This is a genomic window from Serratia marcescens, assembly GCF_001902635.1.
In the GTDB taxonomy this organism is placed as follows: Bacteria; Pseudomonadota; Gammaproteobacteria; order Enterobacterales; family Enterobacteriaceae; genus Serratia; species Serratia marcescens_F.
Map to the genome: position 1 here is coordinate 1 of NZ_MJAO01000002.1, position 57671 is coordinate 57671.

50 protein-coding genes and 1 riboswitch (1 of these 51 running past the window's edge) are annotated in these 57671 nt (G+C 60.4%); of the genes, 25 read left to right on the forward strand and 25 right to left on the reverse strand.

The window, feature by feature from the left end; all coding sequences use genetic code 11:
* Positions 1-56: 56 nt before the first annotated feature.
* Entirely contained in the window at positions 57-1490 is a 1434-nt protein-coding gene (locus BHU62_RS01960) for an NAD-dependent succinate-semialdehyde dehydrogenase (RefSeq protein ID WP_073528900.1), read from the reverse strand.
* A gap of 196 nt (positions 1491-1686) precedes the next feature.
* Between BHU62_RS01960 and BHU62_RS01965 the strand changes: the two genes are divergently transcribed.
* Both BHU62_RS01965 and BHU62_RS01970 read left to right on the forward strand, forming a co-directional pair.
* Positions 1687-2514: an AraC family transcriptional regulator gene (locus BHU62_RS01965; RefSeq protein WP_073528901.1), complete on the forward strand. Its 828-nt coding sequence runs from the start codon at positions 1687-1689 to the stop codon at positions 2512-2514.
* 98 nt (positions 2515-2612) lie between these two features.
* Positions 2613-3578 carry a DMT family transporter gene (locus tag BHU62_RS01970; protein ID WP_073528902.1) on the forward strand — a complete coding sequence of 322 codons (966 nt, stop codon included), beginning with the start codon at positions 2613-2615 and terminating at the stop codon, positions 3576-3578.
* A gap of 27 nt (positions 3579-3605) precedes the next feature.
* Here the strand turns inward: BHU62_RS01970 and fusA are convergent, their stop codons facing one another.
* Together fusA and BHU62_RS01980 are read right to left on the reverse strand one after the other, a co-directional pair.
* On the reverse strand, positions 3606-5711 hold the full coding sequence (fusA, locus tag BHU62_RS01975; RefSeq protein WP_073528903.1) for an elongation factor G: 2106 nt from the start codon (positions 5709-5711) through the stop codon (positions 3606-3608).
* Positions 5712-5950: 239 nt separating this feature from the next.
* Positions 5951-6199, reverse strand: coding sequence for a glycine zipper domain-containing protein (locus tag BHU62_RS01980; protein WP_073528904.1), 249 nt, complete (start codon positions 6197-6199; stop codon positions 5951-5953).
* A 221-nt stretch (positions 6200-6420) separates the two neighbouring features.
* On the opposite strand from BHU62_RS01980, the gene BHU62_RS01985 reads away from it, so the two are divergent.
* The gene (locus tag BHU62_RS01985) at positions 6421-7917 is read left to right on the forward strand and encodes an alpha/beta hydrolase (RefSeq protein WP_073528905.1); all 1497 of its coding nucleotides are present in this window, start codon (positions 6421-6423) and stop codon (positions 7915-7917) included.
* A gap of 32 nt (positions 7918-7949) precedes the next feature.
* Here BHU62_RS01985 and BHU62_RS01990 read toward each other — a convergent pair whose 3' ends face one another.
* From BHU62_RS01990 to BHU62_RS02005, 4 genes are all read right to left on the reverse strand, one after another.
* On the reverse strand, positions 7950-8987 hold the full coding sequence (locus BHU62_RS01990; protein ID WP_073528906.1) for an ABC transporter ATP-binding protein: 1038 nt from the start codon (positions 8985-8987) through the stop codon (positions 7950-7952).
* Positions 8984-10567: an ABC transporter permease gene (locus BHU62_RS01995; protein ID WP_073528907.1), complete on the reverse strand. Its 1584-nt coding sequence runs from the start codon at positions 10565-10567 to the stop codon at positions 8984-8986. The genes BHU62_RS01990 and BHU62_RS01995 overlap by 4 nt, the downstream gene beginning before the upstream one ends.
* Positions 10568-10600: 33 nt before the next feature.
* Positions 10601-11617 carry an iron ABC transporter substrate-binding protein gene (locus BHU62_RS02000; protein WP_073528908.1) on the reverse strand — a complete coding sequence of 339 codons (1017 nt, stop codon included), beginning with the start codon at positions 11615-11617 and terminating at the stop codon, positions 10601-10603.
* A gap of 313 nt (positions 11618-11930) precedes the next feature.
* Entirely contained in the window at positions 11931-12509 is a 579-nt protein-coding gene (locus BHU62_RS02005) for a hypothetical protein (RefSeq protein ID WP_073528909.1), read from the reverse strand.
* A 747-nt stretch (positions 12510-13256) separates the two neighbouring features.
* Here BHU62_RS02005 and BHU62_RS02010 point away from each other — a divergent pair.
* The 6 genes from BHU62_RS02010 (at position 13257) to BHU62_RS02030 (ending at position 18649) form a co-directional block, all read left to right on the forward strand.
* A complete protein-coding gene (locus BHU62_RS02010; RefSeq protein ID WP_073528910.1) occupies positions 13257-13526 on the forward strand; it encodes a hypothetical protein in 270 nt (89 codons plus the stop codon).
* Between the two features lie 175 nt (positions 13527-13701).
* Positions 13702-15321, forward strand: a complete 1620-nt coding sequence (locus tag BHU62_RS02015; RefSeq protein WP_073528911.1) for an ABC transporter substrate-binding protein — start codon at positions 13702-13704, stop codon at positions 15319-15321.
* 142 nt (positions 15322-15463) lie between these two features.
* A riboswitch (M-box (ykoK) riboswitch) is annotated at positions 15464-15637 on the forward strand.
* A gap of 72 nt (positions 15638-15709) precedes the next feature.
* Positions 15710-16732: a magnesium transporter gene (locus BHU62_RS02020; protein ID WP_073528912.1), complete on the forward strand. Its 1023-nt coding sequence runs from the start codon at positions 15710-15712 to the stop codon at positions 16730-16732.
* Positions 16733-16873: 141 nt separating this feature from the next.
* Complete coding sequence (gene mgtS, locus BHU62_RS24785; RefSeq protein WP_369803928.1) at positions 16874-16957, forward strand: protein MgtS; 84 nt, start codon at positions 16874-16876, stop codon at positions 16955-16957.
* A gap of 109 nt (positions 16958-17066) precedes the next feature.
* Positions 17067-17246 (forward strand): hypothetical protein, encoded by a 180-nt coding sequence (locus tag BHU62_RS25560; RefSeq protein WP_073529096.1) that lies wholly within the window; start codon positions 17067-17069, stop codon positions 17244-17246.
* A 26-nt stretch (positions 17247-17272) separates the two neighbouring features.
* On the forward strand, positions 17273-18649 hold the full coding sequence (locus BHU62_RS02030) for a cation diffusion facilitator family transporter (protein WP_073528913.1): 1377 nt from the start codon (positions 17273-17275) through the stop codon (positions 18647-18649).
* Here BHU62_RS02030 and BHU62_RS02035 read toward each other — a convergent pair.
* The 3 genes from BHU62_RS02035 to BHU62_RS02045 form a co-directional block, all read right to left on the reverse strand.
* Entirely contained in the window at positions 18592-19437 is an 846-nt protein-coding gene (locus BHU62_RS02035; RefSeq protein ID WP_073528914.1) for an inositol monophosphatase family protein, read from the reverse strand. The two genes, BHU62_RS02030 and BHU62_RS02035, sit on opposite strands and share 58 nt — an antisense overlap.
* Positions 19438-19503: 66 nt before the next feature.
* The gene (locus BHU62_RS02040) at positions 19504-19944 is read right to left on the reverse strand and encodes a GNAT family N-acetyltransferase (protein ID WP_073528915.1); all 441 of its coding nucleotides are present in this window, start codon (positions 19942-19944) and stop codon (positions 19504-19506) included.
* Between the two features lie 47 nt (positions 19945-19991).
* Positions 19992-21722, reverse strand: a complete 1731-nt coding sequence (locus tag BHU62_RS02045) for an ABC-F family ATP-binding cassette domain-containing protein (RefSeq protein ID WP_073528916.1) — start codon at positions 21720-21722, stop codon at positions 19992-19994.
* 450 nt (positions 21723-22172) lie between these two features.
* On the opposite strand from BHU62_RS02045, the gene BHU62_RS02050 reads away from it, so the two are divergent.
* The gene (locus BHU62_RS02050; protein WP_073529097.1) at positions 22173-24602 is read left to right on the forward strand and encodes a DUF3772 domain-containing protein; all 2430 of its coding nucleotides are present in this window, start codon (positions 22173-22175) and stop codon (positions 24600-24602) included.
* Positions 24603-24650: 48 nt separating this feature from the next.
* Here BHU62_RS02050 and BHU62_RS02055 read toward each other — a convergent pair whose 3' ends face one another.
* Positions 24651-24818, reverse strand: a complete 168-nt coding sequence (locus tag BHU62_RS02055; protein WP_164550866.1) for a hypothetical protein — start codon at positions 24816-24818, stop codon at positions 24651-24653.
* Between the two features lie 132 nt (positions 24819-24950).
* Between BHU62_RS02055 and BHU62_RS02060 the strand changes: the two genes are divergently transcribed.
* Both BHU62_RS02060 and BHU62_RS02065 read left to right on the forward strand, forming a co-directional pair.
* Positions 24951-25766, forward strand: a complete 816-nt coding sequence (locus BHU62_RS02060) for an alpha/beta fold hydrolase (protein WP_073528917.1) — start codon at positions 24951-24953, stop codon at positions 25764-25766.
* Between the two features lie 13 nt (positions 25767-25779).
* Positions 25780-26283 (forward strand): GNAT family N-acetyltransferase, encoded by a 504-nt coding sequence (locus BHU62_RS02065; RefSeq protein ID WP_236720580.1) that lies wholly within the window; start codon positions 25780-25782, stop codon positions 26281-26283.
* A 49-nt stretch (positions 26284-26332) separates the two neighbouring features.
* On the opposite strand, the gene BHU62_RS02070 is transcribed toward BHU62_RS02065, so the two are convergent.
* A complete protein-coding gene (locus BHU62_RS02070; RefSeq protein WP_415915699.1) occupies positions 26333-28471 on the reverse strand; it encodes a TonB-dependent siderophore receptor in 2139 nt (712 codons plus the stop codon).
* Positions 28472-28859: 388 nt separating this feature from the next.
* Here BHU62_RS02070 and BHU62_RS02075 point away from each other — a divergent pair, with 388 nt between their 5' ends.
* The 5 genes from BHU62_RS02075 to BHU62_RS02095 all read left to right on the forward strand — a co-directional run bounded on the left by BHU62_RS02075 (position 28860) and on the right by BHU62_RS02095 (position 33392).
* The gene (locus BHU62_RS02075) at positions 28860-30305 is read left to right on the forward strand and encodes a GGDEF domain-containing protein (protein WP_073528918.1); all 1446 of its coding nucleotides are present in this window, start codon (positions 28860-28862) and stop codon (positions 30303-30305) included.
* 90 nt (positions 30306-30395) lie between these two features.
* Positions 30396-30746, forward strand: a complete 351-nt coding sequence (locus BHU62_RS02080) for a DUF1428 domain-containing protein (protein ID WP_073528919.1) — start codon at positions 30396-30398, stop codon at positions 30744-30746.
* Positions 30747-30757: 11 nt separating this feature from the next.
* Positions 30758-31231, forward strand: a complete 474-nt coding sequence (locus BHU62_RS02085) for a VOC family protein (RefSeq protein WP_073528920.1) — start codon at positions 30758-30760, stop codon at positions 31229-31231.
* A 25-nt stretch (positions 31232-31256) separates the two neighbouring features.
* On the forward strand, positions 31257-31946 hold the full coding sequence (locus BHU62_RS02090) for a VIT family protein (protein WP_073528921.1): 690 nt from the start codon (positions 31257-31259) through the stop codon (positions 31944-31946).
* Between the two features lie 108 nt (positions 31947-32054).
* Positions 32055-33392, forward strand: a complete 1338-nt coding sequence (locus BHU62_RS02095) for a D-serine ammonia-lyase (protein WP_073528922.1) — start codon at positions 32055-32057, stop codon at positions 33390-33392.
* A 47-nt stretch (positions 33393-33439) separates the two neighbouring features.
* On the opposite strand, the gene BHU62_RS02100 is transcribed toward BHU62_RS02095, so the two are convergent.
* The gene (locus BHU62_RS02100; protein ID WP_088776026.1) at positions 33440-34876 is read right to left on the reverse strand and encodes a 6-phospho-beta-glucosidase; all 1437 of its coding nucleotides are present in this window, start codon (positions 34874-34876) and stop codon (positions 33440-33442) included.
* Positions 34877-35006: 130 nt separating this feature from the next.
* Complete coding sequence (locus BHU62_RS02105; RefSeq protein ID WP_073528924.1) at positions 35007-35741, reverse strand: MurR/RpiR family transcriptional regulator; 735 nt, start codon at positions 35739-35741, stop codon at positions 35007-35009.
* Between the two features lie 388 nt (positions 35742-36129).
* Here BHU62_RS02105 and BHU62_RS02110 point away from each other — a divergent pair, with 388 nt between their 5' ends.
* A complete protein-coding gene (locus BHU62_RS02110; RefSeq protein ID WP_073528925.1) occupies positions 36130-36735 on the forward strand; it encodes a nitroreductase family protein in 606 nt (201 codons plus the stop codon).
* A 208-nt stretch (positions 36736-36943) separates the two neighbouring features.
* Here BHU62_RS02110 and BHU62_RS02115 read toward each other — a convergent pair whose 3' ends face one another.
* The gene (locus BHU62_RS02115) at positions 36944-37840 is read right to left on the reverse strand and encodes a DMT family transporter (RefSeq protein ID WP_073528926.1); all 897 of its coding nucleotides are present in this window, start codon (positions 37838-37840) and stop codon (positions 36944-36946) included.
* 144 nt (positions 37841-37984) lie between these two features.
* On the opposite strand from BHU62_RS02115, the gene BHU62_RS02120 reads away from it, so the two are divergent.
* Entirely contained in the window at positions 37985-38539 is a 555-nt protein-coding gene (locus tag BHU62_RS02120) for a helix-turn-helix domain-containing protein (protein WP_073528927.1), read from the forward strand.
* A 123-nt stretch (positions 38540-38662) separates the two neighbouring features.
* Positions 38663-40588: a DUF3857 domain-containing protein gene (locus tag BHU62_RS02125; protein WP_073528928.1), complete on the forward strand. Its 1926-nt coding sequence runs from the start codon at positions 38663-38665 to the stop codon at positions 40586-40588.
* A gap of 38 nt (positions 40589-40626) precedes the next feature.
* Here the strand turns inward: BHU62_RS02125 and BHU62_RS02130 are convergent, their stop codons facing one another.
* The 3 genes from BHU62_RS02130 to BHU62_RS02140 all read right to left on the reverse strand — a co-directional run bounded on the left by BHU62_RS02130 (position 40627) and on the right by BHU62_RS02140 (position 43768).
* Positions 40627-40983, reverse strand: a complete 357-nt coding sequence (locus tag BHU62_RS02130) for a DUF1937 family protein (protein ID WP_033640244.1) — start codon at positions 40981-40983, stop codon at positions 40627-40629.
* Between the two features lie 99 nt (positions 40984-41082).
* On the reverse strand, positions 41083-42315 hold the full coding sequence (gene eutH, locus BHU62_RS02135) for an ethanolamine utilization protein EutH (RefSeq protein ID WP_073528929.1): 1233 nt from the start codon (positions 42313-42315) through the stop codon (positions 41083-41085).
* Complete coding sequence (locus BHU62_RS02140; RefSeq protein WP_073528930.1) at positions 42308-43768, reverse strand: FGGY-family carbohydrate kinase; 1461 nt, start codon at positions 43766-43768, stop codon at positions 42308-42310. Before BHU62_RS02140 ends, eutH begins: the two co-directional genes overlap by 8 nt.
* A 258-nt stretch (positions 43769-44026) precedes the next feature.
* On the opposite strand from BHU62_RS02140, the gene BHU62_RS02145 reads away from it, so the two are divergent.
* From BHU62_RS02145 to BHU62_RS02155, 3 genes are all read left to right on the forward strand, one after another.
* Positions 44027-45430, forward strand: coding sequence for an NAD(P)/FAD-dependent oxidoreductase (locus BHU62_RS02145; RefSeq protein WP_073528931.1), 1404 nt, complete (start codon positions 44027-44029; stop codon positions 45428-45430).
* Positions 45420-46643 (forward strand): NAD(P)/FAD-dependent oxidoreductase, encoded by a 1224-nt coding sequence (locus tag BHU62_RS02150; RefSeq protein WP_073528932.1) that lies wholly within the window; start codon positions 45420-45422, stop codon positions 46641-46643. The genes BHU62_RS02145 and BHU62_RS02150 overlap by 11 nt, the downstream gene beginning before the upstream one ends.
* Before the next feature lie 113 nt (positions 46644-46756).
* Positions 46757-47527, forward strand: a complete 771-nt coding sequence (locus tag BHU62_RS02155) for a DeoR/GlpR family DNA-binding transcription regulator (RefSeq protein WP_073528933.1) — start codon at positions 46757-46759, stop codon at positions 47525-47527.
* A 39-nt stretch (positions 47528-47566) separates the two neighbouring features.
* Here the strand turns inward: BHU62_RS02155 and ggt are convergent, their stop codons facing one another.
* Together ggt and BHU62_RS02165 are read right to left on the reverse strand one after the other, a co-directional pair.
* Positions 47567-49240, reverse strand: coding sequence for a gamma-glutamyltransferase (gene ggt / locus BHU62_RS02160; RefSeq protein WP_073528934.1), 1674 nt, complete (start codon positions 49238-49240; stop codon positions 47567-47569).
* A 162-nt stretch (positions 49241-49402) separates the two neighbouring features.
* Complete coding sequence (locus tag BHU62_RS02165; RefSeq protein ID WP_073528935.1) at positions 49403-50266, reverse strand: LysR substrate-binding domain-containing protein; 864 nt, start codon at positions 50264-50266, stop codon at positions 49403-49405.
* Positions 50267-50407: 141 nt separating this feature from the next.
* Between BHU62_RS02165 and BHU62_RS02170 the strand changes: the two genes are divergently transcribed.
* Positions 50408-51529, forward strand: coding sequence for an agmatine/peptidylarginine deiminase (locus BHU62_RS02170; protein ID WP_073528936.1), 1122 nt, complete (start codon positions 50408-50410; stop codon positions 51527-51529).
* Between the two features lie 5 nt (positions 51530-51534).
* Here the strand turns inward: BHU62_RS02170 and kdpC are convergent, their stop codons facing one another.
* From kdpC to kdpA, 3 genes are read right to left on the reverse strand one after another with little or no spacing between them, the layout of a single operon-like run.
* Positions 51535-52167 (reverse strand): potassium-transporting ATPase subunit KdpC, encoded by a 633-nt coding sequence (gene kdpC / locus BHU62_RS02175; RefSeq protein WP_073528937.1) that lies wholly within the window; start codon positions 52165-52167, stop codon positions 51535-51537.
* A 12-nt stretch (positions 52168-52179) separates the two neighbouring features.
* Positions 52180-54243, reverse strand: coding sequence for a potassium-transporting ATPase subunit KdpB (gene kdpB / locus BHU62_RS02180; RefSeq protein WP_201788363.1), 2064 nt, complete (start codon positions 54241-54243; stop codon positions 52180-52182).
* Between the two features lie 36 nt (positions 54244-54279).
* On the reverse strand, positions 54280-56007 hold the full coding sequence (gene kdpA, locus BHU62_RS02185; RefSeq protein WP_073528939.1) for a potassium-transporting ATPase subunit KdpA: 1728 nt from the start codon (positions 56005-56007) through the stop codon (positions 54280-54282).
* Between the two features lie 872 nt (positions 56008-56879).
* Between kdpA and BHU62_RS02190 the strand changes: the two genes are divergently transcribed.
* Positions 56880-57233 carry a DUF1493 family protein gene (locus BHU62_RS02190; RefSeq protein WP_073528940.1) on the forward strand — a complete coding sequence of 118 codons (354 nt, stop codon included), beginning with the start codon at positions 56880-56882 and terminating at the stop codon, positions 57231-57233.
* Positions 57234-57235: 2 nt separating this feature from the next.
* Here BHU62_RS02190 and BHU62_RS02195 read toward each other — a convergent pair whose 3' ends face one another.
* The gene (locus BHU62_RS02195; RefSeq protein ID WP_073528941.1) at positions 57236-57448 is read right to left on the reverse strand and encodes a heavy-metal-associated domain-containing protein; all 213 of its coding nucleotides are present in this window, start codon (positions 57446-57448) and stop codon (positions 57236-57238) included.
* Positions 57449-57541: 93 nt separating this feature from the next.
* On the reverse strand, positions 57542-57671 hold the 3' end of the coding sequence (gene cueR, locus BHU62_RS02200) for a Cu(I)-responsive transcriptional regulator (RefSeq protein WP_073528942.1). Its footprint extends 317 nt past the window's final position; only the last 130 of its 447 coding nucleotides appear in the window; the start codon falls outside the window, past its right edge; it ends in the stop codon at positions 57542-57544.

Consider the following 57671-nt stretch of genomic DNA (forward strand, 5'->3'; position numbering starts at 1 on the left):
GCGAGTAAAAAAAAGCCCCGCAGTGCGGGGCTTTTGGCTATTCATCCGACACGCGATTAACGGCCGGCGACGGTGACAAAGCGGGTTTCCAGGTAGGACTCGATCGCTTCGCTGCCGCCTTCGGTGCCGTGGCCGGAGTCTTTCACGCCACCAAACGGCGTTTCCGGCAGGCCGAAACCGATGTGGTTGATGCTCAGCATGCCGCTCTCCACGTCGCGCCCCAGCGCATTGACGGTGGCGATATTGCGGCTGTAAGCGTAGGCGGCCAGCCCGTACGGCAGGCGGTTGGCTTCGGCGATCGCCTCGTCATAGGTGGCGAACGGGCGCAGCAGGGCGACCGGGCCAAACGGCTCTTCCGACATGGCACGCGCGTTCAGCGGCACATCGCGCAGCACCGTTGGCTCGAAGAAGTTGCCTTTGCCCGCCACGCGCTTGCCGCCGGTGCAGGCTTTCGCCCCGTGAGCGACGGCATCCTGCACCAGCGCTTCGATATTGTCGACGCTGCGGCCCAGTACCATCGGCCCCATCGTCACGCCGTCTTCCAACCCGTTGCCGAGCTTGAGCTCACGCACCGCCGCGGTGAATTTCTCCACGAAGGCTTCATAAACGCCTTGCTGGATCAGGAAGCGGGTCGGGGCGATACAGACCTGGCCGGCGTTGCGGAATTTGGACTGCGCCAGCTCTTTGGCCGCCGCGTCGAGATCGGCGTCGTCGAAGATCAGCACCGGCGCGTGGCCGCCCAGCTCCATGGTGGCCTTTTTCATATGCTGGCCGGCCAGCGCCGCCAGATGCTTGCCCACGCGGGTAGAGCCGGTGAAGGAGATCTTGCGGATGGTCGGATGCGGGATCAGGTATTCCGAGATTTCCGCCGGGGTGCCGTACACCAGCGCGATCACCCCGGCCGGGATACCGGCGTCGGCGAAGGCTTTGATCAGCTCAGCCGGAGAAGCCGGCGTTTCTTCCGGGCCTTTGACGATGATCGAGCAACCCGCCGCCAGTGCGGCAGACAGCTTGCGCACGATCTGGTTGATCGGGAAGTTCCACGGCGTGAACGCCGCCACCGGGCCGACCGGCAGTTTCAGGGTTTGCTGCTGCACGTCGCGGGCGCGAGACGGAATGATCTGCCCGTAGGTGCGGGTGGCTTCGCCGGCGAACCAGTCGATGACGTCGGCGGCGTTGAGAATTTCGATTTTGGCTTGCGCCACCGGTTTGCCCTGTTCCTGCGTCATGATGGCGGCGATGGCATTGGCGCGTTCGCGCAGCAGCGCCGCCGCTTTGCGCATCAGGTTGGCGCGCTGGTGCGCGGCGGTGTCGCGCCAGAGGTTAAATCCGCGCTCGGTGGCGGCCAGCGCCAGATCGAGATCCTCCGTGGCGGCATGTGCCACTTGACCGATTACCTCGTCGGTGGCGGGGTTGGTGACCGGCAGGGTTTTCCCGGCCAGTGCGTTGCGCCATTGTCCATCGATATACAGTTGAGTATCCGGATACATTGTTGCCTCTTGTTTGCGGAGTGTCAGGGGCCGATGAGCTTCGCGATGCGGCGCGCCTGAAAGGGACAGGGACCTTAACCCTACGCCGAATGGCGGCGATCGTCCAGGCGAGGGGCACGAAAGCGCCAGGGTGGCTACTCAACCGGCGATGTTTTGGCTATGCTGAGCAGATTGTCAGCACGGACGAGGAGGTCGGGTGCAAGGGGTACCACAACAGTTTCCGTTCGAGAAGGATTGCGCGCAGTTCCGGCATTTGTCGCATTTGCCGGGCGTCGAACTCTATCAGGCACACATCGAGCGCTATGCCTTCGAGCCGCACACCCACGACGCCTTCGCTATCGGCACCGTGGACACCGGGGCGGAGCGTTTCCGTTATCGCGGCGCGCAGCACCTGGCGGCGCCGGGCGCGCTGGTGCTGATGAACCCGGACGAGCTGCACACCGGCGAAGCCGAAACCCCCGGCGGTTGGTGTTATCGCATGCTCTATCTGGCGCCCGAGGCGCTGGAGCAGCTGTCCGGCGATCGGAGCCAGTGGTTTACCGATGCGGTGCGACACGATCCGCGGGCGGCGCAGCGCCTGTCCGCCATTCTCGCCACGCTGTGGCAAACCGACGATCCGCTCACGCTCGACGGCCTGCTGTTGGAAGCGGTCGAGCTGCTGCAGCCGCACATCCGCGCAGGGCAGCGGGAAAAAGCCGAGGCGGCGCACCGTTTCGAGGTGGTGAAAAGCTATCTGCACGATAACTTCGCCGAGGCCGTGACCCTCAATCAGCTGGCCGAACTGGTGTCGCTCAGCCCGTACCATTTCCTGCGCAAGTTCAAGGCCGAATACCACGTCTCGCCGCAGCAGATGCTGATGGCGATCCGGCTGTCGCAGGCTAAACGCATGCTGGAGCGCGGCATGCCCGCCGCACAGGTGGCGGCGGCGGCGGGGCTGACCGATCAGGCGCACCTGACGCGTGCCTTCGCCAATCGTTACGGTGTCACACCGGTGCGTTTCCAGAAACAGGTGAAATTGGGCTAAAACAGCAACCTGCTACAATAATTCCTCCCCGCGTTTTCGCTACTCTGCCGCTGTCTTGTCGGGCGGGTTGGCCGCACCGGCCGTTTGTCGGAGTCGTTATGTTCATTGGCGTTGTGTTTGCCCTGGCCGCCGGGCTGATGTGGGGATTGATCTTCGTCGGCCCGCTGCTGGTGCCGGATTATCCCGCCGCGCTGCAGTCCACCGGGCGTTATCTGGCCTTCGGGCTGATCACCTTGCCGCTGGCCTGGTTCGATCGCCGCCGCCTGCGCAAGCTGCGGCGCCAGGATTGGCAGGAGGCGCTCAAGCTGACGGCCATCGGCAACCTGCTGTACTACCTGTGCCTGGCCAGTGCCATTCAACGCACCGGCGCGCCGGTTTCGACCATGATCATCGGCACCTTGCCGGTGGTGATCGCCATCTGCGCCAATCTGTTTTATGGCCGGCACGACGGGCGGTTGGCCTGGGGGAAACTGGCGCCTGCATTGCTGCTGATCGTCTGCGGGCTGGCGTGCGTCAACGTCGCCGAACTGCGCAGCAACGCACTGCCGGTCGACGGTTGGCGCTATCTCAGCGGCCTGGGGCTGGCCGTGTTGGCGGTGGCGTGCTGGACCTGGTTCCCGCTGCGCAACTCGCGCTGGCTGCGGGAGAACCCGACGCAGCGGCCGGCCACCTGGGCCACGGCGCAAGGGCTGGTGACGTTGCCGCTGGCGCTGCTGGGCTATCTGGTGGTCTGCGGCCAGCTGGCGCTAAGCGAGCCGGCGTTCGCCTTACCGTTCGGCCCGCGCCCGGAGGTCTTTATCCCGCTGATGCTGATTATTGGCGTGTTCTGTTCCTGGCTGGGGGCGCTGTGCTGGAACGAAGCCAGCCAGCGGCTGCCGACGGTGTTGGTGGGGCCGCTCATCGTGTTCGAAATTCTGGCGGGTCTGGCTTACACCTTCCTGCTGCGCCAGGCCTGGCCGCCGTTGCTGACGCTGGCCGGCATCGTCTGCCTGATGGCCGGCGTGGTGTACGCCATGCGCATCAAACCGCAGCCGGTGGTGGCGCTGGAGGAAAAACAGGGGTGACGCCCGCCGCGAAGGCGGGCGCGAGAGTTAACGCTTGCTGTGGTGAATGATCTCTTCGGCCACGTTGCGCGGCGCTTCGGCGTAGTGGCTGAACTCCATGGTGTAGGTGGCGCGCCCCTGCGACATCGAGCGCAGGGTGGTCGAGTAGCCGAACATCTCTGACAGCGGCACCTTGGCGCGGATCTCCTTGCCGCCGCCGCCCGGGATCTCTTCCATGCCCTGCACCAGGCCGCGGCGTGAGGAGAGGTCGCCCATCACGTTGCCGGCGTACTCCTCCGGCGTTTCCACCTCCACCGACATGATCGGTTCGAGGATCACCGGGTCCGCCTGGCGGCAGGCTTCCTTGAAACCGAAGATCGCCGCCATGCGGAACGCCTGTTCCGACGAGTCGACGTCGTGGTAAGAGCCGAAGGTCAGATGCACCTTGACGTCCACCACCTGATAACCGGCCAGCACGCCGTTGTTCAGCGCCTCGAGCACGCCTTTTTTCACCGCCGGGATGAACTCGCCCGGAATGACGCCGCCCTTGATCTCATCGAAGAATTCGAAGCCTTTGCCGGGCTCGTTCGGTTCGACGGTGAGCACCACATGGCCGTATTGCCCCTTGCCACCGGACTGGCGCACAAATTTGCCTTCCACGTCGGCCACCCGTTTGCGGATGGTTTCGCGGTAAGACACCTGCGGTTTGCCGGTGGTGGTTTCCACCCCGAACTCGCGGCGCATGCGATCGACGATAATCTCCAGATGCAGCTCGCCCATGCCGTAGATAATGGTTTGGCCGGATTCTTCATCGGTGCGCACGCGGAACGACGGATCTTCCGAGGAGAGGCGCTGCAGCGCGATGCCCATCTTCTCCTGATCGCCCTTGGTTTTCGGTTCGATCGCCTGGGCGATCACCGGTTCGGGGAAGGTCATGCGCTCCAGCGTGATGATGGCGCTGGGATCGCACAGCGTATCGCCGGTGGTGACGTCCTTCAGCCCGACGCAGGCGGCGATGTCGCCGGCGTGCAGTTCGTCGATGTCCTTACGATCGTTGGCGTGCATTTGTACGATGCGGCCGATACGCTCTTTTTTGCCTTTGGTCGGGTTATAGACGCCGCTGCCTTTGGCCAGCACCCCGGAGTAGACGCGCACGAAGGTCAGCTGGCCGACGAACGGGTCGGTCATCAGCTTGAAGGCCAGCGCCGAGAACTTTTCGTTATCGTCGGCTTTGCGGGTGATGATTTCATCGTGCTCGCCGTGTCCCTCCATCGGCGGTACGTCGAGCGGCGAGGGCATCAGTTCGATCACCGCGTCCAGCATGCGCTGCACCCCTTTGTTGCGGAACGCCGACCCGCACAGCATCGGCTGGATTTCGCCGGCGACGGTGCGCACCCGCAGCCCGTGGACGATCTCTTCTTCGCTCAGCGGCACCTGATTGAGGTACTTCTCCATCAGCTCTTCCGAGGCCTCGGCGGCGGCTTCGATCATGTTTTCACGCCACTCCTGCGCCGAATCGCGCAGGTCGGCCGGGATCTCTTCGAAGCTGAAGTTCATGCCCTGCGAGGCTTCGTCCCACAGAATGGCTTTCATCCGCACCAGATCCACCACGCCGCTGAAGTGGTCTTCGGCGCCGATCGGGATGACGATCGGCACCGGGTTGGCTTTCAGGCGCTCGATCATCATTTTGCGTACGCGGAAAAAGTCTGCGCCGATGCGGTCCATCTTGTTGACGAACGCCAGCCGCGGCACCTTGTATTTGTTGGCCTGGCGCCAGACGGTTTCCGACTGTGGTTGCACGCCGCCCACCGAGTCGTAGACCATCACCGCGCCGTCCAACACGCGCATCGAGCGCTCCACTTCAATGGTGAAGTCGACGTGCCCGGGGGTGTCGATGATATTGATGCGGTGCTGCGGATAATTGTGATGCATGCCGTTCCAGAAGCAGGTGGTGGCCGCCGAGGTGATGGTGATGCCGCGCTCTTGCTCCTGCGCCATCCAGTCCATGGTCGCCGCGCCGTCATGCACTTCACCCAGCTTGTGGCTGACCCCGGTGTAAAACAGAATCCGCTCGGTAGTGGTGGTCTTGCCGGCATCGATATGCGCGGAGATGCCGATATTGCGGTAACGTTCGATAGGGGTAGTGCGAGCCATAATCAACCTTTCTTAGCCGCATGAAGGAGAGCGGCTTAAACAGCATGGATAATGGTGATAATCCTCATAGGGTTATCCGCCGCATCGCAGAGTCTCGCTCTGGTCACAAACTAATCGTAGTTGAAGGCGTTGGTTTTTTTAAGCGATGGTTGTGATAGATGAAAGTTTGCGCGCAGCAAAAGGCGCAGGCGGGAACGGGCGAGAAAAAAGGCCCGCTATGGGCCTGTTGCGTTCGCCGCTTATTTGCGTCCCAGCAAGAAGCCGAAAACGATGCCGATCGCCGCCGCAACGGCCACGCCGGCCAGCGGGTTGGCTTCGACCTGGTTTTTGACGCTGTCCGCTGCGTCTCGGGCGGCATAGCTGGCCCGGGAGGCATATTTTCGCGCCGCGCCGCGCACCTGATGCTCCGGCGAATCGACGGCTTTGCCAAACGCTTCTTCTACCGCGCCCGCCGCTTCATTGGCCTTGTCTTCCGCTTTTCCAAACATGCTTTCTCCTGTGCCTTGTGGTGACAATGAACCTTAAGCCTAGCAGGCGATTGGCGGTTTTTGCAGCATTCCGTGCGTTATAAGAGCAATCCGAGCAGAGAAAAGTCTCGCCGCACGCGCGGCGATGGCTTCACCCGGGCGGCTTTTTGTGTTTTATTGGCTAGCTGTTTAACCGGGTATCGTTAACCTTTGACCGATTCGTTGAGTTGAAAGGACTCCCCATGTCAGTACTGCGTATTGTGGCGCTGCTCGCCGCGACCGCCGCCGCATTGCCCGCCCAGGCCAAGCCTTCGCCCCACGGCGCGGCGGCCGAGAGCGGCATTCGTTGGCAATCTTGCCTCAACAGCGGATTTCAGCGCTGGTTCGATGAGGCGCCGCCGCCGGGGTTGCGCTGCGGCTATCTCGAAGCGCCGCTGATATACACCACGCCTCCCGCCCATGCGGCGCAAGAGGGGGAACAAACCGTGCGTTTGGCGCTGACCCTGTTGCCGGCCACCGGGCCGAAAAAAGGCAGCGTGGTGATGATCAGCGGCGGGCCGGGCCTGCCCGGCATCAATCCCGAACTGGGGAACGACGTCAACGTGGCCAGACTGCGCAAATCCTACGACATTATCGGTTACGATCCGCGCGGCGTCGGCCAGTCGACGCCGAAGATCTCCTGCCAGGTGGCCGAAGGCGACGAAGCGCCATCGCCGGACGACAACGACATCGCCGGTGTGGAGAACCAGACGCATACCCTGATTTCCGCCTGCATCAAACAAACCGGCGCGGACGTGCTGCAACACATCGGTACTGAAGAGGCGGTCAACGATCTGAACGCGATCCGCCACGCGCTGGGTGAGCCGGGGCTGACCGCGGTGGCGTATTCTTATGGCACCAAGGTGGCGGCGCTGTACGCCGAGCGTTTTCCGAAAAAAACGCGCGCGCTGGTGCTGGATGGCGTGGTGGACTTGGCGGAAGACGATTTCACCCAGCGGATGAACCAGGAGCGAAGTTTCCAGCAAAGTTTCCTGCGCTTCGCCGCCTACTGTGGCAAAACCGACAGCTGCCAGCTGGGCGGCGGCGCCAATCAGGCGCTGCAGCGCTATCACGCCTTGCTTCGCAAGCTGCATGACCAGCCGTTCGTCACCGCGGCGGGGTATGAAATCTCCGCCGACGATGTGCTGACCGTCACGCGTTCGCTGTTGCTGTGGCCGGAACGCTGGCATGAACTGGCGACCGTGCTGCGCCAGCTCGACGCCGGGATCGCCGGGCAACAGGTTTCCGATCTGATCGACGAAAGCTACTCACCGGATGCCGATGACGCCCTGAGTGTCATCACCTGCGCCGACGTCGCCAACCCGACGGCCGATCCGCAACTGTTGCGCAGGCAGCGGCAGGAGATCAATACCGCCGCTCTGTATGCGCACTACCTGCCGCTGCACGAGTACCCGCTGGAAATGTGCGATCTGTGGCCGTACCGCGGTAAAGATCGGCCGCACACCCCGGTGGTTTCCTCGGTGCTGCCGCCGCTGCTGTTCGTCGCGCAGCGCTACGATCCGACCACGCCGTACCGCAACGCGCAGGTGATGGCCAATGCGTTCAAAAGCCCGCTGATCACCCGTGAACGCGACGGGCATACGCTGGCGTTGAACGGCATCGACAGCTGCGTCGACGAAAGCGTGGTGGATTATCTGCTGGCACCGAAAAAACCGCGCCGCGACAAGATTTGCCGCTGAGGAGGCCGGGCGGAGGCCCGGCCTTAAGATGATCAGCCGGCGAAAATGTGTGCCTGGCCCATCACGTTGAGATTGACCTGAGAACCGGGCTGCAGGCCTTCGCGGCTGACGGTTTTGATCTCGATCTGTGCGCCGCCGGCGGCCATTCGCAGGTTGAGCGTAGAGACGAAACCGGCGAAATCGATGCCGGTGATCACCGCCTGGCCGCGTTGCGCCGGATCTGACAAACCGATTTGAATCTGCTCCGGGCGCAGCATGATGCGCGCCGAGCCGCTGCGTTGGCGATCGTCGACGGCGATGCGGCCTAAGGCGCAGTCGGCCCAACCGTGCGCCAGTTCGGCGGTCAACACCAGCGTTTCGCCAAGGAAGCTGGCGGTCGGTTCATCGACCGGGCGCAGATAGAGATCTTGCGGCGCGCCCACCTGCGCCAGCCGGCCGTTGCGCATGACCGCCACTTGATCGGCGAACGACAGCGCTTCGCTTTGATCGTGCGTGACCAGAATCGACGCCACCTTGGCTTCCGTGAGCAGCTCGGCGACCGCTTTGCGGGTGGCGGCGCGCAGGCCGGTATCCAGCGCCGAGAACGGCTCGTCCAACAGCATCAGGCGGGGTTGCTGCGACAAGGCACGCGCCAGCGCGACCCGCTGCTGTTGCCCGCCGGACAGTTCGTGCGGCCACAGGGCCGCCAGGCGGCGATCCAGCGCCACCATCTCCATCAGCGCCTCGATGCGCCGCTGTTTCTCACGCTTGCTGCCTTTAAGACCAAAGCCGATATTGCCCGCGACGGTAAAGTGCGGAAATAGCGCGCCATCCTGCGGGACAAAGCCGATGCCGCGCAGATGCGCCGGCACCCAGCCGCCGCCGTGGCTCATGGATTGTCCCTGCAGCAGAATTTGGCCGCCGTCGGGAATTTCAAAGCCGGCGATGATGCGCAGCAGGGTGGTTTTGCCGGAGCCGGAGGGACCGACGATCGCCGTGCGGCTGCCGGCGGCGACCTGCAGGTCGATGTGTTCCAGCACTCTGATGGCGTTGTAAGATTTTCCGATACCGTGCAGTTCGAGCGTACTCATAATCCCGCCGTGCGTTTAGATTGAGAATAAAGAAGCCAGGTTAACGGCAATGACAGCGCCACCATAATCAGCGCATAAGGCGCGGCGGCGACGTAGTCGATCTCGCTGGTCAGCGCCCAAAAGCCGGTGGCTAACGTGCGGGTGCCGTTCGGCGCCAGCAGCAGCGTGGCGGTCAGTTCATTGGCGATCGCCAGAAAGACCAGCGCGGCGCCCGCCGCTGCACCCGGTGCCGCCAGGCGCAGCGTGGTGCTCCACAGCGCCTGCGCCGGCGATTTGCCCAGGCTGCGCGCCACGTTTTCCAATTCCACCGGTGCCTGCGCGATGCCGGCGCGCAGGTTGATCAGCGCCCGCGGCATAAACATCAGCAGATACGCCAGCAGCAGGGTGATTTCGGTTTGGTAAATCGGCCGGAAGCTATGAATGGTGATGGTCACCAGCGCCAGCGCTACCACGATGCCGGGCAGCGAGCTGGTCACGTAGTTGCAGCCCTCCAGCACCCGGTACAGCCGGGCCGGATAGCGCACCGACAACCAGGCCATCGGAATGGCGCACAGCGTGATCAGCAGCGCGCCGGCGGCGGACAGCGACAGCGTTTGCCACAGCGCGGGCCACAGCTCGGCGTTGCGCCACACCTCGAATCCGCCCAGCCACAGCCAGCGGGCCAGGGTGATGAAAGGCACGCCCAGCGCCAGCGCGGTCAGAGAGAACGGCAACAGCAGCGCCAGCGCGGCGAGCGGGGGCGAAAGGCGGCGCGGCGTTTGGCTGCGGGCGCTGCCGGAACCGACGCGGGCATAGCGCGCGCGGCCGCGGCTTAACGCCTCAAGCAACAGCAGCCCCAGGCAACACAGCACCAACACGCCGGCCAGCATGTTGGCCGCCGGGCCGTTAAAGGTCGACTGGAACTGATCGAAGATGGCGGTGGTGAAGGTATCGAAACGGATCATGGCGTACAGGCCATACTCCGCCAGCAGGTGCAGCGCGATCAGCAGCGAGCCGCCCCAGACCGCCAGCTTCAGCTGCGGCAACACCACGCGGAAAAAGACCGCCAGCGGCCGGGAACCCAGGGACGTGGCGACGTCTTCGATACCGGGATCCAAACGGCGCAGCACGGCGGCGGCCGGCAGATAGATAAACGGGAAATAGGCGAGCACCGAAATGAAGACCCCGGCGCCCAGGCCGTGCATCGACGGCACCAGGCTGATCCAGGCATAGCTTTGCACAAAGGCCGGCACCGCCAGTGGCGCGGTGGCCAATATCGCCCAAAGGCGGCGCCCCGGCAGCGTAGTGCGCTCGGTCAACCAGGCCAGGGCCACCCCCAGCACGGCGCAGATCGGCAGAGTCAGCACGACCAACAGCAGGGTATTCAACAACAGTTCCGCCACGCGCGGGCGGAAAACCAGAGTTTTGACCGTTTGCCAGCCGGTTTCAAACGCCACGCCGATGACGAATCCCAACGGCAGCAGCGCCAGCAGCGACAGCAGCACGGCGCTGGCCACGACGATCGCCCCCGGCCGCTGGTGGCGAGGGACAACAGAATAACGCCGCGCGGTCTGCGCGGCGTGGGTACTCAGGTTAGACATAACGATCAAAAACTCTCGGTTTGCCGGCGGGCCTTACAGCAGGCCTGCCTCGGTCATCAGTTCGACAACTTTCTTACTGTTCAGCTGCGCGGCGTCAACCTTCGGCGCGTCCAGCTCTTTCAGCGGTACCAGTTTCGGGTTAGAGGCCGCACCGACGCCGACGGCATATTCAAAGGCGTTGTTGGTGCGCAGGATCTCTTGCCCCTGTTTGCCGGTGATCCACTTGATGAACGCCTGCGCCTGCTGCTGATGCTTGCTGGAAGCCAGCACGCCGCCGCCGGAGATGCTGACGAACGCGCCCGGATCCTGGTGTTTGAAGTAGTACAGCTTGATGTTCTTGCTGTTTTCGCCAGTTTTGGCGCCGTCGACGAACGGATAGTAATGATAGATCACGCCGCTGTCGACCTGGCCGGCATTGACCGCCTTCATCACCGTGCTGTTGCCCTTATAGGCGGTGAAGTTGGTTTTCATCGCTTTCAGCCAGTCCAGCGTCGCTTTTTCGCCTTTCAGTTCCAGCAGGGCGCTGACGATCGCCTGGAAATCGGCACCCGACGGCGAGGCGGCCCAGCGGCCTTTCCATTCCGGCTTGGCCAGATCCAGCAGCGACTTCGGCAGTTGGGCTTCGGTCAGCTTGGCCGGGTTGTAGACGAACACGGTGGAGCGGGCGGCGATGCCGGTCCAGCGGCCGTGGCTTGGGCGATATTGCGGTTCCACCTGGGCCAGCGTCGCGGTGTCCAGCGGGGCGAACAGTTTGGCGTTATCCACCAGCACCATCGCCGGGGAGTTTTCCGTCAGGAAGACGTCGGCAGGCGAGGCACTGCCTTCTTGCACCAGTTGGTTGCCCAACTCGCTGTCGCCGCCGTTGCGCAGCGTGACTTTGATGCCGGTGTCTTTGGTAAAGCCATCGACCCAGGATTTCACCAGATTTTCATGCTGGGCGTTGTAAATGACGATGCCCTGGTCGGCGGGGGCCGCCTGAGCGCCGAAGGCCAGCATCATCGAGGAGGCGAGCAGGGCGACGGGGCCGAGAGATGAAATACGCAGCTTCATGCAGTTATCCTTTTTAGCGTTCGAATGAGGAAAACGAATTTCGCCTGGCAAGCGCAAGCAGCCCGATTTTAGCCAAGAACATCAATAATGATAGTGAAAACGATTCGTATTAAATTATTTTTAACGATCGCTCACAAAATGAATGGCCCTAAGGATAAGTTAAGTTTCGGCTGGGATAATCTGTATTGATTGCCTGAATGGAATAGAGTGCGACGTGATGGCGAGAGGCGGGGAGACGGGATGAGCCGGCGATGTTACCGCGATGAGCGACCGCCTTCCGCAGCAGACGGTCGCTCTTTAGGCAAGCGCGCCGTCAGGCTCGCTCAAAGTGCCCGGTGCCGGTGCCGAAGAACTGCCCGGTGATATTCGGGCCATACTGCGACGGATGAACCAGCGTGGTCAATACGCGGCCGTACATATCACTCAGAGGCATGACGAGTGAGCCGGGTTGGATCGACAACGTCAGCGTCAGCGGAATGCCGATCAGGTTCGCCGTATCGGGTGCGGTGCCTTGCAGATAGAGCGAAGGGAGGTAAATATTGCCGTCGGAACCGGTGCCGGTCGCTTGACCGATAAAGCGAACCAGGGTGCCGTTCTGCGGGGCGTTAGGGCCGATATTGGCCAACTGTGCGGAAATTTGCACGGTTTCGGCGTGCGGCGCACAGGCGCAGGCGCAGCCGCAGCCCTGGAAATCGAAGTAGCCGCAGATATTCTGCTGGCATCCGCAGCCGCACAAGGATTCCGGGTGCACCTGTTGGTTGAATACCGGTTTCAGCTGCGGGTTCTGGTTGAGCAGCGCCTGGCGGCTCTGCACTTCCGCGTTATAAGCGTCACGTGATTGTTTATTCAATGCGTTAGCCTGAGCAGGCGTAATATCTTGCAGTGAAGGCATGTGTAAACTCCTATGATTTTTTTGCTGAGTCAGTCTGAAATGCATATCACGCTGAATCCGGTTGTCAGCCAGACAGGGTAATTGCATCCGAATGGAAATAGTCATTTGTCATCGGCAGAGAAACGTTATGGCAAACAGACCGTTAACGTCATGTTTTCACGCCAATGAATCTTATTTCCGCTTTGCTTTATTGATAATCATTATTTATTCAATCATTCGCCAGTTATTGGCTTTTATAACCGGCAATGGCTTCATACAGGCTCAGAAGCCATTTAAAGGTAGTTAGGCGTTATGGAAATATCAAGCGGGTTTTTTAATGTTATTTTTAAATTGAAATGCTATTGATTTCTTCAGTCTATTATTTTGCTGTTAATCTTCCGTTTGTTTTTCAATGCCATGATTTATATGATTTAAATCTTTTATTGCTCCGTAAGTGGTTGAGGTTTTAGTGTTTGTTTTTCAGCGCCATTCATTACTGCACTTACTTTCTGGAATATTTTCAATGTATTCATAAGTGTGACGATTAATATTGAGTTTATATTTGACTTATATCGGTTCTTTGGCAAACCTGTAATGGCAATTTATCTGTTGCAATGTTGATGTTTTGTTATCGGCTGGGGGTGTTTTTCTCCAATCGTTTCATTTTTCTGTCTGAATTTCGCTAAGGCGTTAATAACATGCGTTCACGTTAATGACCGCCGGCGAGAATTAAGACTCATTCTCAGAAAAATATCGAGAGAGGTGCCTATGTCTAATGGACCATTTTATACCAATCCGATCGTAGTCATCGATGTGGTTAATGACTGCGTACATGTGGAGATGGCGATCGATGGGGGGTTATACGAAAACGTGTTCCCACTGTCGGTGGCGGCCAATGAGGCCTATCCGAAACTGCTGGTGAGCCTGGCGATCCAGGCACAGGCGAGCGGCAAACCGTTGATGGTGTGGGGGGAACCCGGCCCGGAACCGGCTAAAGGCCTGCCGCTGTTCGGTATCACGACCGTGAACATCAAGTAGACGTCGGCAGCGCGCATTTGCGCTGGGCGTCGACAGGGCGGTGAGGAATATTCCTTTGATAATGAAAGAAATTCAACACCGCTTTTGGTTATGACTCATAGCGATTAATGATTTAATTTATTTCACTGCCTCATTGAATATTGAACGCGATAAAACGCTAATAAGGGATATCGACGTGAAATATTCATTCAATACCAAAAAACTGGCTGGTTTAATCCTCTGGTCTTTCGCCGCCACGCCTGCCCATGCCGCCGAGGTACCGGCGGGCGCCAAACTGGCGGCGGCACAGGAACTGGTGCGCGCCAACGGGTATGAGCCGGCGACGCTGGATCCGAATCTGGCCGAGAGCAACGTGGAGTTCTACATTTTCAACGATCTGTTCGAAGGTTTGCTGCGGGTCGGCAAAGACGGGGAGGTGATCCCGGCGCTGGCGCACAAGTGGGAGCATCAGGGCAACGTCTGGACCTTCCATTTGCGGCCGCAGGCCAAATGGTCGAACGGCGATCCGGTGACCGCCGACGATTTCGTCTACAGCTGGCGGCGTCTCACCGATCCGAACACGGCGTCGCCGTACGGCAGCTATCTGGCCTCGGCCTACGTGTTGAATGCGGCAGCGATCAACGCCGGCAGCAAACCGCCGAGCGAGTTGGGTGTCAAGGCGCTGGACGCGCACACCTTGCAGGTGACGCTGGCGGAGCCCAACTCTTACCTGCTCAAGCAGCTGGTGCATTTCCCGGTCTTGCCGGTTAACCGCAAGGTGGTGGAGCAATACGGCAAGAACTGGACTCAGCCGGCCCATTTTGTCGGCAACGGGGCGTTCCGCCTCAGCCAATGGGTGGTGAACGAAAAGGTGGTGGTGGAACGCAATCCGCAATATTGGGATAACGCCAACACCGTGCTCAACAAGGTGACGTTCTTGCCGATACAAGGCTTCCCGGAAGTGGCGCGTTTCCGCGCCGGTGAGGTTGAATTGGGGTATACCACGCCGCCGGAGCTGTATCAGCAGCTGAAAAAAACGCTCGGGGAGCAACAGCTGGTGACCTATCCGCTGCTCTCCACCAGTTACTTCGCCTTCAATAATCAGCAGGCGCCGTTTAACGACGTGCGGGTGCGCCAGGCGTTGAATCTGGCGCTGGACAAAGAGATTATCGCCGGCAAGGTGTTGGGATACGGCCAGCAGCCGGCCTGGACCTTTACCCCGATCGGCGCGGGCGGCTACAGCCTGCAGGCCGGTGAAACGGCAGGCTGGACGCCGGAACAACGGCACGCTCAGGCTAAAAAGTGGTTGGAAGAGGCCGGTTTCAACGCCGCGAATCCGCTGCGCTTTACCGTGCTGTACAGCAACGACGCCACCATCAAGAAGATCGTCATCGCCGCCGCCGCCATGTGGAAAAAGAACCTTGGGGTAGAGGCCACCTTGCAAAGCCAGGAGCGTAAAGTGACGCTGGATAATATCAACCGCGGGCAGTACAGCGTGGCCTTTACCCGTTGGCTGGCGGATTACAACGATCCTTCTACGTTTTTGAACGTGTTCCGTTCTGACAGCAGCGAGAACAGCCCCAAATACCGTAACCCGGATTATGACCGCATTCTGCATCAGGCCACGGCGGCGCAGACGCCGCAACAGGTGCAGCAATACTTCCAGCGGGCCGAGGATCTGCTGGCCGTCGATACGCCGGTGGCGTCGGTGTACTACGAGGCCAACGCCACCTTGGTCAAACCTTACGTGAAGGGCATCGATTTTACCCGCCAGGGCGCCTTGTACGATAAAAACGTCTACATTCTCGAACACTGAGAAATAAAAAAACGGCTGATTTATATCAGCCGTTTTTATAGATTCGTGTTTAATAACATTATCCTAAATACTCCATAAACGACGGGCAATCTTTTCTTTCCGCTGGTTAAAACAATGCCTATACTGCGCCGGTAGTTTATATGCAGTATCTCGTTTGGCGAGGCTCCTATACAAACACAGGTTACTGATCTGACGACATCGAGAGATGCCCAAGGTTAAGACAGGCTTTATCGGATTAAGGTTCAGCCCAAAGTAACTTCCGAGCAACAATTCGGATACGTTGTATAGTGCTAAAACCTGGACGCGGAGATAGGCAGTCTGCACTCCCTCTGTGGTTACGCCCCTATGCGATTCGCTGTTGAAGTTCAAACAGAAATAGGGACTGACAATGATCAAGTCACATCACCATTATTCTTCTCCGGCGCTGAACGCGACTGAAACTCTCGACGAGACGTCGGTCGCCGGCTATATGAACGCCGATTTTATTACTGTTCCCGCGACGATGACGGTCAATCATGCCCGGGAATATTTACTTTCACAGCTCAAAACGGACGAAATTCCCACCCGGGTGTTTATCACCGCGGATGATTATCATCTGCGCGGCACGCTGTCGGTGAAAAAACTGCTGCAGTGCGAAGAGCAGGATAAAACCGTCGGCGTGATGATGGATCACAGCTATTTCCAGGTTTCACCCGACGACGACCGCAACGACGTCGCGCATCTGCTCGGCAAGGGCGGCCTGGACGTGGTGCCGGTGGTGGCGAACAACACGCTGGTCGGGGTGCTGGGGGAGCGAGAGATCGCCCGGTTGGTCGAAGACGAAAACACCGAAGACGCGCAGCGCCAGGGCGCGAGCCTGCCGCTGGACAAGCCTTATCTGGAGACCAGCCCGTGGGCGCTGTGGCGTAAACGTTCGGTGTGGCTGCTGATGCTGTTCGTCGCCGAAGCCTATACCGGCAACGTGCTGAAAGCGTTTGAAGAGCAGCTCGAAGCGGCGATTGCGTTGGCGTTCTTCATCCCGCTGCTGATCGGCACCGGCGGCAACAGCGGCACCCAGATCACCTCGACGCTGGTGCGCGCCATGGCGCTGGGCGAGGTCAGCCTGCGCAACCTGGGCGCGGTGATCCGCAAGGAAGTGACGACCTCGCTGCTGATCGCCGTCACCATCGGCCTGGCGGCCTGGGTACGCGCCTGGATCATGGGCGTCGGCATGGAGGTGACGTTGGTGGTCAGCCTGTCGCTGGTGGTAATCACCGTATGGAGTGCGATTGTCTCGTCGATCATTCCGATGCTGTTGAAACGGCTCGGCATCGATCCGGCGGTGGTATCGGCGCCGTTTATCGCCACCTTTATCGATGGCACCGGCCTGATTATTTATTTCAAAATTGCCCAGCAGGTATTGGGTATTTAACCGTAATCCGCCCGATAAAACGGGCGGTGAATCACCAACATGAGGAGGGCGTTAAACAGCATGGATACCGACCAACCCCGATATTTAACGCAAGGGGCTTTTATCGATAACATTTAATCTGAGGACAAGAAAATGGGAAACATGACTATTTTTATGGGATTCCTGGCAATGATCAGCTCACTGGGCCTGTTGGCGGCCTATATGAGCACCAAATGGGATGATTGATGAACGCTAAAGATCCGCCTAGATGCATCCTCCCTGTAACCGTTATTTATTATGGGGAGGATTTTTAGCGGCGCGCTGAATGTGCGGCCTGACATTGGAGTTGATAATAATGACTATTCTTATTCTGGGATTGCTCTACGCTATTTTAATGATCTCGGTGGGTGTTAATGAGATTTATTTTTATTCCACCGGAAAATCCGATTTTCTCACTAGCCTTATGCTGACATTTTCTGGCAGTATGCTGCTGATCGCCTTTGTCTGGCAATTATCCTCTAAAGTAAAAAAATAAATCACCGTCCGAATGTGAGCAGCATAATGCAAAATGAAAAACAGGCCGTGGCCAGAAACTCGATGATCGCCAGCGGGTTGCTGGCCACGGGCAAATTCGTCGCCGGTATTTTTACCGGCAGTATTGGCCTGATATCCGAAGGGATCCACTCTTTTACCGACTTCATCGCTACCAGCATCACCTGGCTGGCGGTGCGCATCAGCGATAAGCCCGCCGACGACGATCACCACTTCGGCCACGGCAAGGTGGAGAATTTGGCGGCGCTGTTCGAGGTGCTGCTGTTGCTCGGCGCCGCCGGTTGGATTGTCTATGAGGCGGGCAGCAGCCTGTTGGGGCAGCCGCATGAGATCGTCGCAGCGCCGGTGGTGATCGCCGTGTTGCTGATTTCCATCTGCGTCGATTTTTTCCGCGTGCGGGCGCTCAACCGCGTCGCCAAGGCCACCGACAGCGCGGCGCTGGAGGCGGATGCGCTGCATTTCTTCTCCGACATGCTTTCGTCTGGCGTGGTGCTGCTGGGCATGGTGTTTGTGCTGCTGGGCTTTGGCCGCGCGGACGCCATCGCCGCACTGATCGTCGCCGGCTTTATCTTTGTCGCCGCGATCAAACTGGGCAAACGCTCCTTCGACTCACTGATGGACGCCGCGCCGGCCGGGGCCACCGAAGCGATCCGCGCCACGCTGGACAGCTTTCCGGCAGTGCTGGCCTGCGACAGCGTGCGCATTCGCAACGCCGGTGCGGTGCTGTTTGTCGAGATTACGCTGGCGGTGTGCCGCACCTTGCCGCTGGAACGCATCGACGCGTTGAAGCGGGCGATCGTCGAGCGGCTGCGCGAGCAGTACGCCAAGGCGGAGTTCACCGTGATTGCGGTGCCGCAGACCCGCAGCGATGAAGACATGGCGACGCGCATTCGGGCGATTGCTGCCAACCACGGCGCGCTGGTGCAGAATGTGGCCTTGCAACAACTGCCGACGCGCATGGCGATCAGTATGGACCTGGCGGTGCCGGCCAACGCCAGCGTGGCGCAGGCGCACGACATCGCCACGGAGATAGAAGGGATCCTGCGCCAGGCGATCGGCGAAGACACCGAGATCGAGACACATCTGGAGCCGCAGACGCCGCATTGGCTGGCCAGCGAAGACGTCTGTGCCGGGGAGCTGGCCGATATCCGTTTGATCCTGCAGTCGGCGCTGGAGCAGGGTGAAATGGTGCAAGATGTGCACAACATCCGCGCGCGCAAGACCGACAGCGGTATTATCGTCAACTTCCACTGCCGGGTGTCGCCGGCGGTGAGCATCGCCGCCGCGCACGATGCGGTCGATCTGATCGAACGGCGGCTGCGTGCGCGTTATCCGGCCATTTCGCGCGCGATCGGGCACGTAGAACCGATCAAACCGGGCGTTTGAGCCAGCTCGGCCAATTGCGGATAAACCACCGCGTTGGCCAACAGCAGCGGGTTGCCACGCCGCAACCCGTTGTTGCACATAAAATCATTTGCCACGCCGCCGGCTTCGCGCGTCAACACTAGCCCAGGCAGGCTGTCCCAGGCGTTCATGTGCGGTTCGTAATAGCCCAGCAGCCGGCCGGCGGCCACCTGAGCGGTCATCAACGCGCCGGAGCCGCTGCGCACAAACATGCCGCCCGCCTGTAACAAGCGGCAGATAAAGCCGCTGAATTCCTGCGCCGAGGCACGCGGTGAAATCCCGACGCCCATCACGCCATCTGCGACGCTGCGTCCGGCATGCACGCCGATCGGTGCCCCGTTGAGAAAGGCGCCGCCGCCGCGGCAGGCGCGGAACATTTCGCGGTGATTGGGATCGTACACCACGCCGATCGTCGGTTCGCCGTCGATCACCACACCTATCGCGATACACCAGGTATGCAGCCCGTTCAGGAAACAGGCGGTGCCGTCGATCGGATCAACGACCCAAATGCAGGCGGCGTTATCGCCGCTGCTGCCGCTTTCTTCACCGAGAAAGCCGTCCTGGGGAAAGCGGCGGTTGATCATGCGGCGGATCAGCGCCTCGACGCGGCGGTCGGCCTCGCTGACCACGTCCTGCAACCCCTGTTTAAAATCGATCGCCAGGGTTTGCCGGCGTTGATAAAAGCTGAAGGCGAGATCGGCGGCAGCGCGGGCAATTTCACGGGCGAAGCGGTAACGCGCTTCGATGTCCTGTGGGGAAAGGGAAGTCATGGCAGGCTCGATAGCGAAGAACGAATCGGTTTACCCTGCCATAAAAGGATGAAGGTAATGTGTCGCTCAGCGCGGCGGGTATGAAAACTGCAGCCGCATCATGGCATCGGCGGCGGAAAGCGGTTCGGTCGTGGCCCCGGCCGGGATGACCGACCGCCAAAATGCCAGCCCGTGCGAATTATCCTGGCTGACCGACAGCGACCAGCCGCCGGGATGCTGCGCAAACAAGGCACGGGCGGCCTGTTGCCCCATTCCGGTGCGTCGCCACTCGGGCTTGATGTAGAACTCCGCCATTTCGACGCTGGCGCTGTCCAGGCGCCTGACCAGCGCGAAACCGGCCGTTTGCCGATCGTTCAAGATCAAATAAGGGTAGCGGCCGGCTTCGCGCCAGTAGAGCGGCAGATAGGGGTAAGCCTGATCGGCGCCCAGCTCGCGAAGGCAGTCGGACAGCATGGCCGCCAACAACGGCCGTTGCGCGCGCGAGGCCTGTTCAAGGGAAAAGGACATGTCGCCCTCCGTCAAAAAATGGGCCGCCGGGCGGCGGCCCGTCGGGGTTAGCCCAGATTCAACCGGGCGGTGATGTCGGCAATCTCGCGGCGCCAGCGCGCCTGAAGCTCCGGTTTCTGGTGTTTCGGCTTACGCGCCAGGTCGTCCTCCAGTTTGCTTTCTAGGGCGAACAGGGCGGTCAACAGCGCTTCTTCGCCTTCCAGCCGCGCCTCTGGCGTCGAGCCGTCCGTGTTGGCCTTGTTCACCGTCGGCAGCGCCGGCGTTTCGCCCGCCAAGCGCTGATACACCGGCGCCAGATCGTGCCATTCCTCCAGTTTTTGCTGGTCGATCAGCCAAAAGCGGTTGCAGCTCTGTTCGATCAGCATCCGGTCGTGGGTGACCAACATGACGGCGCCGGCGAACTGGCGCAGCGTTTCCGCCAGCTCTTCTTTGCCCGCCATGTCCAGGTGGTTGGTGGGTTCGTCCAGCAGCAGCAGCGAATGGTTGGCCAGCGTCAGGCCGACAAACAGCAGCCGCGAACGTTCACCGCCGCTTAGCGAACGGATCTGCTGATGGTGGCGCAGGTAAGGGAAACCGGCGCCGATCAGCGCCATTTTACGCTGTTCCTCGGTCAGCGGCGCAAACTGCGCCAGCGCTTCGCTTAACGTATCTTCATCGCGCAACTGTTGCAGGCTTTGATCGTAATAACCGATGCGCACGCGCGGATGGAAGAGCGCCGAGCGTTCCGTTTGTTGCTGATACGCCTGCCACAGGCGGCGCAGCAGCGACGATTTTCCGCAGCCGTTGCGCCCGACGATGGCGATGCGATCGCCGCTTTTAACACGCAAATGTTCCAGGCTGAACAGCACCGGCGCATCCGGCGCAGGACGAACATCCCATTGCGGCAGAGCCAGCAGCCGATCGGCGTCCAGCGCCTCTCCCCGCAGCCGCAGCCGCCACGGGCTGCCGGCGGTCAGGGTGGTTTGCTCCTCTTTCAACCGATCGACGCGCTTCTCCATTTGCTTGGCCTTGCGCGCCAGGTCTTCGTTGTCGTACACCTTGCCCCAGGTTGCCAGCCGTTTGGCGCTTTTTTCCACCCGGTCGATCTCTTTCTGCTCGGCCTGGCGCCGATGCTCGTCCGCGGCGTCCTGCTCAGCCAACGCGCTGCGCGCTGCAGAACAGGGTAAACGGAAGAACTGCAGCGTTTTGTCGCGCAGGATCCAGGTGCAGTTGGTCACCTGATCGAGCAGATAGCGATCGTGTGATACCAGCACGAAGCTACCGCTCCAGCTGCGCAAGAACTGCTCCAGCCACAGCAGCGTGGGCAGATCCAGATGGTTGCTGGGCTCGTCCAGCAGCAGCAGATCGGGCCGGCGGATCAGCGCGCGCGCCAACAGCAAGCGGGTATGCTGGCCGCCGCTGAGGGTGCCGGCGGTCAATGCCCAGTCCGCCGGTTCAAACCCCAGCTCGGCGAGCAGCGCTTCACAGCGCCAGCGTTCGCTGAGGTGTTGTCCCGTCGGCAGGCATGCCGACACGGCTTCCAGCAGGGTGCTGGCGTGCAACTCAGGCGGCAAGTGCTGTTCAATGCGCGCCATCAGGCATTGGTGTGACAATGTCACTGTTCCGGTGTGCGCGGGCAGGGCGCCGCTGAGGATTTGCAGCAGGGTGCTTTTGCCGCAGCCGTTGTCGCCGATCAAACCGATGCGATCGCCTTTTTTCAGGCTGAAGGAAATCTCGCTCAGCAGGGTGCCGAACGCGTTGTCGTAACCGACAGATTGTGCAGACAGTAGTGTGCTCATTGCTTACTCAAGAGTTACAGGCATGACAATGCCTATCGTCAAACATCGCTGACGACAACCCGGTAAGCCGGAGGGAAGATCTCGGATTTTAGTAAGCTTCGCTCAAGCTGGGTTATCGCAGCACGATACCGGTAATGCTTGAGCGGCGGCGATTACCAAAGAAGTGTGAGAAAATAAACAATTCACACGACAGCATAGTAATCCTCCTTTTATTGGTTGCAGGTTAATCGGTGGCAGGAGTATAGAGCGATTTACGCGGTGCCGCCAGCGAGAAAGCGCCTGAATAATCAGCAGGCTAAGCGCCGCGGGGGCGAGTGGCGCACAATGGGAATAATTACTGTATTTCGGCCGACATTAAGCAGCTATTATAATTAGCGTTTATGGTTAAGCGACGGTACATCCGCCGCCTGTTCGTTTGTCTATCAGATAATGATGCTGAGCACTGAATTTATGTTAAAGCCTCGCCCGTTCCTGCTGTTGTTGTTATTGCTGTTGGGTTTGCCGCTGACGCCGCTCGCCGCCGTCGCCGCCACCCAGGATGATCCCGCCGCCGAAAGCGCGCCCGATCCCGTCACGCAGCTGAAAGCTGCGCAGAAGCAGCTGGACAGCATGAAGCAGCTGGTTTCCAAAGCCACTACCGATACCCAGCTCAGCAAGCTGCGGCTGGCGACCGACGACCTGGTCGCCGGCATGGAAAAACTGTCTACCGACCTGCAGCCGGTGCAGGAAAAGCTGCAGGCGCAGCTGGACGTATTGGGGCCGGCCCCGGCTGCCGGCGCGCTGCCGGAAACCCCGGCGGTGGCCCAACAGCGCAATGCGCTGAACAACAGCAAAAAACAGCTGGACGATGCGGTAAAACGTGCGCAGGCCATCAAGAGCAGCGCCTTCGATCTGGGGCAACAGATCAGCGACCTGCGTCGGGTGGCGTTTAAAACCCAGCTGGCGCTGAATACCGGCAGTATTTTGGGCACCAAATTCTGGGCGCCGGTGGTGCAACCGTCCGAGGATGACGTGCAGCGGCTGGATCAGTTTAACGCCGAGATGAAAGCGGCCTGGGATGCCGGCTGGCAGGAGGAGTGGCGTTACGGCACCCTGGCGTTGCTGGTGCTGGCGGTGTTTGTCTGGTCTTGGGGGCGTTATTTCTCCGAGCGTTTCCTGGCCTGGGTCAGCATTCGCTTCCTGCCGGACGGGCGACTGCGCCGCAGCTTTATGGCCATCATTACCGTGGCGGTGACGGTGATCACCACCTCGATCGCGCTGAACCTGCTGTATTACGTCTTTATTCGCGTGCAGCCGCTGCCGGTGATGCTGGAAGATTTCGCCGAAGGCTTCAACCGCCTGGGGATTTTCTGCGCGCTGATCGCCGGCCTGGGGCGTGCGGCGCTGTCGCTGAATCGTCCGTCGTGGCGCCTGGCCTCGCTGGATAACGAAGTGGCCGCCGGGCTGCGTTACTTCTCGCCGCTGTTGGCCGGCCTGGCGCTGGCGTTTGGCACCGTGGAGCTGATCAACAATGTGGTGAGCGCCTCGTTGGCCACCACCATCTTCGGCAACGGCCTGGTGGCGGGGCTGATCGGCATGGTGCTGCTGGCGATGCCGCTGCGCGGCCAACGCATCCGCCGCCGTCTGGAAATACAGGGCGCGCACCTGGAGAAACGCACGTTGGTCGGCGGATTGGTACACATCGTCACCCTGGTGTGCTCGATGGTGATCCTGCTGTCGCTGCTGATCGGCTATATCGCCTTCGCCCGCTTCCTGACCTATCAGCTGATTTGGGTGGTGCTGGTGCTGATGGCGTTCTACTTTATGGTGCTGTTCACCACCGACCTGTGCGCCGCGCTGTTTTCGCCGCAGACCGCCAGCGGCAAGACGCTGAAGAAAACGCTCAGCTTCAAGGATCGCCATCTGGAGCAGCTGTCGATCATCACCACCGCACTGGCCAAATGTTCGCTGCTGCTGTTGATGATCGTCGCACTGTTCAACGGTTCGTTCGGCAGCACCACGCCGGGCTCGTTGATGGACAAAATTGTCTCCATTCTGACCGGCGAAGGGTTGCAGCGTTTCAACATCGTGCCCGGCAACCTGCTCAACGCGGTGATCTGCCTGGCGATCGGCATTTACATTCTACGCGCGGTGCGGCGTTGGCTGGGGGCGGAACTGCTGCCGAAAACCATCTCGGACGTCGGGATTCGCGCCTCGCTGGTGACGCTGTTCAGCAATATCGGCTATGTGCTGGTGATTCTGATCACCCTGGCGGCGCTGGGTATCCAGTGGAACAACCTGGCGTGGATCGTCAGCGCCCTGTCGGTCGGTATCGGTTTCGGTTTGCAGGAAATCGTGAAGAACTTCATTTCCGGCCTGATCCTGCTGACCGAACGCCCGGTGAAGGTGGGGGATATGATCGGCATCGGCGGCGTGGAAGGCGACGTGCGGCGCATCAACGTGCGCGCCACCGAGATCCAGCTCAGCGACCGTTCGACCATGATCGTGCCGAACTCGCAGCTGATCTCGCAGAACGTGCGCAACGCCACCATGGGCAACGCGCAAGGGGTAGTGACCATCGCGCTGACGTTCCCGACCTCCATCGATCCGGAACAGGTGCGCAATATCTTGCTCAGCGCTTACAACGAGTACGAAACCATTCTGGAGACGCCGGCGCCTTACGTGCGCTTTAGCCAACTGGGGCCGGACGGCATTATCCTGAGCGTGACCGGCTACGTGCAGAGCCCGCGTATGGTCGGCGCTACCAAGAGCGAATTGCTGTTCAACATCCTCAAACTGCTGCGTGCGCAGGAAGTGAGCCTGTCCAGCCCGCAGGAAGTGGTGTTCATGAAGCAGCAGGCGACGCGATATCAGGCCAACGAAGAGGAACACTCCTCCTAGTTCAGCCCTGAGGCGGCGGGCCGTTAACCGACGGCCCGCCGAACGCGGTTAGTACATCGACGGCTCTACCGATTGCGAGCAGTCGCTGTTGGCGCTGGATTTGGTGCAGGTATAAGGCTCATTCGGCGACGCCGAAGGCGCATTCGACGGGCCGCCGCCACCGCCGATACAACCGCTCAGCATCAGCATCAAAAACACGAGAATTATCTTCTTCATCTCACCGTCCTCCATTGCGATTCCTCCCTTAAGTATATGTCGGGAAAGCGAACGGCACCGCCTGCCGGTGCGATCTATACTCCGTTGATGGCGTTTCGGCGCACAACGTCGGCGAATAGTGAGGAGAGCAAGATGCAAACCGACGACGACTTGACCCACTTTGCCGCGCAGGGCGCGCCGCCGTTGCCGCCCGCTTCCAGACAGGGCTTTGTCGAACATGACGGTGCGCGTATCTGGTATGCCGCCTATGGCGCGGCTCCGACGGTGATCCTGCTGCACGGCGGCCTGGGCCACAGCGGCAACTGGGGGTATCAGCTGCCGGCGCTGTTGGCTGCCGGGTATGGCGTGCTGGTCATCGACAGCCGCGGGCACGGGCGTAGCACGCGCGACGCCCGGCCTTACCGTTACGATCGGATGGCCGATGACCTGTTGGCGGTGATGGACGCGTTGCCGCTCCCACACGCCGTGCTGGCGGGCTGGAGCGACGGCGCCTGCGTGGCGCTTATCGCCGCCCATCGGGCGCCACAGCGGGTGGACGGCGTCTTTTTCTTCGGTTGCAATATGGACGCCAGCGGCGTTAAACCGCCGGCCGTCAGCCCGATCGTCGAGCGCTGCTTCGCGCGCCACGTGCAGGACTATGCCGCCTTGTCGCCGACGCCGGAGGCATTCGACGCGTTCGTCGCTGCCGTGAGCCTGATGATGAGCAGCCAGCCGAACTACACCGCACAGGAGTTGGCGGCCATTCGTGTGCCGGTGACGGTCGTCCACAGCGAACACGATGAGTTTATCCGCGCCGAGCATGCCGCCTACCTGAGCGGCAGCATTCCCGGTGCCCGTCTGGTGACGCTGCCGGGCGTCAGCCACTTCGCGCCGCTGCAGCGGCCGGCGTTGTTCAATCGTGCGCTGCTGGATTTTCTCGCCGAGGTGATGCCGCAGCCTGCACGTTAACGTTCGTTGTTCTATGCTGGATGCGGGTCATCCCTACATCATCGAAGAGGACATCATGAACGAAAGCATCGTGGTCAGGGCGTTGGAAGCGCGAGATTACGCCGCCTGGCTGGCGTTGTGGCAAGGGTATAACGCATTTTACGGTCGTCAGGGAACAACGGCGCTGCCGGATGAGGTGACGCAGACCACCTGGCGACGTTTTTTCGACGCCTACGAGCCGATGTACGCGCTGGTCGCCGAGCATCGGGGAGAGGTGGTCGGATTGACGCATTATCTCTTGCATCGCAGCACCATTCAGCTGCAGCCCAACTGTTATCTGCAGGATCTGTTTACTGCCGAAGCGGTGCGCGGCAAGGGGGTGGCGAGGGCGCTGATCGCGGCGGTCTACGACCGCGCCCAGCAGCTGGGGCTGCCGCGCGTTTACTGGAATACCCATGAAACCAACCAGACCGCTATGCGGTTGTACGACCGGGTGGCGGAGCGCCCCGGCTTTGTGATGTACCGCAAGGCGCTTTGACGGTTGGCGGAAAGAAAACGGGCGCCGAACGGCGCCCGAGAATAGCGGATTAGAAATCGACCGTCGCCTGTAGGCTGAGGCTACGCGGTTCCCCTTCAATCACGCGCAGGTTGCCGGCGCTGGAAGCATAGTACTCGCGGTTGAACAGGTTTTTCACGTTCAGTTTCAACTGGGTATGTTTCCCCAGCAGCTTGCTGTCCCAGGCGACAAAAGCATCCGCCACGGTATAGGCCGGCATGGTGAAGCTGTTCTCCGGATCGCCGGCACGGCGGCCGACATAGCGCGCGCCGCCACCGACGCGCACGTCGCCGGGCACCACCGGCAGCGTCATGCGGTGGCTGAGATACAGCCCGCCCATGTTGGTCGGGGCGTTGACCAGCCGGTTGCCGACGTTGGCCGGGTTGAGGTTGTCCTCGACGATCTCGGTTTTGTCGTAGCTGTAGTTGGCGGTGAGATCCCAGTTGCGCGCCACTTCGCCGTTCAACTCCAGTTCAACGCCGGTGGAACGCGCTTTGGGAATGCTGCGGGTTACGCCGTTGATAAAGATCGACATATTGCTTTCATCGATGCGGTAGAGCGCCAGCGTGGCGTCGAACGCCGGGGTGATCTGCCATTTGCCGCCCACCTCATAGGTGGTGCCGGTTTCCGGCGTGGCGACGTTGCCGTTATCGTCGATGGCGGTGGACGGCGTGAAGGAACGGCTGTAGTTACCGTACAGAGACAGATTCGGCGTCAGCTTATACACCAGCCCCGCCTGCGGCAAAAACTGATCGTCTTTGTCATTGAGCGTATTTTTCGGCTTCTGGAAACCGTTGCTGTTGTTCTGGTAATACGACTGATAGCGTGCGCCCAGCACTGCGATCCACTGGTCGGTGAGATGAATGCTGTCCTTGGCGTACAGCGAGCGGCTGAACAGCGTGGCGCGCAGGTTGCTCAGCGAGTCGTTGTAGGTGGTGTTGTCGGTGACAGGGGCTTCGCCGTAAACCGGGTCGTACATGTTGAAGGTTTTCGACACCTTGCCGCGATAGGAGTAGGCCTTGTAAGTCTGGTTCTTCTCGTAGTCCACGCCCAGCAGCAGGTCGTGCTGCATGCCGAACACTTCCGGCGAACCGGTCACATCCCAGGAATAATAATCGGTCTGGTGATTGAAGCCGCGGTTGGCGTCGGCGCGGCGCGAAACGATGCCGGTCGCGGTGTCGATCGCGGTGGCGCGCACTTCGTTGCTGTCGTAACGGCGCTGCAGCCAGGCGTAGTTGAGGCGGGTGGTCCAGATCGGATCCAGCGCATATTCATAATGGGCGTTCAGGCGTTTGTTCTTGCCCCAGGCGCGGTTGGCGTAGTCGTCCAGCCGGCGGTTGTAGGGCACGTCGACCGGTTTACCGCCGATAAACGCGGTGCCGCGATCGTAAGGAATGTCGTATTTGTACTCGCTGTAGGCGATGTTAAAGGAAGCCTGGTCGCCGAACCAGCTGAGTGAAGGAGCGATCAGCGTGTGTTCGTCGCTGCCGAAGTTGCGCCAGTAATCCTCGTGCTGGCGCTCGGCGATCAGGCGAAAGGCGAAGCCGCCGCCCAGCGGGCCGGTCACATCGACGCTGCCGCTGCCGCCGCCGAAGCTGTTGGTGGCGCCGCTAATGCGGGTGTTCCAGTCATACTGCGGTTTTTTGCTGATCAGGTTGATGACACCGCCGGGGCTGAGGATGCCATACAGCAGCGAAGCGGAACCTTTCAGGACCTCGACGCGATCGGTGGTGGCGTCCATGCTCAGCCCCTGGTTGCTGCGCACGCCGTCGATGAATACCGAACCGTCGGAGTTAACCCCAAAGCCGCGTTTGACGAAGCCATCCTCGGTGCCGCCGAGCGTGTTGCCCTGGGTGACGCCGCTGACGAATTTCATCGCGTCATTGACGCTTTTGACCTGGAAGTCGTCAATCACCTGCGAGGTAACGACGCTGACCGATTGCGGCAGTTCACCGATCGGCGTGGCGGTTTTGCTGCCGGTTGAGGCGGTATCGGCGCTATAGCTGCCGGCAGGCAGGGCGGTGGCGGTCACCGTGATGGCGTCTTCCTTTTTTGCATCGGGCGCGGCGGCGAACGCCAGGGCGGGAAACAGGCCGGCAAACAAGGGAAGCGTGCGAAGGGCGTGATTTTTTTTGCTTTTATTAGGCTGGCGAAGAACTGACTGGTGCATATCATTCCATGGTGAATTATAAATAATAACGATTATCATTATAATTATTATTTATTGATTTTGGATAGCGGGAATTGACGTATCGGCGCATTGCCCGATTTTATTTTGTCATTAAGGAAAAATACGGCGGATTTTACCAGCCATCTGGCGACAGGGTGTTCAGAACGGTCAAGGCGACGGCTTCCCCCCGGCAGCTTGTATGCCAACGGTGGCGCTCGCCGTCAATATATTGATACACAAATATATTTTTCCTTGATGAATAAACAGGTGTTCGAGCCGACAAAACTGGCAATAATAGCCGGGGCGGCCGTTTATATTCTCCTCACCGCCGACGGTTGTGACGCGAACAGACTGTCACCTTACGCTAGCGGAAGTCTCTGGATCCAAGATGCAAACCACCTCGTTGTCCGATGCCCGAAAAATCTGGCCCGCGCTCACCGTTTTCTTGCTGGTGTGCACGCTGTGCCTGCTGGGCATCGAGAGCCGCCCCGGCAGTTTTCTGGCGATATTCTGGCCGGCGAACGCCGTGCTGCTGGCGGTATTGGTGCGCCGCCCGCAGTGGGCCACGCGCGCCGGTTGGTGTATGGCGGTGCTGGGCTATCTGAGCGCGGATCTGCTGACCGGCAGTTCACTGGAAAAGGCGCTGCTGCTGAACGCCGCCAATCTGGCCGGCGTAGTGGTGGGATACCTGTTGTTCATGCGGCTGTCACCGCCGGCACGTATGCTGCAGCGCGGCGCTTCCAGCATGTACCTGTTCGGCATCTGTCTGGCCGCCGCCGCCACCACCGGCGTGGCGGGCGCCGTTGCCTCGCAGTGGCTGTTCGGCAGGCCCTATTCGACTTCGCTGGCGCTGTGGTTCTCATCCGAATTCACCAACTACGTCACGCTGATGCCGTTTATTCTGGTGTTTCCCGCCGATTGGCGACACCGCCTGCGTGCGGCCGGCACCATGCTGGCGCAGCGTAGCCAATGGCCGCGTGCAGGCCGGAAACTCGCCGTATTGGCGCTGCTGTTGCTGGCGGCTACCTGCAGCGTGTTGATCGGCGGCCCCGGCGCGGTGATCTTTCCGATGCCGGTGCTGCTGTGGCTGGCGATGTCCTTTTCGCTGTTCAGCACCATGATCGCGGTACTGGCCTATGTCTTGTGGTGCCATTTGGCGATCGATTTCGGGCTGTTGAGCAGTACGCTCGACATGAAGGTGTTGCAAAACGCGGTGTCGATGCGCCTGGGCATCGCATTGCTGGCGCTGGGGCCGATCGCCGTCGCCAGCATGAACTATGCACGCAACGCGCTGTTGCGCACGCTGGAGCATGTGGCGAATCACGATGCGCTGACGCACGTGCTGACGCGCAACGCGTTTATGCAGCGCGGCGAACGGTTGATCGACCAAAAAGGCGAGCTGGTTTGCGTCATGATGCTCGATATCGACTATTTCAAATCGATTAATGACCGTTTCGGCCACGCCGGCGGCGATCAGGCGTTGATGGCCTTTACCCGTGCGATCGCCGACGATCTGAGCGTCGACGATCTGTTCGGCCGCATGGGCGGCGAAGAGTTTGCCATCGTGTCGACGCTCGGTCAGCCGCAGCAGGGATTGCAGCTGGCCGAACGTCTTCGCCAGCGCATTGAAACGGAATCGATCCCCATGCCGGCCGGTTATCCGCTGCAGATCACCGTCAGCATCGGCATGGTCACCTGTCCAGGCGGTTCCGGCCAAAGCCTGGCCGATCTGCTTAAGCTGGCGGATCTGGCGGTTTACAAGGCGAAAAACGCCGGCCGCAATCAGGTCGCCACGCCGGAAACTTATCCACCGACGCTGAACTTTCGATCCTGAGCGCCTGCCTGCCGTCTAAACTGGTAGGGGGGCGCGGGCACCTTCGCCTGCGCTGAACCGACTGTCTTTATCAGACAAGAGGATGCCGGGATGAAATATGTAGACGGGTTTGTGGTGGCGGTGCCGGCCGCCAATAAGGAGGCGTATCATCGGTTGGCAGCGGCCGCGGCGCCGCTGTTCAAAGAGTTTGGCGCCACGCGCATCGTAGAGTGTTGGGGGGATGACGTGCCCGACGGCAAACTCACCGACTTTCGCGGCGCGGTGAAGGCGCAAGAAGGCGAAGTGGTGGTGTTCAGCTGGATAGAGTATCCCTCCAAGACGGTGCGCGACGCCGCCAATGAGAAAATGATGAACGATCCGCGCATGAAAGCGCTGGGCGACATGCCGTTTGACGGCAAGCGCATGATCTTTGGCGGATTCGCGCCGATCCTCGATGAGTGAAGGAGGCGCCGATGGCCAGAATTACGCAACATCTGTGGTTTGAAAAAGACATGGAAGCGGCGTTGAACTGCTATGTCGCACTGCTCCCCGGTTCATCCGTGAACTGGTTTTCCGACCTGCCGGCGGATACGCCGAGCGGCCCCGCCGGCAGCGTGAAGCTGGCTTCTTTCACCCTGGGCGATCAGCGCTATGCGGCGATTGAAGCCGGGCCGCTGGATCCGTTCAACCACAGCTTCTCCATCATGGTGGAATGTGACGATCAGGCTGAGGTGGATAGACTGTGGGACGCGCTGAGCGAGGGCGGCGAGGCGGAGCAGTGCGGCTGGCTGCGCGATCGCTGGGGGCTGTGTTGGCAGATTGTACCGCGGCGCCTGACGGAATTGATGAACGATCCCGACGCCGCCCGGGTGCGGCGGGTGACGGAAGCGATGCTGTTGATGGGTAAAATCGACATCGCCGGCCTGGAAGCGGCGGCGCGCGAGTAGTCGATGAGAGACGAGGAGAGAACGGATGCACCGAGAGCAACACAGTATTGAACGTATCGGCTGGCTGCGGGCCGCGGTGCTGGGTGCCAACGACGGCATCGTTTCGACGGCCAGCCTGCTGTTGGGCGTGGCGGCGGCCAGCGCTTCGCATTCGGCGCTGATGCTCGCCGGCGTCGCCGGGTGGGTGGCGGGCGCGATGTCGATGGCTACCGGCGAATACGTATCGGTTTCGTCACAGGCGGATACCGAAAAGGCCGCGCTGGCGGAGGAACAGGCTGAACTGCTCGAAGACTATCCGGGAGAATTCCGCGAGCTGACGTCGATCTATGTGCATCGTGGCCTGGATCCGGCGCTGGCCCGACAGGTAGCGGAAAAGCTGATGGCGCATGACGCGCTGGAGGCCCACGCGCGCGACGAGCTGGGCATTTCCGCCGCCACGCGCGCCCGGCCGTTGCAGGCCGCGCTGGCGTCGGCCTTAAGTTTCTCCCTCGGCGCCTTGTTGCCGCTGCTGGTGGCGCTGTGGGTGCCGCTCGACTGGACGCGGCCAGCGCTGGTGGCGTCGGCGCTTTGTTCCCTCGGCATTCTCGGCGGCATTGCCGCGAAAACCGGCGGTGCGCCTATCTTGCCGGGCGTGGCGCGCATCCTGATCTGGAGCGCCCTGGCGATGGCGGTCTCCTCCGGCGTCGGCATGCTGTTTGGCGTCGCGGCCGGGTAGCATCGCGCTTGCATCAATCTATTGCACCTCAAGCGCAGAATTTATCATTTGTCAGCCGCCGGCGTTCGCGGCAAGGTGACGGCAACGCGTAACCAGTCAGGGACACTTATGCAAAAATCACAGATTCAACCGTGGGTCGCACAGCATCCGCTGTTGCAACACATGGTCGCCCTCGAACCGATCACCTGGTTCAATCCATGCACCACAACGCTGGCCGAAGGCTTGCCCCATGTCGGGCTGACCGCCGCCGACGTCGCCGCGGCAGAGCAGCGCCTGGCGCGTTTCGCGCCTTATCTCAGCGCGGCCTTCCCCGAAACCCGGCCCGCCGGCGGGATCATCGAATCCGAGCTGGTGGCGATCCCCGCCATGCAGCAGGCGTTGGATCGGCGTTACGGGCTGCGGCTTGGCGGGAAACTGTTGTTGAAAAAGGACAGCCATCTGCCGATCTCCGGTTCGATCAAGGCGCGCGGCGGCATCTACGAGGTGTTGACGCACGCGGAGAAGCTGGCGCTGGAGGCGGGGCTGCTGCAGACGGGCGACGACTACGCCCGGCTGTTTTCCGACGAGTTCCGCCAATTCTTCAGCCAGTACCGTATCGCCGTCGGCTCGACCGGTAACCTGGGGCTCTCGATCGGCATCATCAGCGCGCGGCTGGGGTTTGACGTCAGCGTGCACATGTCGGCAGATGCGCGGGCGTGGAAGAAGCAGAAGCTGCGCGACAACGGCGTGACGGTGGTGGAATACGCCGAAGATTACGGCGTGGCGGTCGAGCAGGGGCGCAAACAGGCGGCGAACGACCCGCGTTGTTTCTTTATCGACGATGAAAACTCGCAAACCCTGTTCCTCGGTTATGCGGTGGCCGGCGGCCGCCTGAAGCGGCAGTTCGCCGAGCAGGGCATCGTGGTGGACGCGCAACATCCGCTGTTCGTTTATCTGCCGTGCGGCGTCGGCGGCGGGCCGGGCGGCGTGGCGTTTGGCCTCAAGCTGGCGTTCGGCGACAACGTTCACTGCGTCTTCGCCGAGCCGACCCATTCGCCCTGCATGCTGCTCGGCGTCTACAGCGGGCTGCATGACGGCATTGCGGTGCAAGATCTCGGTATCGACAACCGCACGGCGGCGGACGGGCTGGCGGTGGGGCGCGCCTCCGGCTTTGTCGGCCGGGCGATGGAGCGCCTGCTGAGCGCGTTTTACACCCTCAGCGACGAAGAGATGTTTGCGCTGCTCGGGTTGCTGGACAGGCACGAGCATATTCAGCTGGAGCCTTCCGCGTTGGCCGGCATGGCCGGGCCGTGGCGCATTGCGGCCCAGGTGCGGCAGCTCAGCGAGCAAGGGGTGAGCGCCGAGAGCCTGGCGCAGGCGACGCATCTGGTGTGGGCGACCGGCGGTGGCATGGTACCGCCGGCGGAAATGGCGAAGTACCTCGCCGCCGGGCAGGCGGCGGAGTAAGGCGCAATAAAAGGGGCGAAGATCGCCCCTGATAACCTGCTGCGCGGTTACAGCTGTTCGCCGTTGCTGGCGATCACCCGGCGGTACCAGTCGAAGCTCTTCTTGCGTGAACGTTCGAGCGTGCCGGTGCCGTCGTCGTGCTTGTCGACATAGATGAAACCGTAGCGTTTGCTGTACTCGCCGGTGGTGAACGACACGCAGTCGATGCAGCCCCAGGGGGTGTAGCCGATCAGGTCAACGCCATCTTCAATCACCGCTTTCTTCATCTCTTCGATATGGGCGCGCAGATAGTCGATGCGGTAGTCATCGTTGATCTGGCCGTCCGCGTCCACCTTGTCGAAGGCGCCGAAGCCGTTTTCCACAATAAACAGCGGCTTCTGGTAGCGTTCATACAGCACGTTCAGCGAATAGCGCAGCCCGACCGGATCGATCTGCCAGCCCCAGTCGGAGGCTTTGACGTGCGGGTTCGGCACGTTGCCCGGGAAGCCGAACATGCCGTCGCTGCCGTCCACCGCGTTGGCCTGCAGCGCGTTGCTCATGTAATAGCTGAAACCGATGTAGTCGGTGCAACCTTCGCGCAGGATCTGCGCGTCCTGCGGCTGCATCTCGATCTTCAGCCCTTTGCGTTCCCAATCGCGCAACAGGTAGCTGGGGTAGTAGCCGCGCATCTGCACGTCGGTGTACAGATAGCGCTGGTGCATCGCCTCGACGGCGTACATCACGTCGTCCGGCTTGCAGGAATACGGGTAGAACGGCACGCAGGCCAGCATACAGCCAATCTTGAATTCGGGGTTGATCTGGTGGCCGAGCTTGACCACCTGCGCGCTGGCGACGAACTGGTGGTGCAACACCTGATACAACGCCTGCTCCGGGTTGTCTTCCTGGGTGTAGTCCACGCCGGAACAACAGTAGCCGAACAGCGGGTAGCGGTAATTGCTCTGGTTATTGATCTCGTTGAAGGTCATCCAGTACTTCACCTTTTCGCGGTAGCGGCGCATCACCACCTCGCTGAAGCGCACGAAGAACTCCACCACCCGGCGATTTTTCCAGCCGCCGTAGGTTTTCACCAGATGGTAAGGCATTTCGAAGTGGGACAGGGTGATCACCGGCTGGATGCCGTATTTCAGCAGTTCGTCGAACAGATCGTCGTAAAACTGCAGGCCGGCCTCGTTCGGCGTCGTTTCGTCACCGTTGGGGAAGATGCGCGTCCAGGCGATCGAAGTGCGGAAGCATTTGAAGCCCATCTCGGCGAACAGCGCCACGTCCTGCTTGTAGCGGCCGTAGAAGTCCACCGCTTCGTGGTTGGGGTAGCGATAGCCGTCGAGCACGCCGTCGGTCATCACGCGATCCACACCGTGCGAACCGCCGGACAGCACGTCGGCGATGCTTGGCCCTTTGCCGCCCCGATCCCAACCGCCTTCAACCTGGTGCGCGGCCACCGCGCCCCCCCACAGAAAATCCTTCGGCAACTGTTTCATCGTCAATGTCTCATCGGTTTATTTAATGAAGGGTAATAACGCTGCGTTGAGAATAGAGTAGCAAGATGGAAAGGAATGTCACGATATAACAAATCACCGCATAAAGTGATTTGTCACAGTAAAAAAACAGCCTGTTTTATTTTGCCGAATTAATCTGCCCGAGCCGTTTACCGATGGTTTCAATAATGTAAAGCACGGGGATCTGAGTGGTAATATTATGATGCCCGCCGATCAAATGCTGCGGAACGTGATAGGAGAGGTTGAAGTCCGCCAGCCGCGCCAGCGAAGAGGTTTCGTTGTTGGTGATGCTGATGATCTTGCAGTGGTGCAGGCTGAACTGGCTGGCCAGGCGCAGGATCTCTTCGGTTTCGCCGGAGACCGACAGCATGATCGCCACCGCGTTTTTATACATGTCGCTGTTGATGGGATAATAAGGATCGTCGATATGGGTGCTGAATTTCCCCACGTTGGAAAAGAAACGCGCGCCATATTTCCCCAGTGCACCGGAGGTGCTGATGCCGACGAAAATAATCCGCTCGGCGGCGGCGATATGTTGCACCGCCTGATCGATCAACTGATTAAACTCTTCGTTGCTGACGCTTTTAAAAAAGCTGAGGATTTCGCCGATGCCGGCATCGACCGGCGGCGCGTCGCTCTGTTCGAGATACAGCTTGAAACGGATGCGAAATTCCGAATAGCCGTCGCAGCCCATTTTCTTGCAAAACCGCAGCACGGTGGTGGTGGACACGCCGGCGGCCTCGGCCAACTCGCGAATGGTCATGTACATCACTTGATTCTTGTGTTTGCTGACGTAGTTATAAACCATCAGCTCCAGGGCGTTGAGTTCGGCGATTGCTTTATGGGTAAACATGAGTCGGTCCGGCGGCTGAAAACGAGAAGCTTATCTGCGGGTTAACATAGCAAAATTCACCGCCGCCGGCACTGCCGGAGCAAAAGAAAAGCCGCACCAGTCAGGGGCGGCCCAGAGTTCACGACGAACAAATAAAGCAAAACGTTCCGGAAGACGTGTCATGAAAACGCATTTCATCACACCGGGTTAGCATAGGTCAGCTTAGGCCGGCGGCAAAATGCCGGTTTTTGCTTTCTAAAGCTAAAGGAGGGCAAAGGCGATGCCTCAGGCCGGATTGATGATGGTGACGGCAATCAGCTCGGAGTCAGCGCAGAAAGAGCCGCCGGGGGCTGGACAGCCGCGCCGCGTTGGTGACAATAGGGCCTTTCACATGGACAGAGGCAGTAAAATGAATACGTTAGAGGCAATCCGCCAGCGCCGCGCCACCAAACAGTTCGATACGCAGCACAGGATGACGCTCGAAGAGAAACAAGCGTTGCTGACCATCGCGCTGCAGGGCGCGCCCAGCGCCTTCAACCTGCAACACTGGCGCCCGCTGCTGATCGAAGACCGCGCCCAGCGCGAGAAAATTCGTGAGGCGGCGTGGGGACAGGCGCAGGTGACCGACGCATCGATGCTGGTCGTGCTGTGCGGCGATCTGTCGAGCTGGGAGTCACAGGTAAGAAATGTCTGGGCCGAGGCGGCGGAGCCGGTGCAGCAGTTCATGATCCCGGCCGTCGATCAGTATTATCGCGGTAAGCCGCAGGTGCAGCGCGACGAAGTGATGCGCAGCAGCGGCATCTTCGCCCAGACGCTGATGCTGGCGGCCAAGGCGCAGGGCTACGACTCTTGCCCAATGGACGGTTTTGATTTCGACGCGGTGGGTGAGATCATCAACAAACCGGCGCATTATCAAATTGCGCTGATGGTCGCCATCGGTAAGGCGGCGGGGCAACCTTATCCACGCATCGGCAAACTGCCGTTCGACGACGTAGTGAAAACCGACCGTTTCTGATCTGAGCGGTGAATGACAAAAGGGGAGGCTTGCGCCTTCCCTTATTTTTTGCGACGCACAGTTCGTTCCAGTAGCTGAAACGGATGCGCCGTTGCAGGCGGTGATACCACATAGCAAACTCCTTCTACCCGACACGGTTTAAATAAATAGCACCGGGCCGGGCGCAAGACGAATGCTTTATCGTGCATAGCTTGCCCGCTGGGCGGGATTAACCGGTTCTATCGGCCCGACGGGTGACCGGCGCCAGCCGCCAGCCGAAGTTCATGCCCGCCGCGGCGCCCAGGATCGCCAGCGTGCCGAGCAGCTGCAACAGGCTGAGGCGGTGGCCGAACGCCGCCCAGTCCACCACGATCGCCACCGCCGGATAAATGAACGACAGGGCGCCGACCAGCGGGGTGGGGATCTGTTGAATGGCACCGTACAGCAGCGTGGACATCAGCCCGGTATGCACCAGGCCGAGTGTCGCCAGCAGCAGCCAATCGACGGGCGCCGCAGGCAGTTGGGCCAGGCCGGCGAACGGCACCAACGCCAACGCGCCGACGGTCAGCTGAATCAATACGATCAGCTGCGGCGGCAACGCGGCCAGCTGTTTGACGATCGCCGCCGCAATGGCGTACATCAGGGCCGCGCCCAGCGCCAGCGCGACGCCGAGCAGGTAGTCATCGCCGCCGCCGCCGCTTTGTCGGCCGGTGACGATCAACACCATCCCGGCGAACGCCACCAGAAGCCAGCCCAGCCGATTGGCCGTCAGCTTTTCGCCGAACAGCAGCGCCCCCAGCGCCACCAACATGAACGGCTGAACGTGATAGGTGACCGTGGCGACTGCGATCGAGGCATGCTTATAAGCGGCAAACAGCAGCGTCCAGTTGAGCACCAACGCCACGCCCCCCAGAATGGCGAAAGCCAGCTGGTGCCGGTTGATGGTACCTCGCTTCAACTGGCCGAGTGCGGCGCAGGTCGCCAGCATCGCCAGCGCGCCGAACGCGCAGCGCCAAAACACCACCGTGGCGGGCGGTTGCCCTAAAGCGATCACCGGCCAACCCACGGTGCCGGAGATGGTCATGGCCAGGATCATTTGCAGTACGCCGCGCGTTTTCGTTTTCATATCGTCCTCCTCGTTGCCTGACCGTGCTTGCGGCGAGGCGACTTAATCATTAAAATGAACAATCGGACAATATGATGAACACGGCAACGGTTGTTCGTCAAGTCGAACAATTGGATGGTATAGCGAACAGTGAGTGACTATCGGATGCAGAACATCACGCCAATCGGCCTGTTGTCGGCGGCGATCCGCCGTGAGCGGGAGCGGTTGAACCTGTCAGTGACCGAACTGGCGAAACGCGCGGGCGTCGCCAAATCCACGCTGTCGCAGCTGGAAGCCGGCAGCGGCAATCCCAGCCTGGAAACGCTGTGGGCACTGGCGATGGCGCTGGACGTGCCGGTCAGCCGGTTGATTTCACAGCCGAGCAGGCAGGTGCAAGTGATCCGTGCCCACGAGGGAACGCCCGCGCTGTCAGAGCAGGGCAACTACGCTGCCACGCTGTTGGCGACCTGCCCGCCGGGGGCACAGCGCGATATTTATCGCCTGCGGGTGCAGCCTGGTGAAGCGAAGCTTTCCCGGCCGCATTCCCCCGGCACCGTCGAGCATGTGATCATCAGCAGCGGCCGGGCGCGTCTTGGGCCGGCGGATCAGCCGTTGGAGCTGAGCGCCGGGGATTACATCAGCTACTCCGCCGATCGCGAGCATATTTTCGAAGCCCTGGAACCGGAGACCACTGCGGTGATGCTGATCGAGCAGGGCTAGCCTGGGCGTTGAGGGTCTGTTTATTGAAAACGATTCTCACTTGTATTAGTGTGCCCGCCTGTTTTGACGCCGGGACGGGCGTGTCACCCGGCGTCGCCGTTTAACGCCCTTCAAGGACCGAAGATGAAAATCGCTATTCCATCCATACTGTTGCTCGCCGGTTTGACGGCGACGCACCCGGCCACCGTGTTGGCCGCTGCACCGCCTGCCGCGGCGGATCAGGGCCAGAGCGACACGGCCAACAACGATTTCAGCTTCGTGCGCTATCGCGCGGATTACCGGGTCAACGCCAACGCCACCAACGTGAAGACGGAAAGCTACGAAGTGCTGCTGAAGACCAAGGCGGCGGTCGAGAAATTCAGCCAAATCCGCCTGAGTTACAGCGAGAAAATGGAGACGCTGGAGGTGGTTGCCGCCTATACGCTGACCGCCGACGGCCAACGCCACGACGTGGCGCCCGATCGCATCTACACCCAGGAGAGCTACTCCAGCGCCACGGCACCGCTGTACGCCGATCGCAAAGTGCGCGTTATCGTGTTCTCCAACCTGGCGCCGGGCTCGCGCGTGGTGTATGAGCTGCGTCGCACGCAAAACACGCCGTATTTCCCCGACTATTTCGGCCTGTGGGAGACGTTCAGCGTTTTCGATCAGTTCGACGACGCCGAAGTGACCCTGCAGGCGCCGGCCAAGCTGCCGATGCATATTTTCACGCGCGGCGTGACGGGCGGGGACAAGCCGCAGATCCGCGACGGGCAGGCGCACTGGCGCTGGCATTATTCGCGCAGCGCGCCGATGAAATCGCAAAACTGGGCGGCGGACAGCTGGACCTTCAGCCCGACCATCATGGCCGGCACCTACCGCGAGTGGCCGCAGTTGGCCAAGGCCTACCAGCTGAAGGCCGGCGCGGCGGCGAAGGTGACGCCGGGCATTCAGGCGCTGGCGGACAACATCACCGCCGGCATCAGCGATCGGCGCGAGCAGGCGGAGGCGCTCTATCGCTGGGTGGCGCAGAACATTCGCTACGTGGCGGTGTACCTGGGCAACGGCGGGCTGGAGCCGAACTCGGCGCAGAGCATTCTCGACAACCACTACGGCGACTGTAAGGATCACGTGGTGATCCTGGAGGCGCTGCTCGCCGCCAAGGGCATTGCAAGCTCGCCGGTGCTGATCGGCATGAACGAAGGCCCAATACTGCCTAAAGTGCCGCTGCTCAGCCGCTTTAACCACGCCATCACCTACGTGCCGGAGTTCAATCTGTACCTGGATTCCACCAACCCCTGGGCGCGGTTCGGGCAACTGCCGGAAGGTGATTTGGGGGCGCCGGTGCTGCTGACGCGCGACGCCAAACTGGCGCGCACGCCGGGCAGTGACGAGCAGCCGGTCAAGAGCGCGCTGAGCGTCGATTTCGTGTTCGACAACGCGGGCAATCTGCAAGGGCAGACCGAGCGTCGGTTAAGTGAAGTAGAAGAAATTGATCTGCGGGGGTACTTCTCGCAGCTTAACCGGCAGAACCGGGCGCAGGCCGAAGCGTCGATCATGTCCGCTTCCGGCATCGACGGCAGCGGTGAGGTGGCGATGAACAGCGATCCGCTGGATCTCAAAAAACAGTTCGGTTACCGCTTCCGCTTCAAGGCGGACGACTACGTCGATTTCGGCGTGGTAGGCGGCATGACGCTGCCCAATCCGCCCGGCGGCAAATCGTTCCGCACGCTGTATACCACCACGGCGGCGCCGGGCAACGAAACGCCGTTCTACTGTAGCGCACAGCGCTACGACGAAACTTACCGTCTGCAGCTGCCGGCCAACGTGCCGATCATCGCCATTCCGCAAGACAGGCAGTTCCGCAATGCGGCGGGCGACTATCGCGTGGCGTGGCGGCGCGACGGGCAGCAGGTGATCGTCAACCACCGGCTGCAGGTGAACGCCATTCGCGGCAAGGAAGCGCTGTGCCAGGCGCAGGATTACCCGGCGTTCCGCGAGCTGTTCCAGCAGGTGCGGCGCGGTTTCCGCGGCCAGGTGGTGTACGGCGAATTGGCCAACGGCAAATAAACCGATGCCCCGCCGCGTTCGGCGGCGGGGCGCAGGCCTCAGTTGAACTCGCCCGCGACCTCGGACCACAGGCTGACGCGGCAGCCGCGCGCGGCGAAAGAGTCCATCTCGCGTTTGATGCCGCCGCTCTCTTGCCAACCCGGCAAATCGAGCACGATCAACTCATCCATCGCCGCCATGAACAGCGCGTCGATCGGCGCCCACAGCTTGCCGATGGCGGTTTTGTCGAGCTCTTGCAAACACAGGTTGATCGGATGCGACATGCTGACCTGGCTAAAAACGGCGCTGCCGGCGCGCACGATAGTGGCGGCGACGTCGTTGCAGGCGATAAAGCGTTGCTGCACGACGTTGGCGTCGGCGTGGCTGTAGGGGCAGGCCAAAAATATCTTTCTCATTACCGTTTTCTCTCTCAATAAATAGGTCGTGGGTGAAAAAAGGGCGCAGCTTTCCCGTGAGGCTGCGCCCCGTTTATTTTTTATGGCTCAGGGATAAATTCAGCGAGTGGCGGCGGCAATCACCGTCGACTGCCTTTGCGTCTGTGCTTTTTCCAGCAATTCGGCTTCCGGCACCGAGATCTTGATGGCGATCAGTACGGCGATCATGCCGCCAAGGAATTTGCCCATCATGATCGGCAGCACCAGCGAAGGTTGGAAGTTGGCGGTAAACGCCAGGTGGTCGCCCAACGTGGCCTGCGCACAGATGCCGAAGGCCACGCACAGCACCTTATCGCGCGCCCGCATGCCTTTAAACAGGTGATAAACCGCGATGATATTGGCCAACACCATAATAAAGCCCAGTGCGCCGGTATCCGACAGGCCGAGTTTTTTGCCGATGAAATGCATCGGCTTGCGGCAATAGCGCTGGAACAAATAACAAATAGGGAATGTACCTGCCAACATAATGCCGATATAACCGGCAATCTCGATGGCGCGGAATAATTCGTCTTTGTCGGCGAATAACGGATCGAATACCCAGCCGCCGAAGACCTTTTTAAACACGCCGGTGAAATGCTCGATGATGCACAGCGCCAGCACCAGTTTGATAAAGGCGTCCGCCGCCTTGCCGAAGATCAGGAACCCTTTCACCATGGCCGCCGGCCGCAACTTCAACCCCAGCGCCAGCAGGAAACACAGGGCGAACAGCGGCGACAGCAGCCGCAGCGCCTGCAGGAAGTCCAGCTGCAGATAGTGCGCGGCGGGCGAGGTGGTGGAAATGATCTCCCTGACCGGCAGGTTGTTGAAGGTGATGGTCACCAGGGCGATCAGCACGGCGAACGGAATGCTGATCAGGCCCGCCATTGCGCCCAGCGCCAGATATTTATGGTCGTCGCGGTTCAGCATGATAAGCCCGACCGGGATCAGGTACACGATGCTGGCGCCGGAGGTATAGCCCACCAGCATGGCGACGATCCACATGTCGCGGTTGGCAGCGATGGCGTCGGCCAGCTGATAGCCGCCCATGTCCACGGCGATCACCGCCAGCGCCGCGATCGAGGCGTCGGAGCCGAGCGCCGAGAAGAAGGGGCCGATGCTGTACATGATCAGGTAAGAGATGATCGGGATCGCCGCCATGATGCCCGCCTGGGCGAGAAACACCGGGCCGATGGCGTGGATGCCGTTGACGAACTCGCGCCCCAGTTCGCCTTCCGGTTTGACGATCGACGCCAGCGCGCCGATCAGGGTGCCGGCCATGATGATATAGATGATGAAATTACCGAACTCAGCCATGGTGTTCCTCCTGCGATGAACGTAAGCCGCGCGAGCGCGCGATGATTTCCTGATAGCGGGCGAACCAGACCGCCATATCGACCTCGGCGGGTTCCGTCACTTCATAGCGGTTGAGCACCTTGAGCGGCTGTTCTACCCCCAACCCTTTGCGCGCCAACTGCGCCACGCCCTGGGCGGTGATCTCCTTATTGGCGGGAGAGACGATGCGTTTTTGGATCAGGTTGGCGAGAAACTGTGTGAAATAGCGGTTGGCGGACAGACCGCCGTCCACCGAAATGCTGTCGCCGATCGGTTTCAGCTTATCCATGGCGTTGATCACCTCGGCGGAACGCATGGCGATGCCTTCGAGGATCGACTGCAGCAGATCCTTGCGTTCGGTTTCCAGCGACAGGCCGGCCCACACCCCGGCGGCGGAGCGGTCCCAGTACGGGCAGGCCAGCCCGGAGAGCGCCGGCACGAAGGCCAGGCCACGCGCGATGGCCGGCTGGGCCGGGAAATCGCCGAATTCATCGAAGTCATTGAACAGGCCGATCTTTCTCGCCCAGTTAATGGCGGAGGCCGCGTTATAAACGCCGCCGTCCAGGCCATACACCGGCCCGGCGCCGGGCAGTTTCCAGCACAGCGTGGGCAGCAGGCCGGAGTCGCCGGCGTCGATCGGGCGCGGCCCGGTGATCGCCTGTAAAAAGGCGCCGGTGCCGAAGGTGATCTTCATCTGCCCCGGCTGATGGCAGCCGTGGCCGTAAGTGCCGGCAAACTGGTCGACGATGCAGGCCGTCAACGGCACCGGTTTGCCGTTGAGCGCGACGTCGCCGAAGTGGCCGATGTTGTCTCTGACCTCAGGCAGGCTGTCGATCGGCACGCCGAACAAACGGCACAGCTCTTCATCCCACTGCAGGGTATGAATGTTGAACAACGAGGTGCGCGACGCCGAGTTATAGTCAGTGAGATGCCGGCCGCACAGGTGGAACAGGAAGAAGGCGTCCATGGTGCCGAGCCGCAGGCGGCCGCGTTGCGCCAGTTGCCTGGCGCCCGGTGCGTTGTTCATCAGCCAGCCCATCTTGCTGGCGGAGAAGTAGGTATCGAGCGGCAGGCCGGTTTTCGCCATCACCAGCGGCTCGGCGCCTTCGCGTTTCAGGCGCTGGATCTCCGGCTCGGTACGCTGATCTTGCCAAACGATGGCGTTGTACAGCGGCAGGCCGCTGTCGGCGTCCCAGGCCAGCAGGCTTTCGCCCTGATGCCCTAAACCGATGGCGTCCACCATGTCGCACTGGCTGAGACAGCGGCGGATATTCGCCAAAATCTCCAGGGCGTCGTGTTCCACCCAGCCCGGATTGGGGGTGATCTGCTTGTGCGGCATGCTGGCCGGCGAATGGTGCCTGCCATCTTCGCCGAACACCACGACCCGGGTGCCGGTGGTTCCCTGATCAATCGCGGCATAACGTTGATTCATCATTGCTTCGCTCTCTTATAGGTTTTGTTTTTTTATTGTGCCTGGTGTTGGTTGTGTGACCGTTTTAATAATCTATCTTCAATTTCACACATTAAAGCAACATAAATCACAAGATAAAATAACCCCGCGTGATCGACCTCATACTTTTTGCTTATCGCCGCGTTCTGCGGCTTTTTTTTGGGAGTTGTGTTGTTTTTGCCATTTCAAATGGGGTTATTGTGTGGTTTTATTGTGGTTATCACATCAAAACGGGACATCAGCATGATGGAAGAACAAACGGATTGGGACATTGTCGTGATTGGCGGCGGTGTGGTCGGGTGTGCGGTATTCCGCAAATTCTGCCTGATGGGCGCCCGTACACTGCTGTTGGAAAAGGGGGGCGATATCCTGTCCGGCGCCAGCAAAGCCAACAGCGCGCTGCTGCATACCGGCTTCGATGCGCCCAGCGGCAGCCTGGAGCTGCGCTGCATGCAGGCCGGTTACCGGGAATTCATCGCTATCCGCGAACGAATGAATCTGCCGCTGCTGCCCACCGGCGCACTGGTGGTGGCCTGGGACGAGCAGCAGTTGGCGGCGCTGCCTGCGATCGTGCAGCAAGCGCATGACAACGGCGTGCCGGACGTGGCGCAGATCGACGCCGCTGAACTGTATCGCCGTGAGCCGCAGCTGGCACCCGGCGCGTTGGCGGCGGTAGAGGTGCCGGGGGAGAGCGTGATCGATCCCTGGAGCACGCCGCTGGCTTACCTGACGCAGGGCGTCAAACACGGCGGCGATTATCGCTTCAATACCGAGGTGACCGGCGCCGAACGCTTGCCGACCGGCTGGCGGCTAACCAGCAACCGGGGCGAGTTTCACGGCAAAATCGTCATCAACTGCGCCGGCAATCAGGGCGACCGGGTAGAAAGTTTCTGCCATCAGCCCGAGTTTGAAATCCGTCCGCGCAAAGGGCAATTCCTGGTGTTCGACAAGGCCGCCGCCGGGCAGGTCAACGCCATCATCTTGCCGGTGCCGACGGCGATCACCAAAGGGGTCCTGCTGTCGAAAACCATCTTCGGCAATCTGCTGCTGGGGCCAACCGCCGAAGAACAGCAGGATCGCGAGGCGGCGACGGTGGACGAAAGCAAGATGCGCGAGCTGATCGAACAGGGCACCCGGCTGTTGCCCACGCTGGCCAATTACAGCGTGACTGCCAGCTATGCCGGATTGCGCCCGGCGACCGAACAGAAACATTATCGCATTCAGCACTATCCCGACCGGCAGTGGATCTGCGTGGCGGGCATTCGCTCCACCGGCCTGACGGCGGCGCTCGGCATCGCGCAATACGTGGAACAGCTTTACCGCGACCATTTTACGCCGTGCTTCACGCCGACAACGCCGGAAACCGTGCACTGGCCGCAGATGCCGATGCTCGCCGACTACGCGCTGCGCGATTACGCGCGCCCGGACAACGGCGGCATCGTGTGCCATTGCGAACTGGTGACCCAGCGGGAGATCGAAGCGGCGTTCGATTCCGCCGTGCCGCCGGAGTGCATCGGCGGGCTACGGCGCCGCACGCGTGTGATGATGGGGCGCTGCAACGGTTTTTATTGCAGCAGCCGGGTGGCAGAAATGGTGGGCGATCGTTTTGGCCAGGCGCTGGCCGTAGGGAGCATTGATGAAAACTGAGTATCAGGTGGCGATTGTCGGCTCTGGGCCGGCGGGGATCGCGGCGGCGACCGCACTGCGGCGGGCGGGGATCGAGGATGTGGTGATCCTGGAGCGGGAACAGCAGGCGGGCGGCGTGCCCAGGCACTGTCGGCATCCCACCTTCGGGCTGCAAACCTTTTACCGGCCGATGCTCGGCTCCACCTATGTCGATAAGATACTGGCGCGCGCCGGGCAAGTGGAGATCCGCACCGGCGTGACGGTGACCGCCATCAAGCCGGACGGCGAACTGACCATCACGGATCAGCGTGGCGTCAGCGCGCTGAAGGCGCAGCGGGTGATCCTGGCGACCGGCGTGCGCGAGACGCCGCGCCATCCGCGCCTGGTGAGTGGCCTGCGGCCGCAGGGCGTGCTGACCGCCGGTGCGCTGCAGCAGTTCGTCTATCTGCGCGGGTTGCAGCCGGGCAAGGCACCGGTGGTGGTCGGCACCGAGCTGGTCAGTTTCTCCGCGTTGTGGACGCTGCGCAACGCCGGGGTGCGCGCCGTCGCCATGATTGAAAGTGGCGACCGGCCCGTCGCCTGGCGTCTGAGCGCGCTCTATGCGCGCCTGATGGGGGTGCCGATCCACTATGCTTCGCGGGTGACCGATATTGCCGGCCGCGATCGGGTCGAATCCATCGAGGTGGAGAATCGCCAGGGGGAGAAACGGCGCATCGCCTGCGACAGCCTGATCTTCACTGGCCGCTTCACCGGGGAGTATACGCTGGTTCGCCAGAGCCATCTGGCGCAGCGGCCGGACAGCGGCTGCCCGCTGACCGATCAGTTCGGCCGCTGTTCTGACGCCGCCTATTTCGCCGTCGGCAACATGCTGCACCCGGCGGACATGGGCGACCAGTGTTATCAGGAAGGGCTGCGCGTTGGCGAAGCCGTTGCCCGTTCGCTGCAGCGCACGCTGCCGCCGGCGCGGCAAACCCTCCCGGTGCGGCACGACGAGCGGATACGCCTGACCGCGCCTGCCAACGTGGCGCTGATCGGCAAACCTACCACGGTCACGATCAATATGCGCGTGGAGCGGGCGGTGTCCGGTTCGGTGGTGGTGCGGTTGGGGGAGAAAGTGCTGTATCGCAAAATGCATCGCTGCCTGCCCGAACGGCGGATCCTGCTGCGTAATATCGCCTTGCCGGCCGACGGCGAGCGTGACGCGCTGCACATCAGCATCGAATCCGCCGGATGAAGCGCGGCAACGGCTTGCGTCTAACGCCCTGAAACCCGTAGTATTCCGTCAGTTAACGCCGCGAGTCTCGGCGGAGGCAGTCACTCTTACTAAAGGCAGCGAGTGTAATGTGAATGGATATCTCTAATTCCGTGGAAAGGCGCAATGAAATACTGGCGTTGATCCAAGCCAACGGCCGGGTTTACGTGAATGAGCTGGCGGATAAATTCCAGGTTTCGCAGGAAACCATTCGGCGCGACCTGAACAAACTGGAAGACTATCGGCTGATCAAGAAGATCCACGGCGGCGCGGTCAGCAGCCAGTTCAAATTCGAGCATGAATTCAACGAGCGGGCCAAAATCGCCGAGGCCGAGAAGCGCGCCATCGCGGAGAAAGCGGTGACGCTGATCCAGCCGGGCGATACGGTATTCGTGGATTTCGGCTCCACCACGCTGGAGTTCGCCCGGCAGTTGGCGACCGTCGATCAGCTGACGGTCATCACCAATTCGCCGCTGATCGCCAACGTCTGTCTGGAAAATGACTCCATCGACGTGGTGCTGATCGGCGGGCAGTTCATCGGCTCCAAAATGGCGTGCCTGGGGGCGATCGCGCTGAGTAACATCGAGGCGTTTTTCGCCGATTATGCCATCATCGGCGCCGGCGCGGTCAACGTGCTGACCGGGGTGATGGATCAAAATGTCAACGAGGCGGCCATCGCGCGCAAAATGATCGCGCAGAGCCGAAAATGCATCGTGTTGGCGGACGAAAACAAGCTGCGCGGGCATGCGATGACGCTGGTGGCCAAATGGCCCGAGGTCGATTATCTGGTGACCTCCGACAGCGGCCACGCATTGGAAGGGTTGGTTTTCCCCGCCAACGTCAATGTGTTGGTGGCGCAGGTGTAAGTGACGGCCCGTTCCGCATACGGCGGGCCGCCGGGATTGTTATTTTTTCACCACCAGGCCCACGCCGCGGCCGCGCGGATCGGACGCGGTTTCCGGCGTGCGGCCATCGATGCGAATGACCTGAATATCCCCCATGTTCCAACCCTGATCTTCCAGGGTGTAACCCATGGCTTTCAACTCGTCCGCCGGTTTACCGGTCAGCGGCGCGAAGCTGTCGTAGTAGAGAGTGTCTTTGGGCAGCAGCTGGTGGTGCACGCGCTGGGCGGCCACCGCCTGACTCAGCGGCAGGTGGTAATCGTAGAGGTTGTTGATCACCTGGAAGATCGAGGTAAAGATGCGCGATCCGCCAGGGGTGCCGATCACCAGGCTGACGTCGCCGTCGCGGGTGATGATGGTCGGGCTCATCGAGGAAAGCATGCGCTTCCCCGGTTCGATGGCGTTGGCGTCACTGCCCACTACGCCGAAGGCATTGGCGACGCCGGGCTTGGCGCTGAAGTCGTCCATCTCGTCGTTCAACAGGAAACCGGCGCCTTTGACCACCACGCCGCTGCCGAAGTCCCAGTTGAGGGTGTAGGTGTTGCTGACCGCGTTGCCGGCGGCGTCGACGATCGAGAAGTGGGTGGTTTGGTGGGTTTCCAGCCCCGGCCGCACCTGCTCGGTCGGCGAGATCGCCGTCGGGTTGATCTCGGCGGCGCGTTTTTGCAGGTAGTCAGGGGCGATCAGCTGTGCTTCCGGCACCTTGGTGAAATCCGGGTCGCCGAGGTAGTCGGCGCGATCGGCGAACACGCGCTTCTCGATTTCCGCCAACAGGTGGATATAGCGAGCCGAGTTTAGCTGCACCCCCTTGAAGTCGGCGGCGCGATCCTCTTTTATCCCCAGCAGCTGCGCCAGCGCAATGCCACCGGAGCTGGGCAGCGGGGCGGTATATACGGTGTTGCCGCGCCAGCTGATGCGCATCGGTTCACGCCATTTCACCCGATAGTCGGCCAAATCCGCCGCGCCGATCAGCCCGTTGTCGCGCTGCATTTGCGCCACCAGCAGGCGCGCGGTTTCACCGTGATAAAAATCGTCGGCGCCCAACTTGGCGATGCGCTCGAGGGTGGCGGCCAGCTCCGGCTGTTTGAACACCGTGCCGGGCTTCATGGCGCCGAAATAGTCGCCGAAGTTGGTCTTGCCGGCGAACAGCTTGTTGGCATCTTCGCGGTACTGGTACTGCTGATCCGCCACCTTGAAGCCTTGCCGCGCATAGCCGATGGCCGGCGTCAGCAGCTCGGCCCACGGCAGCTTGCCGAAGCGTTTATGGGCTTCCCACAGCCCCAGCACGGTGCCCGGCACGCCGGCGGCGCGGCTGCCCACCAGGCTGAGATTCTCGATCACTTCACCTTTCTCGTTCAGGTACATGGTTTTGCTGGCGGCCTTCGGCGCCACTTCGCGGTAGTCGAGAAAATAGGGCTTGCCGTCGACGTACAGCGTCATGAATCCGCCGCCGCCGATATTGCCGGCTTCAGGGTAGGTCACCGCCAGAGTAAAGGCGGTGGCGACCGCCGCATCGACCGCGTTGCCGCCGGCCTGCAGAATTTGCGCGGCGACTTTAGCGCCATATTGATCCGGCGCGGCGACCGCCCCGGCGGTCAGATCGGCGGCGAAGGCGGCGGGAACGGTGCAGGCAATGGCCACGCTCAGAGCTATCGTTTTCAATAAACCGGCAGACATAGAAGATCCTTTTAGCGATTTTCAGTTATCAGGTGAATTCAACTAATTATTTTTGAAACAGCGAGTTAGCGCGTTTTTTTTGAAATGTTGCGGCGCTTCATTGAAGGTAGCAGCGGTCAGGCGGCGTCGCCTGACCAGAATGGAGAATCGTGACGTGGCGCGTTATGCGTCGGCGGGCAGCGCCGACAGTAGCCACTGGCAAAACTGCCGGGCGAGCGGGTTGTGTTCGCTGTCGCGGTGCAGCAGCCACGCCCAGTTGGCGCCGCGCACCCGTTGTTTGGTTAACGGTTGCAGCAGGCCTGTGCTACACGCTTGCTGCGCCAGCAGCCGGCTGACCAGCGCGATGCCCAGACCGTTGCAGGCGGCGTCTAACAGCAGGCCGGGATCGGAAAAATTCAGCCCGCTGCTGCGTTGGCCGACGTGCGCGCCACCCGCCACCGTCCAGTGGCTCCAGTCCATCTCCCGTTCACCGTGCAGGGTGACGCGCTGTTCCTCCGACAACGCCAGCACGCCGGGATGACAGGCGGGGTAAAGTCGATCGGTATACACGATCTTAAAGGTGCAGTCGGCCTGCGCGCTGAGATCGTCGCGAATAGCCAGATCGATGCTTTCCGTCGTCATATCCGGCGGGTCGAAGCTGGTGAACAGCCACAGGTCGATCTGCGGATGCAGGCGATTGAATTCGCTCAGCCGCGGCACCAACCAGTGGCGGGCAAATGCCGGGGTGGTGTTGACGATCAGCTGATTGGGCTTGCGGTATTGATCCAGACGGCGGATACCGACGGCTAACTGCTGCAACATCACCTGCGCGGTGCTGAACAGATCGTGACCGGCATCGGTCAGGGTCACGCTGCGTCCGGTGCGGAAGAACAACGGTTGCTCCAGAAACGCTTCGAGGCTGCGGATCTGTTGGCTGATCGCCGACTGGGTGAGGTGCAGCTCTTCGGCGGCCTGATGAAAACTGCCCAATCGCGCCGCCGCTTCAAACCCCCGCAGCGCGTTCAATGGCGGCCAGTGTTTTAACATAATCGATAAGCCTGTCTAATCAGATATCCACTAAATATATCGTTTGTCGCGGTCATTGGGTAAGCCTAGCATAAGACTTGAATAAAAAACGTTATCTTTGCTGATAACGTGTTGAATTGATAATTATTAATTGAGGTAATCATGTCAACGCGACGTACATTTATCAAGCAACTCTCTGCGGTGGCCGGCGTCAGCCTGACGTCGTCGCTGAGTTTTCCCCAGGGCGTTTACGCAAAAGAGGCGCTTAATTCAGGATGGCGCATGCCCGACGAAGGGGAACCGCAACAGCGGGCGTTTCTTGCCTTTGGCGCACAGCGGGCCATCTGGGGCGAATTCACGGCGGACGTGCAGGCGGCGCAGGGGCGTATCGCCCGCGCCATCGCCGAGTTTCAGCCGGTGACGGTATTTTGCCGCGAGCGTGAACGGCAATTGGCCGAGGCCACCTGCGGCAGCCACAACGTCAGCTATGTCGTCACCGAGCTGGATGACATCTGGGTGCGCGACTTCGGCGCCAATTTCGTCGTCAACGGCGCCGGCGAACTCGGGGCGGTGGATTTCAACTTCAACGGCTGGGGCAATAAACAGCGGCATGCCAAGGATGCGCGCCTGGCGGCGTTTGCCGCCAACCGTTACGGTGCCGTTCAACTGCGCCGCAGCGCACTGGTCGGCGAAGGCGGCGGTATCGAAGTGGACGGGCACGGCACCGGCATCATGACCGAGAGCAGTTGGGTGAATGCGAACCGTAATCCGGGCTGGAGCCGGGACCGGGTGGAGCAGGAGCTGAAAGCGATGCTCGGCCTGCGCAAAATTATCTGGCTGCCGGGCATTAAAGGCCGGGACATCACCGACGCCCACGTCGATTTTTACGCCCGCTTCGTGCGGCCTGGCGTGGTGGTGGCCAACCTGGACACCGATCCGGCCTCTTATGACCATGCGGTTACCCAGCAACATCTGGCGATCCTCAAGGCGGCGACCGACGCCGATGGCCGCCAACTGCAGGTGCATACGCTTTCGCCGCCGCTGGCGCCGCGCGACAGCCGATTCAGCCGCAACAACCCGGATTTTGCGGCGGGCTACATCAATTATTTCGTCATCAACGGCGCGGTGATCGCCCCGGAGTTTGGCGACCCGCAGGCGGATCAGGCGGCACTTGAACTGCTGACGGCGCTCTATCCGCAGCGCAAGGTGGTGCAGCTGGAGATCGACGCCATCGCCGCCGGCGGCGGCGGTATTCACTGCGCAACCCACCAACTGCCGGTGTAAGGCATTCACCGCGTGCGCGTCTGCGAGCCAAGCGCTGCTTGCAGCGCCATATTCAGTTCAAGCACGTTGACGCGGGGTTCGCCAAATATCCCCCAAGCGGGTGGTTGAATATGTGCGTTGATAAGCGATTCGATCTCTTGCTCCGGGATCGCGTGCGCTTGCGCTACTCTCGTGGCTTGCAACCGTGCATTATCCGGGCTGATGTCGGGATCCAATCCGGATGCCGACGTCGTCAGCATATCCGCCGGCAATAATTTTCCTCGCAGGTTGGGCTGGGCCGTTTCCAGCGCCGCGCGGTCGGTCAACATACGGGTGCGCAGAGCGGCGCTGGCGGGGCCCAGGTTAGATCCGCTGGAGTTACCGGCGTTATAAGGTGCCGCTACCGTCTTGGACGCATCGTTAGGGTCAGCGTCGGTCGTCGCGGAAGGACGACCATGAAACCATTGATCTCCTTGCCAGTTTTGTCCGATCAGACGTGAACCCAGCGGATGTCCGCCGGCAGCGAAAATCATGCTGCCATTAGCCTGTACGGGGAATAGGGTTTGAGCTAAACCGTTTATCACCAGGGGATAAGCGATACCGCACAGTAACCAGGTCACCGTAGTAATGCGCAAAGCGCTACCGATTATTCTCAACATGTTCAGGCCCTCTTACATCGCAAGAGACAAGCAGAAATCGATAAGTTTGATGCCGATAAAGGGAGCGATCAGCCCGCCGCCGCCATAGATTAATAGGTTGCGATAAAACATCGCCTCAGCGTTTTTTGGTATGAAACGCACGCCGCGCAGCGCCAGTGGGATCAGCGCAGGGATGATCAGCGCGTTAAAAATCAGCGCAGAGAGAATGGCGCTTTGCGGCGTCGCCAAGTGCATGATGTTGAGCGAAGCCAGTCCCGGCAATGCCGTGATAAACAGAGCCGGTAAAATGGCAAAATATTTAGCGACGTCATTGGCAATGGAGAAGGTCGTCAGCGCGCCGCGCGTAATCAGCATCTGTTTGCCGATAGCCACCAGTTCGAGCAATTTGGTGGGATCGGAATCCAGATCGATGACGTTTGAAGCTTCTTTGGCGGGCATGGTGCCGGTATACATCGCGACGCCGACGTCCGCTTGCGCCAAGGCCGGCGCGTCATTGGTGCCGTCTCCGCTCATCGCCACCAGGTGCCCCAGAGCCTGCTCATGACGGATCAGGGTGAGTTTGTCTTCGGGCTTGGCTTCGGCGATATAATTATCCAATCCCGCCTCGGCGGCGATCACGCTGGCGGTGGTCGGGTTGTCCCCGGTGACCATGACGGTGCGAATGCCCATCGCCCGTAATTGTATGGCGCGTTGGCGAATGCCGGGTTTGAGCACGTCCGATAAGGCGATAATCCCCAATATTTCGCCATTTACCGCGACTGCCAGCGGCGTTGCCCCACGCAGGGCGATACTTTCGGCCAGCCTGTGGAGGTCAGGTGGCGGCGCCGTATTGTAGGTGCTTTGCACGTATTTGATGACCGCATCGACGGCGCCTTTACGTATCACACGGCCGTCGGGCATGTCGGTTCCGCTCATGCGAGTTTGTGCCGAGAAGTCTGTGCCTGCGGCGTCTTCCTGCTGCGGCTCAGGATGCGCGCCGCCCTGCAGTGCAAAGGCGACGGTCGATTGCCCTTCCGGCGTGGAGTCAAACAGAGAGGCCAGGTAGGCTGCCTGCAGCAGTTGCCGTTGTTCGTGCTTTTCAACGGCCACACAGGCGGTGGCTTGGCGATTGCCGATGGTGATGGTGCCGGTTTTGTCCAGTATCAGCGTATTGACATCTCCGGCGGCCTCAACCGCTTTTCCTGACGTTGCCAACATATTAAAACGCATTGTTCTGTCGATGCCGGCAATACCGATGGTAGACAGCAGGGCGCCTATCGTTGTCGGGATCAGCGCGACGGTCAGCGCCACCAGGTCGGCGACGTTAATCTGCGCGTGCAGATAAACGGCCACGGGAGCGATGGCGGCGACGACGATGACAAAGATCAGCGTGAGTACCGACAACAGCACCGTCAGCGCAATTTCATTGGGCGTTTTCTGGCGTCGGGCGCCTTCAACCAGATGTATCATGCGGTCGAGAAAGGTGTTGCCGGGCAACACCGTAACTTTGATCACCAAGGCGTTCGACAGCACCCGGGTTCCTCCTGTGACCGTGGAGGCGACATCGGAGCCGGGTTCTTTGATCACCGGCGCCGACTCACCGGTGATCATTGATTCGTCGACGTAAGCGGCGCCGGAAACCACTTCGCCATCAATAGGGATCAGCTCCTCTTTTTCCACCTGAATTCGGTCGCCCAGCTGCAATTCGAGCGCTGAGACGTTCTCAAAGGTGCCGTTTGCCAAGAGCCGGCGGGCGCCAAGCTCGACCGTGGTATGACGCAACGATGACGCCTTGGCTTTGCCCCGACCTTCGGCCAGGGCTTCGGCAAAATTGGCGAACCAGAGGGTGACGAGCAGGATCAGCGTTACCGTGCCGTTATAAACGACGCCGCCGTGAGACGGGCCGAAAAGCGAAGGGTCTACCGTCAGCGCCGCGGTTATCCAGGTGCCGATCCAAACCACGAACATCACCGGATTGCGAATTTGCAACCGCGGATCGAATTTTTTCAGCGAGTCTACCCAGGCGCGATAGAACAGCGCCGCGCTATAGCCGCCGGCTTTAGGCGCGCTTGACGGTATCGGCAGGACCTCTTTCATGTTCATTTACGTGACTCCCGAGCTATCGGTTAACGTCTAAAACAAGGCGTTATGGATCATTGCAAAATGTTCTGCGACAGGGCCCAACAGCAGCGCCGGCAAGAAGGTCAGCGCCCCCACGGTTAAAATCATCGTCAACCACCAGACGCCAAATAGCAGCGTATCGGTACGCAGCGTGCCGACGCTCGGGGCCAGTGTCGGTTTGGCGGCCAAAGAACCGGCGACCGCCATCAAAAAAATGATCGGCGGATAGCGCCCCAACAGGATGACCAGGGCGATCGACAGGTTATACCAAGGCGTATTGGCATTGAGCCCGGCGAAGGCTGAGCCATTGTTCGCCGCCGCAGAGGTGAAGGCGTACAGCACTTCGGTGTAGCCATGCATGCCGGCGTTATTCAAGGCTGAAACGCCATAGGGCAAAATCATGGACAGGGACGATGGAATGAGTATCACGATAGGGTGGATCAGCAGCGCCAGCGAGACCAGGATGATCTCGCGCTTTTCTATTTTCTTGCCCAGAAATTCCGGCGTGCGGCCCACCATCAGGCCGGCGACAAAGATGCCGATAAAACCGTAGATTAAAAAACCGAGGAAACCGACGCCTTTCCCGCCGAATACGCATTGCAGCATCATTTGCATCAGCGTAGGCAGGCTGCCCAACGGGGTGAAACTATCATGCATGGCATTCACGCTGCCCGTGGTAAAAGCCGTCGTGTACGCCGCATACAGTCCGCTGAGCGCGATGCCGAAGCGGACTTCTTTCCCTTCCATATTGCCGCCAGGCTGACCGGCGCCGCCGTGCAGCGCGAGGCCGACATGTTGCAGCAATGGGGTGCCCGCCTGTTCTGGTAACACGACAAGGGCTAAAAAAACCAGCAACATGGCGGCCATCACGCCATAGATTATCCAGCCTTGTCGGCGGTTGTTAATCATACAACCGAACATGACGACCAACGCCGCAGGTAAACTCGCCATCAGCAATAACAGCACGATGTTGGTCAGCGGGTTCGGGTTTTGGTAAGGGTGCGCCGCATTGACGTTGAAGAACCCGCCGCCGTTGGTGCCAAAGTTTTCAATCGATTCTTGCGCGGCGACCGGCCCGAGGAACAGTGTCTGATGTCCCCCTTGCAGGGGGGACGTGTCGATGCCGGCGCTCAGCGTTTGCGGGACGCCTTGCCATACCAGAAACAGAGCCGCCATGATGGCTACTGGCAACAAGACCCGAGTGATAAAGCGCGTCATGTCACGATAGAAATTACCCAAATCGCCGTTTTGCCGCGGCGTTAAAAAGGCGCGGATGAAGGCGACAGCGACGACAAAACCGGTTGCTGCCGATGTGAACATGGGAAAGGTGATGGCCGCCATTTGGCTGAAGTTAGACAGGGTATTTTCTCCAGCATAGCTTTGCCAATTGGTGTTGGTAATAAAACTGATCGCGGTATTAAACGCTTGCAGTGGCTCCATTCCGCTGAGCTTTGTTGGATTAAGGGGAAGGTGCGCCTGGAATATCAGAATGAAATAAATCAATAACGCCATGAATAAATTGGTTAACAACATGTTTAGCGTATAACTTTTCCAGTTCATCGGCTGACGGCAAGCCTTTTCACCAATCAAAAAATAAAGCGCATTGTCAATGGGATCGAAGAAAACATCCGAAATGTTTTTACGATCGCTGACGACATAAAAGAGGTACCGTCCAGCGACTATGCTCAGCAGAAATGTCGCCAGCAGGACCAGACCGATTTGCAGCCATAAATGCAACATTTCATGACTCCTCTACGACGATACAGCGTGTTATGCCCGTTGACTCAGAATTTATCAGGATGAACCACGGCATAAAGCAGATAAAACACCACGAGAAAAAGCACGATCAATAACAATGAAATAGCCATAAAAATGCTCCAAAAAAGGGCGAGGTATGAATGCGTTGTTGACAATTTGCATGTGCTTGCAATAAGGCTATGTCATTGTCACCATTATTCATCTTTTTTTTCGACAGACGTGTTAATAAGCTTTTCTGCGAAATTAATCATCAAGATGAAAAAGACATAGGCCGCGATAATGAGTATCGGCATTAACCCTGTCAGCCACATAAAAAACTCCTTTCGCCGTTATTGCTGGCGGCGTGAGTGCTGTCGAATGTAATAAGCATAAAGTGCGATGTGGAAACGGGGTGTAAATTTTCTCAAGTACAGAATAAAAATAATGTAAAAATCGGGTTCATGTTGATATACAAAAACATTTTTGATGACTCTCGACGTTTCCCGTTCGTAACATCGCGGTCGTGTTTTTTCCTACGCGACAAGCTGTTACGCAGCTGCTTTCAGAAAGGGATACCGGTATTCGAGATATTGAGAGGCATTATTCTCAACAGGAACATATGGCAATGCAGAGGATAAAGATCGTGGTACTCGGGTTGTCGCTGGCCGCTTGGGAGGGTAAAGACGCAGGGGGGCTATAAGGCACTGCTCAGCCGTTAACGGCAACCGCGCGTGCCAGGTGTTTGGCTGCGCGCGGTTTTTTTATGGGAAGTGTAAAGAAAGGGAAAACCCGGCCGCGGGCCCGAACTCGCCGCGGAGAGCAGAGTCAGACAGAGAACCGTATTCATCTTTCATTCATACCGGCTCGAGGTCGTCATGGCAGAAGACATTCAGCAACAGGTCATCGCGCTTATCGCCGCATTCAACGCGCCAGGGCGGCTGAAGAAGGGCGTGGCCATCACCCCGGAAACCGAGATCAATACCGCGCTCAACCTGTCGTTCAGCGACTCCAATACGCTGATGCGCCGCTACTTCGATACCTTCGGCGTCGACAGCGGCAACTATAACCACGAACTCTATTTTCAGCCGCCGAGCAGCACCGGGCGCTGGTTCTCTCCTTCCGCTTGCACAGTGCACACCCGGCCGCTGTGCGTGTATATGCTGGTGCGCTCGGCGCGCGCCAAACGCTGGCTGTATGACATCCACTTTCTGATCGAGCAGCTGCGATAGGTTTAACGCGCCGAGCCGTCTGGCTCGGCCGGCGGGTAGCCGGCTTCGCCAAGCGCGGTGAGGAACGCCTCGCCGTGCAGTGCGCTCTCGATTCGTACTTCCCGTTTGGCCGGATCGGTTTGAATGTGTGCCTGCGGGTCAACGTTCAGCAGCGTCCGGGTGACGGAGCCGGCGCAGCCGCCGCAGGTCATGGCTGGAATATAAAAACGAATCATTTCACTCTCCTGGTCGATTAAGGTGCTTGATAACGATAAAGTTTGCCAGCGTGGCAAGGTCAACTTTTTTCATTGCGATTCATGCGGCCGTCGTCACTTCAGCTCGCGCATCAGGCCAAACCGAGGCGAGCGGCGCGGCATAGCCGCCGCCGTCGGCTCGGCCAGATCTGCCAGGATAGGGCAGTCGGGGCGCGTATTGCCGTGGCAATGGCCCGCAAGGTGT

Bases quoted from the DNA above. Each gene is read 5' to 3' on its own strand.
- BHU62_RS01960 (WP_073528900.1), bottom strand. From the start codon at position 1,490: ATGTATCCGGATACTCAACTGTATATCGATGGACAATGGCGCAACGCA.
- BHU62_RS01970 (WP_073528902.1), top strand. From the start codon at position 2,613: ATGTTCATTGGCGTTGTGTTTGCCCTGGCCGCCGGGCTGATGTGGGGA.
- fusA (WP_073528903.1), bottom strand. From the start codon at position 5,711: ATGGCTCGCACTACCCCTATCGAACGTTACCGCAATATCGGCATCTCC.
- BHU62_RS01980 (WP_073528904.1), bottom strand. From the start codon at position 6,199: ATGTTTGGAAAAGCGGAAGACAAGGCCAATGAAGCGGCGGGCGCGGTA.
- BHU62_RS01985 (WP_073528905.1), top strand. From the start codon at position 6,421: ATGTCAGTACTGCGTATTGTGGCGCTGCTCGCCGCGACCGCCGCCGCA.
- BHU62_RS01990 (WP_073528906.1), bottom strand. From the start codon at position 8,987: ATGAGTACGCTCGAACTGCACGGTATCGGAAAATCTTACAACGCCATC.
- BHU62_RS01995 (WP_073528907.1), bottom strand. From the start codon at position 10,567: ATGTCTAACCTGAGTACCCACGCCGCGCAGACCGCGCGGCGTTATTCT.
- BHU62_RS02000 (WP_073528908.1), bottom strand. From the start codon at position 11,617: ATGAAGCTGCGTATTTCATCTCTCGGCCCCGTCGCCCTGCTCGCCTCC.
- BHU62_RS02005 (WP_073528909.1), bottom strand. From the start codon at position 12,509: ATGCCTTCACTGCAAGATATTACGCCTGCTCAGGCTAACGCATTGAAT.
- BHU62_RS02010 (WP_073528910.1), top strand. From the start codon at position 13,257: ATGTCTAATGGACCATTTTATACCAATCCGATCGTAGTCATCGATGTG.
- BHU62_RS02020 (WP_073528912.1), top strand. From the start codon at position 15,710: ATGATCAAGTCACATCACCATTATTCTTCTCCGGCGCTGAACGCGACT.
- mgtS (WP_369803928.1), top strand. From the start codon at position 16,874: ATGACTATTTTTATGGGATTCCTGGCAATGATCAGCTCACTGGGCCTG.
- BHU62_RS25560 (WP_073529096.1), top strand. From the start codon at position 17,067: ATGACTATTCTTATTCTGGGATTGCTCTACGCTATTTTAATGATCTCG.
- BHU62_RS02030 (WP_073528913.1), top strand. From the start codon at position 17,273: ATGCAAAATGAAAAACAGGCCGTGGCCAGAAACTCGATGATCGCCAGC.
- BHU62_RS02035 (WP_073528914.1), bottom strand. From the start codon at position 19,437: ATGACTTCCCTTTCCCCACAGGACATCGAAGCGCGTTACCGCTTCGCC.
- BHU62_RS02040 (WP_073528915.1), bottom strand. From the start codon at position 19,944: ATGTCCTTTTCCCTTGAACAGGCCTCGCGCGCGCAACGGCCGTTGTTG.
- BHU62_RS02045 (WP_073528916.1), bottom strand. From the start codon at position 21,722: ATGAGCACACTACTGTCTGCACAATCTGTCGGTTACGACAACGCGTTC.
- BHU62_RS02050 (WP_073529097.1), top strand. From the start codon at position 22,173: ATGTTAAAGCCTCGCCCGTTCCTGCTGTTGTTGTTATTGCTGTTGGGT.
- BHU62_RS02055 (WP_164550866.1), bottom strand. From the start codon at position 24,818: ATGAAGAAGATAATTCTCGTGTTTTTGATGCTGATGCTGAGCGGTTGT.
- BHU62_RS02060 (WP_073528917.1), top strand. From the start codon at position 24,951: ATGCAAACCGACGACGACTTGACCCACTTTGCCGCGCAGGGCGCGCCG.
- BHU62_RS02065 (WP_236720580.1), top strand. From the start codon at position 25,780: ATGCTGGATGCGGGTCATCCCTACATCATCGAAGAGGACATCATGAAC.
- BHU62_RS02070 (WP_415915699.1), bottom strand. From the start codon at position 28,471: ATGCACCAGTCAGTTCTTCGCCAGCCTAATAAAAGCAAAAAAAATCAC.
- BHU62_RS02075 (WP_073528918.1), top strand. From the start codon at position 28,860: ATGCAAACCACCTCGTTGTCCGATGCCCGAAAAATCTGGCCCGCGCTC.
- BHU62_RS02080 (WP_073528919.1), top strand. From the start codon at position 30,396: ATGAAATATGTAGACGGGTTTGTGGTGGCGGTGCCGGCCGCCAATAAG.
- BHU62_RS02085 (WP_073528920.1), top strand. From the start codon at position 30,758: ATGGCCAGAATTACGCAACATCTGTGGTTTGAAAAAGACATGGAAGCG.
- BHU62_RS02090 (WP_073528921.1), top strand. From the start codon at position 31,257: ATGCACCGAGAGCAACACAGTATTGAACGTATCGGCTGGCTGCGGGCC.
- BHU62_RS02095 (WP_073528922.1), top strand. From the start codon at position 32,055: ATGCAAAAATCACAGATTCAACCGTGGGTCGCACAGCATCCGCTGTTG.
- BHU62_RS02105 (WP_073528924.1), bottom strand. From the start codon at position 35,741: ATGTTTACCCATAAAGCAATCGCCGAACTCAACGCCCTGGAGCTGATG.
- BHU62_RS02110 (WP_073528925.1), top strand. From the start codon at position 36,130: ATGAATACGTTAGAGGCAATCCGCCAGCGCCGCGCCACCAAACAGTTC.
- BHU62_RS02115 (WP_073528926.1), bottom strand. From the start codon at position 37,840: ATGAAAACGAAAACGCGCGGCGTACTGCAAATGATCCTGGCCATGACC.
- BHU62_RS02120 (WP_073528927.1), top strand. From the start codon at position 37,985: ATGCAGAACATCACGCCAATCGGCCTGTTGTCGGCGGCGATCCGCCGT.
- BHU62_RS02125 (WP_073528928.1), top strand. From the start codon at position 38,663: ATGAAAATCGCTATTCCATCCATACTGTTGCTCGCCGGTTTGACGGCG.
- BHU62_RS02130 (WP_033640244.1), bottom strand. From the start codon at position 40,983: ATGAGAAAGATATTTTTGGCCTGCCCCTACAGCCACGCCGACGCCAAC.
- eutH (WP_073528929.1), bottom strand. From the start codon at position 42,315: ATGGCTGAGTTCGGTAATTTCATCATCTATATCATCATGGCCGGCACC.
- BHU62_RS02140 (WP_073528930.1), bottom strand. From the start codon at position 43,768: ATGATGAATCAACGTTATGCCGCGATTGATCAGGGAACCACCGGCACC.
- BHU62_RS02145 (WP_073528931.1), top strand. From the start codon at position 44,027: ATGATGGAAGAACAAACGGATTGGGACATTGTCGTGATTGGCGGCGGT.
- BHU62_RS02150 (WP_073528932.1), top strand. From the start codon at position 45,420: ATGAAAACTGAGTATCAGGTGGCGATTGTCGGCTCTGGGCCGGCGGGG.
- BHU62_RS02155 (WP_073528933.1), top strand. From the start codon at position 46,757: ATGGATATCTCTAATTCCGTGGAAAGGCGCAATGAAATACTGGCGTTG.
- ggt (WP_073528934.1), bottom strand. From the start codon at position 49,240: ATGTCTGCCGGTTTATTGAAAACGATAGCTCTGAGCGTGGCCATTGCC.
- BHU62_RS02165 (WP_073528935.1), bottom strand. From the start codon at position 50,266: ATGTTAAAACACTGGCCGCCATTGAACGCGCTGCGGGGGTTTGAAGCG.
- BHU62_RS02170 (WP_073528936.1), top strand. From the start codon at position 50,408: ATGTCAACGCGACGTACATTTATCAAGCAACTCTCTGCGGTGGCCGGC.
- kdpC (WP_073528937.1), bottom strand. From the start codon at position 52,167: ATGTTGAGAATAATCGGTAGCGCTTTGCGCATTACTACGGTGACCTGG.
- kdpB (WP_201788363.1), bottom strand. From the start codon at position 54,243: ATGAAAGAGGTCCTGCCGATACCGTCAAGCGCGCCTAAAGCCGGCGGC.
- kdpA (WP_073528939.1), bottom strand. From the start codon at position 56,007: ATGTTGCATTTATGGCTGCAAATCGGTCTGGTCCTGCTGGCGACATTT.
- BHU62_RS02190 (WP_073528940.1), top strand. From the start codon at position 56,880: ATGGCAGAAGACATTCAGCAACAGGTCATCGCGCTTATCGCCGCATTC.
- BHU62_RS02195 (WP_073528941.1), bottom strand. From the start codon at position 57,448: ATGATTCGTTTTTATATTCCAGCCATGACCTGCGGCGGCTGCGCCGGC.